This is a genomic window from Lactobacillus hominis DSM 23910 = CRBIP 24.179 (assembly GCF_000296835.1).
Taxonomy (GTDB): Bacteria; Bacillota; Bacilli; order Lactobacillales; family Lactobacillaceae; genus Lactobacillus; species Lactobacillus hominis.
The window spans coordinates 1-57671 of sequence record NZ_CAKE01000001.1; the positions used below are offsets into that span (position 1 = coordinate 1).

The window sequence follows — 57671 nt, forward strand, 5'->3', positions numbered from 1 at the left end:
GTTGTAAATTATATTAAAAATAGTAAGAATCTTCTTGTTGGCCAGCATACTGCTGAACAAATTAAGATTCAAATTGGAACTGCCTTTGAAGCTGATGATAGTAAACAAATTACTGTTCGCGGACGCGATGTCGTCGATGGACTTCCTAAGCAAACAACAGTAACTGCACCAGAAATTCAAAAAGCTCTTGAAGATGGCTTAATGTCAATCGTTGCAGCTACTAAGGAAGTCTTAGAGCAAACACCGCCAGAGCTTTCTGCAGATATTATCGATCGCGGCATTATGCTTACTGGTGGTGGAGCATTGCTGGCGAACATTGATAAGTTAATTACGTATTACTTGCAAGTTCCAGTCTTAAAAGCTGACGATCCACTAGAGGCCGTAGCTTTAGGAACAGGAATTTTACTTAAGAATATAGAAAATCACCAGAGACATTAAAGATGAATAATAGAATATTTGATCCGGAAGCGATCTTATTAAGATTAAGAAAATTCGGAAAGATCTTATTGTGTTTAATTGTGACCATGTTAATAGGAGCATTGATTGGTTGCACTGTCGCTAGTGGCAATCCGTTTGCAATCTTTTTCCCATCAACATGGATCCATTTCTTTGAGTTTTTAAACTAACATGAAGAGATTTTTAATAGGAATAGTACGTTTTTATCAAAAGTTTATATCGCCGATTTTTCCTCCAACATGTAGGTATTATCCGACTTGTTCGACTTACATGATTGATGCCTTAAAAAAGCACGGGATTTTGCTTGGGAGTATTATGGGACTTGCGCGAATTATCCGCTGCAATCCCTTTATCAGAGGAGGAGTAGATCCGGTTCCGGATAATTTTACTTTAAGGCGTAATCCTCATCCTGAGCGCTATGAGGATGAAATTATAGTGAATGCATTTCATAAGAATAAAAAATAGGAGTTAAGCATTTATGTCTAGAAAATTAGAAAACATTAACATCGAAGTAAATGAAAGAAAGGGAAGCGTAAATCCAACTTGGGAAGTTATTATTCCTGGTAAAAAGACTATCGGAATTATTGAACAAGTTGAAGAACGCTATCATGCAGTTTCAAGTAAAACTAGCCATGATTTATATTCAAAGACTCTTGAAAGTGCAATTAACGAATTGCTTTCCTACTTCACTTTACATGAAAAATAATAAATAGTAGGGGATTATTAATGGCAAAAGTTGAAAACAAAACAGATTGGTTTGATCGAATTGCCTGGGGAGTAGTCATTCCGATTGTGTTACTGGCATTGATAAGTCTGTATTCGATTTGGGTTGCCAGCGTAAATGATCCTCGGTCTGGCAGTCCAGTAAAAAGCGTCTTAATGCAGGCTATCTGGTATGTAATATCAATTGTCATCGTTGTTGTAGTGATGCAATTTGATGCAGAGCAGCTTTTTAGACTAGCGCCGATTGTTTATGGCATTGGGATTGTATTATTGATAGCTGTGCTGTTTTTATATAACCGGCAAGTATTTGCTGATACCGGTGCCAAGAGTTGGTTTAAATTAGGGCCTTTGACTTTCCAGCCATCTGAAGTAATGAAGCCGGCCTTTATCTTAATGCTGGCACGAGTTGTCCAAACGCATAATGCAAAATTTGGTCATACTATAAAATCAGACTGGGTCTTGATTGGCAAAATCTTTTTATGGTTATTACCGGTAGCTGTTTTATTAAAAGCGCAAAATGACTTCGGAACGATGCTGGTATTTATTGCCATCGTTGGTGGGGTTATCTTAGTTTCTGGAATTTCTTGGAAAATTATTGTGCCAATATATGCTGTTGTTTTTGTAATTGGAGCAACGGCAATTTTGCTGGTAGTTACACCAGGCGGTCAGGCCTTTTTAGGACACTTCTTTAGAGCATACCAGTTCCAACGTATTAATTCATGGCTGAGCCCATCTCAAGACACTTCTTCAGGTGCATATCAGTTATGGCAGAGTATGAAGGCAATTGGGTCAGGACAGCTATTTGGTCAGGGATTTGGTAAAGTTAGCGTTTATGTGCCAGTTAGATCGACGGATATGATATTCTCAGTTATCGGGGAATCATTTGGATTTGTTGGTTGCTGCACGCTGATTTTGATCTATTTTTATTTGATCTTTCAAATGGTTAAGATTACTTTTGAAACAAAGAATGCATTTTATTCTTATATTTCAACTGGAATCATCATGATGATCTTATTCCACGTCTTTGAAAATATCGGTATGGGAATTGATTTATTGCCATTAACTGGTATTCCATTGCCATTTGTTTCATCAGGTGGTTCAGCCCTAATTGGGAATATGATTGGTATTGGATTGATTTTATCAATGAAATGGCACCACAAGGATTATATTTTCAGTACTGCTGGCGATTTTTAAAAAACAATTTACACGCAAGTTTTAAGCTTGCGTGTTTTTATTTTGTTAAATTTTGTTGATGAATAGTTTTTGAAAAGAATTAAGTAACAAATAAGTTGTTTGGATCTTTTCATTGACCAAGATTTTTTGAAGTAAATATGCAGAAAAAGCTATAAGACTAAACAAATATGCTTATATGAATAAGGAATAATAATTGTATAACATAGCTTCTTTTTTATCGTAAAAAAGTCGATTTGGAAGATTTGCCAATTAAATTTCACGATCTCTTTAAGATAAAAGTGAAATCTAAAAAAATGGTGAAAAAATTGCTGACAATTGGTGATTATTTAAAGCATAAACGCAAAGATATGCACTTAAGTAGAAAGGCTTTTGCTCAAGGTATTGTTGATAGTTCTTACTTAGCTCGTGTTGAGAAAAATAAAAATGAAATCAGAGCGATAACTTTTATTGAACTGTTAAATAAAAATGGCATTTCTTTAGGCGATTTTTTGGATAATATTGATATGCTGCATTTTCAAAATTATCTTTATCAAATTAAAGTGCGTGAAGCCTATATAGCAGGAGACTTAGATACCTTAATCAAGCTTAGTAAAAATCCAGTAACTTCGAATATTATGAGGATCGTAGTTAATTGGTTAATTGCAATATTAACTGATCAAATAGATACTTTTCCAGAAAAAAATAAAGTAATAATCAAGAATTTTTTGCTCGAAGTTGAATATTGGGATGATGATGTCTTATGGATTATTGCTAATTGCTTAGGGATGTATGATTTAGATCAAGTTAATGGTATCATTAACCGTATTTTAGGTAGCTACACTGATTTTGCTGAATATAACGACTACAAGATTAAATTACTAGCTGAGATCGCGGTTAATTATTTAGAGCTTAGCATAAAAGAGGACTCGTATTCGATTAAGCAAGCTAAAGTAGCCAATTACATTGACCATCTTCCAGCTTGCTCTAGTATTTTTTATGAGAAGTTAAAAGCCAAGTATATTATGCAAACGCATCAATTGCCAAAGATTAACGGCTCAATTTCATTTATTTTAGAATCTATCTAATTTTTTAAATGAGGTTAAATAATGGAAATTGGAACTCAATTAAAGAAGATAAGAATATTATTGGGTTTAACTCAAAAAGAATTCTGTGCAGATATTGTAACTGAATCATTTTATTCTCGAGTTGAAAGCAACCGCAGCAATATTAGCATGGCGAAGTTAATTGAAATTTTGAACTATAATCATGTATCTTTATATGATTTTTTTAAGCCGATAATTCAAGAGCAATTTGAAGATGAAGTAATCATTGCTTTTATCGATCAGGATGTTTCTAAGCTAAAAAAATATTCAGAGACAACTATAGATGGACATCGAGAAATCATCAAGTTAATGGCAGCAATTTTGGAAAATAAAGATTTTAAAGTTTCAAAAGACTGCTTGGAGCAGATGAACAACTTTGTTCAAACAAATGATTTAGCTAATGAAAAGGTTTTAATTGTTCAGTTGCTTTTAGCTCATCTGAGTCCAATTGAAGACCTAGATCAGATAGTGCAGCGGCTTAGTTATGCTTCTAGTATAAATAAAGATAACCTATCTTTAAGAATTATTGCCCAAACATTGCTTGTTTGTGCACAGCGTTTTTATAAGGATAAACAGTATGAGTCTGCTAAAAAAGCGCTAGGATTAATTGATGATTTGCCTAACCGAAGTGTATTAACGTTAGAGAAAGTTTTATCCAAATATTATAAAGCCTTGATTTCAGGGGATGCAGTGCAAAGTAAAAAAATAGAAAAAGTTTTGGCAAAAATAGGATATGAAAAATATCTCAAAAATAAAAATGGTAAATATGCAGATTCTATATCTTTTTACTTATGAAATCATAAAATAGAAAATAGCTTTATAAAAAATAGGATTAATTTAGAAAGTTGAGAGTGAAAGTTAACGTGAAAACCTGTCCAAACTGTGGCGCTGAAATGGAAGCAGATGTGAATTTTTGTACTGAATGTGGTAACGATATTAGAAACGTACCAGTAAATCCTGTCTCTTCTAATTCGCAACCAGTTATGCAAACTCAAACTGGCAATCAAAATCAATATAATCAAACACAAAATTATCAGGCACCTATTCAGCCTCAAACTAGATCAAGCCAAAATCAAACCTTTAGTCGTGTTAGTGAAGGTGTAAAGAATTTTGATAAAGAGAACTTGTGGAAGTGGTTTGTAACTTCTTGGAAGACGCCAAGTGCTGAACAACAAGGTGAAAAATGGTATGGAATTGTTACTTTGCTCTTAGAAATGATTATCTTTTCTTGGGCGTTTGGTGCTGGAATTAAGAAGGCTGCTTTGGCAAATATTCATCCTGAAGCTTTGGGCTACTTTCAAGACAAAACAAATAGCTTTTTCCATTCATTGAGTTTTGATCAGTTTTTAGTTGTATTTATTACGGGAGCTGGCGTAATTGTAGCTGCCTATGTTGCTCATAAATTTGTTTATAATGATCAGTTATCAATTTGGAATTTGATTAATCAGATTGTACAATTGAGTAATATTAATGCGATCTTAGTTTTAGTTCTATCTTTGATTTGCTGGACTAACTTGCAAAGCTCAATTACTTTAATTTTAGGATTGATGTTGTTTATCGGTCTTTTGTTCATGATGGCAGGGGCATATACTGTTCATGAAAACCAACCAGGGCAACGTGATACATTTTATGGAATTATTATTTACTTAGTAATTGTAGCAGCCTTTATCGCAATTACTTACTTTATTGTTAAAGGTCAAATAGTAAGTCAAATTCAAAGTACTTTTGAAATTGATGTTACTAAATACCTTGATCCAAATAACATCCATTTTTAAGTGAATAATCTTGAAAGCTGAATTTATGTTCAGCTTTTTTCTAAGGAGAAAAACATGAAAAAATTTTGTCCACATTGTGGGACTCCAATAACTGGTAAAGAAAAGTTTTGTAAAAATTGTGGTACTGCGCTACAAAATTCCGGTCAACGTGCGAAAAATCCTAGTCAGCCAGTGCAAAATTCAGTAAGTAAACAACCTCAATCTGTTCAGCCATCAATGCAGCATCGCACTACCCAGAGGCAAAGACCGTATAAGCCAAAAAAATCAAATAAGAAAATAATTGCTATTTGTGTGGCAGCAGCTATTATTTTAATTGCAATTGGTGGAGCGTGGTTCTTTACGCAAAAGAGTAATAATGAAGCTAGTGTTTCAACTTCTAAGCAAACCAAGACTCATAAAAAAGCAGCCAAAAAGCCAGCTAAGAAAAAGGAATATCCCAACAATCTTTGGATGTTAATGGGGTATATGAATTATGCGCGTAAGAATTATGAAAAAGGCAAGAACGTTCATAATACTGGTGATTTAGTAAAAGCGGTAGGTAGCGATTTTAGCGATGGTACTTTACGAGTACAACCAAATTCGAATAAGAGTTTTACAGTTTCTAATGATTACGGCAGCGTTGATGTTGCAGTTAACAAAAATAATGTTAAAGTTACCAACGATGGTATGACCGTTGCTACTAAGACTGAATTGAAGAAGACTTTTGGCAAATATAAGAAGCAAATCCAGCAGATAAGCAAGAGCATTGATTCTGATGATGTTGCTTCTGCGCCTAAAAAGAGTGCGACTAGTAAAAGTTCTGATAATTTGAGTGAAGCAGAATTGGCCGTTGCAGCATATCTTAGTCAATTAGGAAATGGAACCCCTAATCAGATGATAGATTATGTTAAAAAGCAGATTAATAAATCTTTAAGTGCTTCAGCAAAAGATGCAACTGGACAGGACTATATAAGCGGATTATATAGTGGAACTTTTAAAGGAAGGAAGTATTATACAATTGCCCATAATTTTTCAACGAGTAATTATACAATTATCTACGTTGATGGAGACCAATATTCAACCCAATCCGGTGGAGCGGGCTTAGGAATGGATGGTGGAGATAATGATAAAATGACGTATTCTAAAAAAGAACTAATAAAATATTATGGGTCACATAAAAAAGAGCTAGATGACCTAATTACTGGGTTAGAAAATGCAAAATCTCATCAAAAAGAATTATCTGATGAAATGTCAAAGCAAAGTTCACAAACATCTGATGACAACTCTGCCGATACCAATGATGATGCCGACAATGAAGATGTCGATGATTAAAATATAAAATAAGCTAGTAGATACTACGACTGGTATTTACTAGCTTTTATTTTGGCTGTTTTATAATGAGAATAAGTGTAAAATATTATTGCTCGGAAAGCTAACTTGAGGAGAACAATTAATGACAATAGGAGAAGCACTAAAACAGATTCATTTGCAAGCAGGACTTACTCAAACGCAAATGGCAGCAGATATAATTACAGAGTCATTTTATTCTAAAGTTGAACGTGTCGTTCACTCAATTGATGCTGATACTTTGATTAATTTGCTAACTGCACATCATTTGGATGTGATTCATTTCTTTACTTTAATTGCAAATCAAAAATCTGTCGCTCAGCCACATTTTGACTTAGTCAATAAAATTACTTTTGCCCAAAATAGAAAAGACATTAGGGCTTTAGATAAAATAGCCTCAGAAATCCAAAATGGGGGGGGTAGTGAGGAATTCTATCTCCAATTTCGCCTTCAGAATGCTTATGCCTGGGTATTGCATTCTAACAAGATGGTATCGTCTGAGATAAAGAAAAAGGTTAAATCGTTAATTTTGGATGAGAATTGGAATCGACCTGCATATCATTATTTAAGTCAAGCTATCATCTTTTTAGATATTGATGAAGCATATTATTTAGTTAATTCCGCTTTTAATGCCTTTAAGAGGAGTGAAAAACGCGATACGTTTTCGCTACAATTTGTGGCTTTAATTGCGGTAAATTATTTGAATTGTTGCTATCATCAAAAGGTAGATAAGAAATATACTAGTTGCGCAATTGATTTTTTGCATAGCTTACCTATAGATGCAAGTATTGGTCTTAACAGCATTTTAGGAACTTATTATGAAGCGCTTTTTAACAATGATGTCCAAACGCAAAAAATGGTTGCTCTAATTTTGAAAAAGAGTGGCTATTTATCAACTATTGAAGATACCTTAAGTAAAAAATTACTTGAAGAATTAAAATAAGATCAAAAAATAAGTTGCCCAATTGAGCAACTTGTTTTTTTGACTTTAAAATTTAGTTTTTTGTATTTTTTTCAATGTCTTGTTTTTGAGCAGCTGGTTCTCTGATTACCAAAACGTCGCAACTGGATGTTCTAGTAACGTATTCAGTAATACTCCCGATTAAAAGCCTTTCTACAGCATTAAGTCCAGTAGCACCAATGATAATTAAATCGATATTATGCTTTTTAGGGAATTCATGCGCAATGATATTCTTGGGTGATCCGAATTCAATTGAATACTTTACATCTTTTACGCCAGCATCTTTTGCTTGCTTGTAGTATTCTTCGATCTTAGCTTGGGCTTCTTTTGATACTTGTTCGACCATAGCTGAATCAAAACTAGAAACATCTTGGAAAGCTCTAGTATCAACTACATGCAAGATCTCAAGTTCAGCTTCATTTCTTTTTGCGACTTCTACAGCTTTACCAAAAGCCATTTCTGCTTCTTTTGATCCATCGACAGCGACTTGGATATGATGATATTGTTTTAGCATATTGTTTCACCTCTCATATATTATTTTACCAAAAAATAGCAAGGTGAGATAAAGACTATGCATTAAGTTTAAGAAAACTCAGTGAAAAGATCATCACAATAATTGATCCTAAAATTAGGGTAATGAAGTTATATTCGCGACTTAGTGTGAATAAAATAAAAATGCCAATTGCTGCCACAATAAATAAGCCAATACTCGTAAAAACAAATAGATTTTTGACCTTAGGGTTAGTTTCAAAATTAAAAATAATAAATTGACCATGACGCTGAGACCAAAGCAAATATGCTCCAGTTAAAATCAGTAAAGCAATAAAGATCAACATAAAGAGTGTAATAACCAACTAAATATCCTCACTTTTTATTTAGATATGAAAAGAAGCGGCTAAAAGCCGCTCCAGTTAATTTACAAATAAAATCTGAGTTGACGTGCTCGAATAATGACGCCTGTTGAACCCGCAGTGTTCAAAATTTGAGCTTACGTCGCAGTGAATATGGATCCTAGAATTGACTAGTATTCCGATTCAGTAGTTATTCGCAAACTCTAACGTCTATTGTTTGATCGGTCAACTGTACTATTAATCTTCGCGATCAACTCAGATCAACTATATTGTATCAAAATATGACTATGTGTCAATAAAAGGGACTTCAAATTAATTGTTTGTTTTAAGGCCGTCATTTTGCATTCTTTTAAGCGTTTCGTATTGATTTTTAAAGGCTTTTTCAAACTTAGAATTGCCCTTAGGATTAAAGTATTTTTGATTTTTCAAACTATCTGGCAAATACTGCTGGGCAATCCAATCGTTGGCAAAGTCATGTGGATATAAGTAATTGATACCATGACCCAATTTAGATGCCCCCTTGTAGTGAGCATCTTTTAAATTATCGGGAATTGAAGCAGAAGGCTTATTTCTAACATCATTTAGGGCTGCATCGATTGCTGAAATAGCGCTGTTGCTTTTTGGCGATAAGCAAAGTTCAATTACGGCATTAGCCAAAATAATTCTTGCTTCAGGTAAACCTACCATTTGTGCGGCCTGGACAGCAGACGTTGCATGCTGGCAAGCAGGAGGGTTTGCTAGGCCGATATCTTCGTAGGCAATAACGAGCAGGCGTCTAAAAATTGCAGGTAAATCGCCAGATTCGCATAATTGAGCTAGATAGTAGAGCGCTGCATCTGTATCAGATCCTCGAATTGATTTTTGAAAGGCGGATATTAAGTCATAATGACCATCGCCACGAGCGTCAAAAGACTGAACTTTGGTTTGGAGCGAATCTGCCATTTGCTCTTGGTCAATGATAATTTTTGAAGTGACTTGGTCTTCATCAATCAATTCTTGCTTGGTAGAGCGAACAGCTAATTCTAAAGCATTTAAGGTATAGCGCAAATCGCCGTTGCCTTTTTGAACTAATAAGTTAAGTGCATCATCGGTTAGTGATGCATTTTCTTTACCCAAACCATTTTTTTCATCATCTAGTGCACGTGAAATTGCTTTTTTAACATCATTAGGAGCCAAACGTTCTAATTCAAAAATCTGACACCGCGACCTGATCGCAGGAGAAATCGAAATATATGGATTTTCAGTGGTCGCCCCGATTAAAACAATTTCGCCAGATTCCAAAAGTGGCAGGAGAAAGTCTTGCTTTGTTTTGTCTAGACGATGAATTTCATCCAGCAGCAAAATAACTGTGCCACTCATCTTCGCTTCTTGGGCGACGATTTGTAAGTCTTTTTTTGAATCGGTGGCTGCGTTAAGTTTTCTGAAAGCATATTTAGTTGATCCAGCAATTGCGCTGGCAATGGAAGTTTTTCCAATGCCGGGTGGGCCATATAAAATCATTGAAGATAAAAGCCTTGCTTCAACCATCCGTCTAATAATTTTACCTGGACCAACCAAGTGACTTTGTCCCACAACTTCATCAATGTTAGTAGGGCGCATACGATAAGCGAGTGGTCTCATTTATTTGCCTCGGTTGAATAATTTTTGCCAAAATGACTTTTTAGTTTGTTTTGCTTCAATAGCGGTAGGGGTAATAGTTGGTGCATAGACTTGGGCAATATCGACACGCATACGATTAATTGCAGTTTTAGAAACAACTAAGACTCCGGTAGCATCGGGTTCATTTTTGGCAGTTTCATCATTAATCAGCGTAAATTTTATATCATCTTGGCTGCATTGTCTCATTAATTTATTAATAAAATCGTTTTGCGCTATTTTGCCGTTAACTAAGATGGTGTAGCCCTTATAATCTTTTAAATGCTCTAAAAATAGGGCATCCAATTTAGGATCGGCGACTTGAGCTATGCTCATACGCACTAAAACTCTTTCTCTAAGCGAACCTAAATAGCGTCTTCGTTCATCAGGTTTAGTTTGCGGAGTTACGCCACTAGCAGCTTGCTCGACTCTTTTACTTAAATCTTCAGTCATTTGATCACCTCGAAATTAAAAAATCTACTAAAAAAGTCTTTCCACAAATGTGAAAAGACTTTTGACATAGAAGCTGTAAAAATTAAAGCTTCTTGTTGTACCATTCAACAACAAGTGCTTCGTCAACTTCTGGTTCCATTTCGTCACGTTCAGGAAGACGAACTAAGGTACCAGTCATCTTGTTATCATCGAATGATACAAATGGTGGACGTGAAACAACTGCTTCAAGAGCATCCTTAACTTGTTGCAAGTTCTTTGACTTTTCCTTCAAGCTGATTTCTTGACCAACTTTAACTTCGTATGAAGGAATGTCAACACGCTTGCCGTCTACTAAAATGTGACCGTGGTTAACAAGTTGTCTTGCTTGTTCTCTAGTAGTTGCAAGGCCTAAACGGTAAACAATGTTGTCTAGACGACGTTCAAGCAATACCATGAAGTTAACACCGTGCTTACCTTCACGAATCTTACCTGCGCGAATGAATAAGTTTTGGAATTGACGTTCATTCAAACCAAACATCCAACGTAACTTTTGCTTTTCTTTTAATTGTTGACCATATTCAGAAACCTTAGCACGGTTATTTGGACCATGGTCACCAGGTGCGTAGTTACGACGACTAATTTCTTTACCAGTACCTGAAAGTGAAATACCTAAACGTCTTGAACGCTTCCAGCTTGGGCCAGTATATCTTGACATAAATATAATCCTCCATAAAAATAAAAAAATTCTTGGAGTAAAATATGAGAAATAAGTTCAACATTCGTGCATCTTAAGTTGCATGTTTCGCCCAGTGCAGCGCGGGTTACTCGTTCACTAAACGCCTTAAGATGTTGACGTTCTTGTCACTTATTGCTGCAAATATTTTACACGACGATAATTATAGTAAAAATGGCTCATAAAATCAAGTAAGATAGTTGCATTTGGCAATGTTTATCCCCTTATTTTTTGCTATAATAAAAGCAGAAATTTTGGAGGATTTTATGTCATCAGCTCAATCAATCATCATTATTTTAATTATTGTACTTATCATTGCTCTTGTTGCAGCTGCTGTGATCATCAATAAGTACTTCAACCATCAAATCGCTCAAATTGATCAAGCTAGCGAGCAGCTTAATGATATAACTGCAAAAGAAAATATTTCCCGTCTAGAAAAAATGGGACTTGCTGGTAAAAGTTTAGCTACTTTTGAAGAAAGCAAGAGTGCTTATCAAGAAGTTGAAACTAAGCAAATTGGCGAATTGCAGCATTTGCTTGAACAAGCCGCTGAAACTAATGCTAAATATAATTTGTTAAAAGCTAGAAGAATAATTAAGCAGGCTGAAGAATTAGCTCAAAGTGCTCAAGAAACCGTCGATAAGAGCAAGACCACTTTTAATGAGCTATTAGAATCAAATCGTGACAACAAGATTCAATATGCCAGCTTATTGAAAGATTATCAACAACAAAGAAAGCAAATTTTAGCTAACTCTTTTAACTATGAGCAATCTTTGACTCAATTGGAAAATGACCTAGCTTTGATTGAAGGACAATTTGATACTGTTAAGAACTTATCTGCTCAAGGCGATCATGTTGAAGCTAAGCGCGTTTTAGATGAAATTAAAGAAAAAATTACTTCTTTAAAAAAGTCTTTGCCAGATATTCAAAAATATGAACAAGACTTAAGGACTATTTTTGGCGAGCAGCTTGATGAAATTACTCATACTTACAAAAAAATGCTCAAAGATAAGTATCGTATTGAAGAAGTTGATGTTTTAGAAACAATTAAACAATTACGTGAAAAGATCGAGGAAAGCCGAGCCGATTTAAGCAAGTTAGAATTAGATAAAGTAAAAAAGATTAATGATGCAATTAACGAGCGTATCGACGGCTTATATGATATTTTAACTAAAGAATTTAAGGCGCGTCCTTTTGTGGACAAGAACCAAGATAAGATTTTAAAGGTTCTTAGCCATATGAGCACTAATTCAGCTAAGCTGGTTGCTAAGCTTGAGCATATTGATGAAAGCTATGAATTAAATCATGGCGAATTGCAAGAAGCAAAAGAATTAGAAAGTAGAGTTAACCACTTAAACGTTGACTTTGGTAGCGACTGTCAAAAACTAGCAGACGGCAAGGGCGTATATTCTGATACTGAAAGCAAATGGCTAGCAATGCTGCAAGAATTAGAGCAAATTGATAACCGCCAAAAGAAGATTTCTAAAGATGTCGATGGTTTATTTGATGCTGAAGAAATCGCAAATGATTCAATCGATCATTTTAAGCAAGATGTTTCTTTGATTTATCGTCGAGTTGAAAGACGACAATTGCCAGGTAAGCCTGAAAGTTTTGTACAAATGTACACTTTGGTAGTTAATGAAATTTCCAAAACTAGCGAAGAATTAAATCAGGTAAGAATTAATCTGGAAAAAATTTCTCAGGAATTAATTCAGATTCAAGAAGACATTGATCGTCTGCAAAAAGAGGCTGATGAAATTCTCAGTTCTGCAGACTTAGTTGAATTGACAATGCAATATTCTAATAAGTACCTCAATAATGCTGAAATTAAGCGTGCACGCAAGCAAGCTTATGATTTATATCAAAATAAATTTGAATATAAAGAAGCGCTTGATACGATTGCCACAGCTTTAGAAAAAGTGGAACCAGGCTCATATCAGAGAATTGAAAAAGAATATTACGATGAAAAAAAGAAAAATGATGAAGATACTAACAATTAGTAAGAAAAATTGCTATACTTGCTAATATAAGGTAAAATCTCAATGATGTTAAAAACGACCTACTGGGTCGTTTTTTAAGAAGGGTAAGATAAAGTGATATATTTCGATAATAGTGCAACAACCAAAGTTTATCCTGAAGCACTTGAAACCTATAATAAAGTTAGCGAGCAAATTTGGGGAAATCCATCAAGTTTGCACAAGATGGGCGATCGTGCTCATCAATTGTTAGAAGCTTCACGCAAGCAGATTGCTGATTTATTAGGAGTGAAACCTTGGGAGATATTTTTCACTTCAAGTGGTAGTGAGTCAGACAATTGGGCAATTAAAGGGACAGCTTTAGCTAAAAAAGAGTTCGGCAACCACATTATTACAAGTGGCGTTGAACATGCTGCTGTGTCTAATGCAGTAAAATCTTTGGAAGATTTGGGCTTTCGCGTTACTGTTTTAGGCGTTGATAAGAATGGCCAAGTTGATCCGCAAGAATTAAAAGAAGCGCTTGATCATGATACGATTTTAGTATCGATTATGGGCGTTAATAATGAAGTGGGTTCAATTCAACCAATTGATGAGATCAGCAAGATTTTAGAAGATTATCCTAACGTTACTTTCCATGTTGATAATGTTCAAGCATTAGGCAAGAATATTTGGGATAAAGTGTTTACTGATCGCGTTGACTTAATGAGCTTATCAGCTCATAAATTTCATGCTCCGCGAGGCGTCGGTATCCTTTATAAAAAAGAAGGTAAGATGATCAAGCCATTAATTGATGGTGGTGGTCAAGAAAAAGCGCTCCGTTCAAGTACTGAGAACTTACCGGCAATTGCAGCTAGCGCAAAAGCAATGCGTTTATATTTGGCTGATGAAAAAGACAATGTCAAACGTGAATTAGCAGTCAAAGAAAAGATCACTGAATATTTGCAAGATAAGCCAGGTATTCATATTTTTTCTCAGGATAACGATAAATTTGTACCAAGCATTCTATGTTTTGCTATGGAAGGTATTCGTGGCGAAACTTTAGTCCATACTTTGGAGGTAAAAGATATTTATGTTTCAACAACTAGTGCTTGTTCTTCTAGAAGCGGTGTGGAAGGCTCAACATTAAGCGCAATGAAAGTTGACGATAGTGTGGCTACTGGTGCAATTCGCTTGAGTTTTGATCCATCAAACACGCCCCACCAAGCTGAGCAGTTCATTTCAGAATTTGATAAAATTTACCAGCATTTTGCACAAATTAATCATTTGAAATAAGGTGAAAAAATGAAATATACAGAAGTGATGGTTCGCTATGGTGAACTTTCTACTAAAGGAAAAAACAGAAAGGACTTTATTGGTCGTTTAGCAGGCAATATTACGCGTTTATTGAATGATTTTCCTGAAGTAGAAATTCATCCTAAGCATGATAGAATGCACATCGTTTTAAATGGTGCGCCTTTTGAAGAAATTGATAGCCGTTTAAAGCGGGTGTTTGGTATTCAGACATATTCCCCAACTATTAAAGTGGAAAAGACTCTTGACGCAATTAAAAAGACTTCTTTAGAGCTTATGCAAGCTACCTATCAAGATGGCATGACTTTTAAAGTTAATACGCGTCGTAGCGACCACGATTTTGAATATGATACTAATCAATTGAATATGATGGTGGGCGATTATCTTTTTGATAATATGCCTAACTTAAAAGTTAAGATGAAAAAGCCGGACTTAGTATTACGCATTGAAGTTAGAAAAGATGCCATTTATATTTCTAACCAATTGATTAAAGGCGCTAGCGGTATGCCAGTAGGTACTGCAGGCAAAGCAATGATGATGCTATCTGGCGGAATTGATTCACCAGTTTCTTCATACTTAGCTTTAAAGCGTGGTGTTGAAATTGAAATGGTTCACTTCTTTAGTCCTCCTTACACTAGTGATAAAGCTTTAGCTAAGGCTAAAGAATTGACTGGAATTTTGGCAAATTACAGTGGAAAAATCAATTTCATTGCTGTACCGTTTGCTGAAATTCAAGAACAAATCAAAGAAAAATTACCTGAAGGCTACTTGATGACTATTCAGCGTCGTTTCATGCTACAATTAGCTGATCGCATTCGCGCAAAACGTGGCGGACTTGCAATCTTTAATGGTGAATCCGTTGGTCAAGTTGCTTCTCAAACGCTAGAATCAATGGTTGCAATTAATGACGTAACAACTACGCCGGTAATTCGTCCAGTTGCTACAATGGATAAGACTGAAATCATTCGTTTAGCTGAAGAAATTGGCACTTTTGATTTATCAATCAAGCCATTTGAAGACTGCTGTACAATTTTTGCCCCGCCTCGCCCTAAGACTAAGCCAAAACTTGATGAAGCTAGAAAGCTAGAAGCAAGATTGGACGTTGAAGGTCTTATTCAAAGAGCAATGGATGGAATTGAAGTTACTCCAATATATCCTAACCAAAAGTTCTTAGACGATCAGGCACAAATCGACCTAGATTTATTGTAAAAATAAAAGAGTTAGCAGAAACTGCTAGCTTTTTTTGTTAAAAAGGTAAAAAACATGAGAATTGATAAATACCTAGCCAATATGAACGTTGGCTCGAGAAAAGAAGTACATAAATTAATTAAGGCTGGTATGGTTTCTGTAAATGATGCAATTATTAAGACTCCTAAAATGCAAGTTCAAGAAGACGATAATGTGATGGTCGGCGATCAAAAAATTAGCTACCAAAAATATCATTACTTTTTGATGAATAAGCCTAAAGGAGTTTTGTCCGCGACTGAAGATTTCCACCAAAAAACAGTAATTGATTTATTAGATAAAAAAGATCAATATCAAAATTTAGCTCCCGTTGGCCGGCTGGATAAAGATACGACGGGGCTATTAATTATCACTAATGACGGTCAGTTTACTCATGAATTGCTCGCACCAAACAAACACGTTGATAAAGTTTACTGGGCAAAGATTGCTGGAGTAGCTGATGAAAATACAGTAAATAAATTTGCAGAGGGGCTTGAATTGGGCGATGGAACGCAATTAAAACCTGCCAAGCTCGAAATTTTAAAGCAAGATATTGATAGAGATAGCAGTGAAATTGAGATTACAATTAGCGAAGGTAAATATCATCAAATTAAAAGAATGTTTGCAAGTTTAGGGATGCAGGTAGTCGAGTTAAAAAGATTATCCATGGGCAGCTTAAAATTAGACGATAGTTTGCAACGTGGACAATATCGCGAGCTAACAGATGAAGAATTAGCTGGATTAAAAAATAAAGCATAGCCAAAATCGCAATAAGTTTGCTCATTGAACTTTAATATCTATTTTTTTCATGCTATAATCAAAAACAAAGCAAAAGTTAAGAGGTACTAGCTTCATTAACAGAGAAAGGCCATCTTGCTGAAAGGCTGGAAGATAGTTTGTAGCTTAACTGCTAATTTACTGAATTAATAGTAAGTTTATTCGGATATAGCACCGTTATCGCTTTAAAGAGAAATAGAATTAATTCTATTTAATTTAGGTGGTACCGCGGAAAATTTTCGTCCTAGACATTTTGTCTAGGACTTTTTTTATGGAGGCAGATTTTAATGACGGATTTAGCGCCAAAATATGATCCAAATGAAGTCGAAAAAGGCAGATACCAAGAATGGTTGGATGAAGACTTATTTAAGCCATCTGGCGATAAAAAAGCTCATCCCTATTCAATCGTAATCCCACCACCAAACGTAACTGGTAAGTTGCACTTGGGACATGCATGGGATACAGCAATTCAAGATACTTTGATTCGTTTTAAGCGTATGCAAGGCTATGACACGCTTTACTTACCAGGAATGGATCATGCGGGTATTGCTACTCAAGCTAAAGTTGAAGCAAAATTGCGTAAGCAAGGCAAAGATCGTCACCAAATGGGGCGTGAGGCTTTCGTTAAGCAAGTTTGGGAATGGAAAGATGAATACGCAAATATTATCAAGGGACAATGGGCTAAGATGGGTCTATCTCTTGATTACTCACGTGAAAGATTCACTCTTGATAAAGGTTTGTCAAAAGCTGTAAAGAAAGTCTTTGTTCAACTTTACAATGAGGGCTTGATTTACCGTGGTGAATACATTATTAACTGGGACCCAGAATTACAAACTGCATTAAGTGATATTGAAGTTATTCACAAAGATGACAAGGGTGCTTTTTACCACATCAAGTATCCATTTGCTGATGGTTCAGGTTATGTAGAAATTGCTACTACTCGTCCAGAAACCATGTTTGGTGATACTGCTGTTGCAGTTGCTCCTGGGGATGAACGCTACAAAGATATTGTTGGCAAAGAATTGATCTTGCCACTAGTTGGTCGTCATATTCCAATTATTGAAGATCAACACGTAGATCCAGAATTTGGTACTGGTTTAGTTAAGATTACACCAGCTCATGACCCTAACGATTTCCAAGTAGGTAATCGTCACAACCTTGAAAGAATCAATGTTATGAACGATAACGGCACTATGAATGAAGAAGCTGGCAAATACGCTGGCATGGATCGTTTTGAAGCACGTAAAGCTTTAGTTGAAGACCTTGAAAAAGAAGACTATTTAATTAAGGTTGAACCAATTGTTCACTCAGTTGGTCACTCAGAACGTTCTGGCGTACAAGTTGAACCAAGACTTTCTAAGCAATGGTTCGTTAAGATGAGGCCACTTGCTGAGCAAGTTCTTAAAAATCAAAAGACTGATGGCAAAGTTAACTTTGTGCCAGAAAGATTTGAACAAACTTTAAATCACTGGATGGAAGATGTTCATGACTGGGTAATTTCTCGTCAGTTATGGTGGGGCCACAGAATTCCAGCTTGGTACAACAAGAAGACTGGTGAAACTTACGTTGGCGAAGAGGCTCCTAAAGATATTGAAAACTGGCAGCAAGATCCAGATGTTTTAGATACTTGGTTTTCAAGTGCCTTATGGCCATTTTCAACTTTAGGCTGGCCAGATACTGATAGTCCAGACTTTAAGCGCTACTTTCCAACTAATACTTTAGTTACTGGTTACGACATTATTTTCTTCTGGGTATCCAGAATGATTTTCCAAGGTTTGCACTTTACGCAAAAACGTCCATTTAACGATGTTGTTTTGCACGGATTAATGCGTGATGAACAAGGTCGTAAGATGAGTAAGTCATTAGGCAATGGTGTTGACCCAATGGATGTTGTTGATAAATATGGTGCTGATGCTTTGCGCTGGTTCTTATTAAACGGTACTGCTCCTGGTCAAGATACCCGTTACGATCCTAAGAAGTTAGCCGCAGCTTGGAACTTTATTAACAAGATTTGGAATGCAAGTCGTTTTGTAATTATGAACTTGCCTGCAGATGCAAAACCTGCTCATATGCCAGATGTTTCTAAGTTTGACTTAGCAGATAGCTGGATTTTTGACCGTTTGAACCATACTGTTGGTGAAGTTACTCGTTTGTTTGATGAGTATAAGTTTGGTGAAGCAGGTCGTGAATTATACAACTTTATCTGGAACGACTTTTGTGATTGGTATATTGAAATTTCTAAGGTTGCTTTAAATGGTGATGATGAAGAATTAAAGACTAGAAAACAAGAAAACTTAATTTGGATTCTTGATCAAATCTTGCGTTTGATGCACCCAATTATGCCATTTGTTACTGAAAAATTATGGCTTTCAATGCCTCATGAAGGCAAGTCCATCATGATTGCTAAATATCCTGAAGTTCATGCTGAATTTGAAAACAAGCAAGCAGACAGCGATATGGCATTCTTGATCGAAATTATTAAAGCAGTACGTAACATCCGTATGGAAGTTAACGCTCCAATGTCTAGTCAAATCGACATCATGATTCAATTAGACGATGAAGCAAACAAGCATATCTTAGATGAAAACGCAGATTACGTAGAAAACTTCTTACACCCAAAGAAGTTGGAAGTTTCAAGCAATATCGAAGCACCAAAACTTGCTAAGACTGCCGTTATTCCAGGGGCTCAAGTATTTGTACCACTCACCGAATTAGTGAATGTTGACGAAGAATTGGCTAAGATGGAAAAAGAAGAAAAGCGTCTTGAAGCAGAAGTTGAACGTGCTAAGAAGAAGCTTTCAAATCAAGGCTTCGTAGCACATGCTCCAGAAGCTGTTGTCAATAAGGAAAAAGAAAAGCAAGCTGATTACGAAAGTCAATTAGCAGGCGTTCGTGATAGAATTAAAGAATTGAAAGAAAGCAACTAATTAATGCAAGTACAAGAAGTTATTCATAATATTGAAACTTTGCCACGATTGCATGAAAAAAACGATTTATCTTATATCAAGAAAGTTTTAGCTTTTCTTGATAATCCGCAAGATAAGGTCAAAACAATTCATATAACTGGCACTAATGGCAAGGGGTCGACTTCTTATTATCTTTCAAATTTAATAAAAAAGGCCGGTTGTAAAACCGGTCTTTTTGTTTCACCATATGTTGAAAGATTTAATGAGAGAATTCAGTTAAATAATGAACAAATTAGCGATAGCGACCTGATCAAGGGTTATAATGCCATATCTAATGCAGTTACCGAATTAAAGAAAGCAGATCCGAAGTTTAATTTGGTTACTTTTGAATTTGAAACAGCACTAGCATTTTGGTATTTTTCTTACAAAAAATGCGATTATGCTGTTATCGAAGTTGGTATTGGTGGACAACATGATAAAACTAACGTGATTACGCCTGAAGTAAGTATTATTACGACTGTTGGCTTAGATCACGAGAAAATTATTGGTCCGACTATCGAAGATATTGCCCGAGAAAAAAGCGGTGTAATTAAGCCACGTGTTCCGGTAGTTTTAGGAAATGTTCCAGACAGCGTTTTGGATATTTTGATAGATAAGGCAAAAAAAGAAAGTGCATCAGTTTATTTATTAGGCAAAGATTTTGTTGTGAGCGATCAGAAAAATATCGTTTATCAAGATCAAGATGAAAAAATGATTTTTGACAAACGACCTAGATCTGAAAGTTATGATTTAGCAGTGGCCTACAGGGTATTTAAGTTATTGCATTTATCTTTAAGTCCTAAAAAAGTGCAAGAGGCACTTAATAATACGCAAATTCCCGGTCGCTTTGATGTAATTCAAAAAAAACCATTGATTATTTTGGATGGAGCGCATAATATTCAAGCAATTACTCAGCTGCTTAATTATGTGCACGAGCTGCCTGCTAAAAAGTATAAATTTCTAGTAGGGATGATGAAAGATAAAGATCTAAAAGAAGTTCTTGCTTTATTTAATCCCCAGGACCAATTATATTTAACGCGGATTGACTATCCGCGCGCAGCTAAGTGGGAAGATTTTAAAGATGCAATCAAACAAAAAGCGATTTATGATGAAGATTATAAAAAGTTATTTGATCAACTGGTAAATGAATTGCAAGATGATGAAGTACTTGTAGTCACTGGTTCATTTTATCTAGTAGGAGCCCTTTTAAATTATTGGAGGCATAGATGAGAGTTAAAGGCCTAAAAGAAGAGATCAATGGTTTAATTTTTGATATGGATGGTTTGTTAGTTAATTCTGAGCATTTATATTGGCAAGCTAACATTCAAGCAGCCAAAGAATATGATTTGAGTATCCCAGAAGATTCATATTTAAAATTAGTTGGTTCAAGTGCCAAAGATATGGAGAATTTTTATCATAAATACTTTAAAACAATTAAATTGCGCGACCAGTTCATCAAAAGAACAGATGAATTAGTTTGGCAATGGGCTGATGAAGGTAAATTAAAATTGCGCCCTGGCGTGCAAGAAGCATTAGATTTTTTTGATCAAAATCATTTAAAGATGTCGATTGCTTCAAGTAATTATGATGAATATGTGCAAAAATTTTTATGGGTAACAGGAATCAGAAACTATTTTTCTTTTCATTTGAGCTATAAAGATGTTTTGCAAGATAAACTTCAGCCTAAGCCTGCGCCAGATATTTATTTATTAGCTCAAGAAAAAATGGATTTAGCTAAAGATGAATTGTTAGTTTTTGAAGATTCAAGTACTGGCGTGCAAGCAGCTGCTAGCGCTGGATTAGACTGCATTATGGTGCCTGATTTAAAACCTGCTAGTGAAAATGACAAAAAGCATGCTCTAATTTGTAAGGATTTTTATGAAGTAATAAATAAAATAAATTAAAGTTAGTGTAATAAATAGTGGAGGTTTAAATATGGATAAATTAAAAGCAAAACACTATTTATTACAAAGCGATCGTCAATTAGTTAGTGAATTACGCGAAATTCTTGAACAAAAAGAAATTAAGGACTTTATTCAGTTTCAAGATTTTTTAGATCAAAATAATATTAAAAATTTTGTAGATTTTTGGAATTATTGTACAGGCAGTAAATGCGATGATAGATTAGCAATTTGGGCGCAAATTTTTATCAAAAGAATTAAAGCGTTAAATACCGGCAATTTAGAAAGATTTATGTCTTCTTCGCAAGTCGGATATTACTTAACCAATAAATTAAGCGGTCAAAATCAAGAACAACTTTACGGGATTTATTTAGATTCAAAAAATAAAATTATCGCTGAAAAATTGATCTTTCAGGGCACTTTAAATAAAGCTGTCGTCCATCCTAGAGATATTTTTAGATGGGCGCTAATATACAATTGTGCGTCATTTTTTGTGGTGCATAACCATCCTAGCGGCGACACGGCTCCGTCGCCTCAAGACCTTAAAATTACTAAGCAAATTAGCGATGCAAGCAAGATGATGGGGATTCAATTTATGGATCATTTTATTGTTTCTGACAGCTCATATTTAAGTTTTAGAGAGTCACAACTTCTTTAAAGGTTTATAAAGTCTAAAAGCCATCTCTTAAGATTGGATTTTGTATGCTATAATATCAAGGACTAAATAAAGACGATTTAGGCACTTTTTAAATCATGAAAATAACTAATTAAGGAGAGATTTGGTGTGTTTGGATTAGGTTCAAAGAATATTGGTATTGATTTGGGAACAGCCAATACCCTGGTATATATTGAAGGTAAGGGAATCGTATTGCGCGAGCCTTCAGTAGTAGCCAAAAATACACAAACTGGAGAAATTATTGCCGTAGGTTCTGAAGCTAAAGAAATGATCGGTAGAACTCCTGGAACTATTAGAGCAATCCGTCCAATGAAAGATGGTGTAATTGCTGATTACGATACTACTGCTGCAATGCTTAAGTACTTTATGGAAAAAACAGTCGGTAATTCTAAGCCAGCTGCTATGATCTGTGTTCCTTCAGGCGTAACTGAAGTTGAAAAAAGAGCAGTTATCGATGCAGCTCGCGTAGCAGGCGCCCGTGAAGCATACGTTATTGAAGAACCATTTGCTGCAGCTATTGGTGCAGGACTTCCAGTTATGGATCCTACTGGTTCAATGGTTGTTGATATTGGTGGTGGTACTACTGATGTTGCTACTATTTCATTAGGTGGTATTGTTTCTTCTAGATCAACTAGAATGGCTGGCGATAAGTTCAACAGTGCTATTTCTACTTACATTCACCAAAACTTTAACTTGTTAATTGGTGAAAGAACAGCTGAAACAATCAAGATTCAAATTGCTTCTGCTTCAGTTGAAAAGGCAAAAGAAATTGAATCTATGAATATCAGAGGTCGTGATTTGGTAACTGGTTTACCAAAATCAATCGATGTTGATGCAGAAGATGTTTCTAAAGCTATTCAAGAAGTAGTACAAAACATCATCGTTGCTATTAAAGAAACTTTAGAAGAAACTTCCCCTGAAATTGCTGCTGATGTTATTGATCACGGAATCGTTTTAACAGGTGGTGGAGCTTTGTTAAAGAATTTACCTGAAGTAATTTCTGACGCAACAAAGGTTCCTGTATTTATTGCACAAGATCCACTTGACTGTGTTGCTATCGGAACCGGTGAATCTCTTAAGAACATTGAAGTAATGCGTAAAAGACGTTAATTATTAAGAGGTCGGAATAAAGCCGGCCTTTTCTTATTAGGAAAATAACTCAAATGAAAAAATTTTTTAGAAATAAAAAAGTCTTGACAATTTTTGTAGTCATCATTGCAATTTTGAGCATTCTTTCCATAACAGTGCGCATGCGTAATCGTCGAAATACACCATTATTTATCCAAAAGATGGGCAATGATACAGTTACAATCATGACTCAGATGGTGAATTGGCCTCTCAATTTGGTAACTGGCGGAGTAAGCAATGTTCAAGACTTATTGAATACTCAACAAGAAAATGACCATCTCAAAAAGCAAGTCGACGATTTAGGTCAAACAAAAGCTCGCAATAATACTTTGGAATCAGAAAACAGTCAATTAAAAGCTGCTTTAAAATTAAAGAGTACACTTTCTGATTATGACATTATTAATGGGTCAGTTATTTCTCGGGCTCCTGATACTTGGTCTGATATTTTAGTTATTGACCAAGGTTCACGTGCAGGAGTTCAAAAAAATATGGCTGTAATGTGCGGTGGTGGATTGATTGGTCGAATTATTGAAGTAAGTGCTACTAGTTCAAAAGTTGAGTTAATTACCTCAACTGATAAATCTGCAAACCGCTTTTCTGTTCAAGCAAAAAGCAGCAACGGCAAAATGGTCCACGGTATTATTTCTGTAAATGGCGATAGTCAATTGACCTTTACTCAAGTTGTTGATGGTAGAAGACTAAAAAAGGGCACACGTGTATATACAAGCGGTATGGGTGGAAGATCACCTAAAGGTTTGTTAGTAGGGACAGTTCAAAAGACAACTAGAGATAGTTTTGGATTGTCTGACGTGATTCAAATAAATCCTGCTGGTAATTTAAACGATCCTTCTATTGTTTCAGTCATTCGCAGGAAGGTGGAAGACTGATGAATATATTACGACGCTGGTATGTTGCAATTGCCTTATTTGCTGCTTTAATTCTTGATGGCATTTGTAGTTTTCGTCTGCAGAGCATTTTATTTCATGGATTTGGCGGAGCTGCTTGTTGGTTTACGGTAGTGGGTATTGTCTTAATTGGACTTTGCGATGACCAAAATATTGATAATGTCTGGCTTAGTTTAGGAATTGGATTAATTGCAGATGTCTTTTATATGGGATTTATTGGTGTCTATACTGTAATTTTTCCAGCAATTTGCTTTTTAAGCGAAAAAGTTGCTAGATTTTTACCAGAAATATTTATTTCAAGATTAATTGTTAGTTTATTAGCTTATTTGCTAGTGGATATTTATGTTTTTCTAGTCTGCAATGCAGTAGGAGTGATTAGCGTTTCTACTTTAGACTTAGTAAAGTCATTTTTGCCAAGTTTAATAATGTGTTTAATTATCTTTTTAATCACATATGCATTTTGGGTTTGGCTAGTAGAAAAATACCCATTCTTAGATAAGCGCACACCATATTAAAAGGGATGTCATTTGATATGACATCCCTTTATTTTTTTGCTATTGAATTAAATATTGAAGACCTACCGCAAAGACACCGAATAAAGTAATAATTGCCATTAGCCATGCCATTACGATAGTTAATTTTTGAAAACCAGATTTTTTCTTTTTCTTGCGCATGCCAAAACCTCCTATAATGCTTTTATTCTAGCTTAGCAGATAAAGTTTTGCAATTTAATATTTATGTCTAACAAAATAATGTAAAATAAAGTGAATGGAGGAAAATTATGCAGTTAATTTGGATTTTTTTGTTACCTATTATCGGTCTAGCATTTGCAGCGCTAGTTGCACGTGTGTTTCCGAAGGCAAAATTTAGAGGATACGACGTCTTGCCATTCTTCTTTGTTGCTGCTTGTCAGATGATTACAGCGCAAAATCATAAACCATCTTTTTTGCCATATGGTTTTTTGCTATATTTTGTGTTAGTAATTATTATTGCTGTGCGAATTGCTATTGAAAATAAAAATATTTCTCTAGGAAAAACTATTCGTGTTTTGTGGAACTATCTGACTGCATGTTCAATTTTCTGGTATGTGGGTTTGTTAATCTTAGTAATAATTTAATAACTTTCCCCACCATTTACCACAATATAATAATAAATACTGAAAGGCTGTAATCGTTGAGATATCAGCCTTTTTATTTTTGCAAAATAATTAGTGGAAAAAATAAATAGTATAATAAGAAAAAAATTGGGTAATCTTGTGGTAGAAAGTGGTGATTTGTGGTAAATTATTCATTGGAAAGGGGGCTAGACCATGTTCATGGGTGAGTATCATCACAATCTGGACAGTAAAGGTCGGCTGATTATACCAGCTAAATTCAGAGACCAGATTGGTGAAAACGTAGTATTTACTCGTGGCATGGAGGGCTGTATTTTTGGCTATCCTTTACCAGAATGGCAAAAAATCGAAGCTAAGTTAGCCAAACTTCCCCTGACGAAGAGAAGTGCTCGTAAGTTTACGAGACTTTTTTACTCAGGTGCGATGGAAACGGAGTTCGACAAGCAAGGACGTGTCAATCTGACCACGACGCTAAAAACGCATGCTGGACTTGAAAAAGAATGTGTGATCGTTGGCGTCTCAGATCGAATTGAAATTTGGTCAGCACAGCGCTGGGCAGATTTTGCTGAAGATGCTAACGAGAACTATGACGACATCGCTGAAGACTTGGATGACATCGAACTTTAATTATGGAATTCAAGCATTATAGTGTACTTTTACACGAAACAATAAAGAATTTAAATCCAAAAAATGATGGTCTTTATGTAGACGCAACTTTTGGTGGCGGAGGCCATGCTCGATATTTACTCAGCAAGTTGAAATCAGGAACTGTTGTTGGATTTGATCAAGATGAATATGCTATCTCAGCGGCAAAGTTGAACTTTGCAGATAATTTAGCAAAAAACAGTGAGCCGAGGTTAGAATTAGTTCATGATAACTTTTGTCATTTGAAAGATGAACTAGTAAAGCTAGGTTTTTCAGATGGGATTGATGGTATTTATTATGATCTTGGAGTTTCCTCTCCTCAATTTGATCAACCAGAACGCGGCTTCTCTTATCGCTTTAATGCTCGATTAGATATGAGAATGGATCAAAGCCAAGAGTTAGATGCTTACACAATCGTCAATACTTGGTCGCAAAAAGAGATCGCTGATATTTTATATCAGTATGGTGATGAAAAGTTTTCTCGCCAAATTGCTCGAAAGATTGTCGAAAGCCGCAAAGATCATCCGATTGTTACAACTTTTGATTTAGTTGAAATTATTAAAGATGCTATTCCTGCCTTTGCAAGAAGAAGTGGGGGACATCCTGCTAAAAAGACTTTTCAGGCAATTAGAGTAGCAGTTAATAATGAAATGGATGTTTTAAAAGAATCTTTGCAAGAAGCAATTGATCTTTTGAAACCAGGTGGAAGAATTTGTGTAATCACTTTTCAGTCGCATGAAGACAAAATCGTTAAAAAGATGTTTAAAAAATATTCAGAAGTTGAGATCCCTCGGGGAATGCCGATGGCTCCAGCTGATGAAAAACCAACATTGCGACTAGTGAGTCGCAAACCTATCATGGCAGGTAGCGATGAATTAAGGGAAAATAATCGCTCACACAGTGCCAAGTTGAGGGTTGCAGAAAAGTTATAAATAGTAGTATTTAAAGGAGAAAGCAATGGCTGATAGCTCAGCAAGAAATTTAAATTATCAACAGACCGTTCAACGTGAGACTGAGCAACCAGGCAAAACGATAGTTCTTAATCCTAAAAGCGTTCCCTGGAGCCGCTTAGAAAAGGCGTTAATGGTTATAGGAAGTGTGATTACACTTGGCTTAATGACTATGTTGGTGTCAGCCAGCGTTGCTTCAACTAATGCCCAGCACACATTAGCCAAAGAAGAACAAACTATTACTTCTAAGCAAAATCACAATACCGATCTTCGTCAAGAAGTCGGCGAACTAACATCAACTAGCCGAATGAACAAAATTGCTAAACAACAAGGTTTACGCCTTATTGAAAGCAATATTAGGAATGTCCGTTAATGAAAAAATTCAATAATTTAAACAAAAATAGATCCAAAGCCCACGGCTACCGCTTTACGGTGGGGAGAATCCTCCAAATAGTCTTGGCTTTGGTTTTTCTTGTATTTATAGGTAGATTTTTATATATTGGTATCTCGCAAAAAGTTGCAGGACAAAACTTAAGCAAGCGTACTAACCAGCTCTATAGTCGCAATGAAGTCCTTAAAGCAACGCGTGGTTCTATTTATGATCACAATGGCTTAACCATTGCAGAAGATTCACATACTTATACGGTGTATGCTATTTTGGATAAAAGCTCTGTTACTTATAACAATAAACCGATGTATGTAGTAAATAAGGCAAAAACTGCACAAAAGTTATCGGAAGTTCTACCTTTAAGTAAAGAAGAAATATTAAAATATTTAAATCCAAAGCATAAAGCTTATCAAGTCCAATTTGGGACAGCAGGATCTGGTTTGACCATGAGACAGCGCAAGCAAATTGAAGCAATGAAATTGCCTGGAATTAGATTCATGGAAACTGCATCACGTTTATATCCAAATGGTGCTTTTGCTTCTCACGTAGTAGGTCTTGCTCAGCTGCAAAATAATAAAAAGACTCGCCAGCATGATTTAGTGGGAACCATGGGACTTGAGCAATATTTCAATAAGCAGCTGTCTGGTAAAGATGGTTATCGCGAAGCATTTGTTGATGCTGAAAATTATCAAATGCCAAATAGTAGCCATACTTTTAAACCAGCTAAAAATGGCGACGACATTTATTTAACTCTTGATTCGCAACTGCAGTCTTATTTAGAAAATTTGATGACAAAAGTTCAAAATAAATATAAGCCTAAAAGCTTAACAGCGGTTGTTGAAGATGTAAAAACTGGTAAAATATTAGCTGCTTCACAAAGACCTACTTTTGATCCGGAAACTAAAAAGAATCTCGATTCAAATTGGCGTAATATTTTGGTACAAGATTCATATGAAGCAGGTTCTGTATTTAAAATTTTGTCGATGACTGCAGCAATTCAATCTGGACATTATAATCCAAATGAATACTATAGATCCGGATCAATTACGCTTAATGGTTCAACGATTCACGACTGGAATGTGTCTGGTTGGGGAAGCATCCCGATGTCGCAAGCCTTTCCTCGTTCAAGTAATGTCGGTATGGCAACTTTAGAACAAAAGATGGGCAATGCAACTTGGAAAGAGTATCTTAACAAGTTTAAGATTGGTCAGAAAACTAACGTTACTTTGCCTGGTGAAAATCCAGGTTACGTAAACATTAAAACTAATCTGGATGGGGCAGTTACTTCATTTGGTCAGGGCGTAACTGTAAACGTCATGCAAATGATGCAAGTTTATAGTGCCTTGGCAAATGATGGGCAAATGCTTAAACCGCAATTTGTAGAAAAAATTGTTTCTCCATCTGGCAAAGTAGTTTCTAAGTTTCATAAAGAAAAAGTAGGCAAACCAGTATTTTCAAAACAAACTGCTCAAACTACATTAAAATTAATGCAGGATGTTTTAAATCCAAAATATGGTACTGGTGTTGCCTATAAGATGCCAGGCAAGAGCATTGCAGTTAAAACTGGGACGGCGCAAATTGCCTCACCAAAAGGCGGTTATCTATCAGGAGCTAACAACTATATCTTCTCAGTTGTTGGATTAACGCCTGCAAATAATCCACGTTACTGCGTATATCTGACAATGCGCCAGCCACAAAAGATGTCAGACCCTGCAGAAACAATCCTTGCTTCAATATTCAAACCAGTTATGAATCGTTTAATTTCATCAATGTCACAAAGTAGCGTACATGTTGTTACGGTTCCGCAGTTGACAAATAAAAAGCTTGCCCAAGCAAAAGAAAGTGCTGCAAACGAAGGTTTAAATGTTGAAATTATCGGAACAGGACAAAGCGTAATTCGTCAAGCTTATGCTGCAGGAGCTAAAACAGAGTCTGGCAATAAAGTATTTGTCTTTACTGGCGGCACAATTTATTGTCCAGATATGCAAGGCTGGAGCAAGGAAGATGTCGCTAACTTTAGTAGCAGTGCCCAAATTCCAATTACAATTAATGGTACGGGCAAAAAAGTTACATCTCAAAGTATCACAAAAGGTCAAGTTATTAATAGAAACAGTAAATTATCAGTTACTCTAAAATAAGGATTAAAGGAGCTAAAAAATGCAATATAGTTTAATACCATTTATCTCAAGCTTTGCGCTGACGGTAATAGTATTACCATTATTTATCGGTTTTATGAGAATGCACCACGAAGGACAACAAATTCGTGATGAAGGACCAAAATGGCATGAAAAAAAATCAGGAACTCCAACTATGGGAGGAGTTGTATTTGTCTTAGCAGCAATCATTTCTACAATTTGGGTTGCTTTATGGCAAAAAGATTTAACTAAAGTTGGCTGGATTTTAATCATTGCTTTCTTTGGTTACGGCCTGATTGGCTTTTTAGATGATGGTATCAAGCTATACTTTAAACGTAATTTAGGTTTAAGAGCTTGGCAAAAACTATTAGGTCAAATAATTATTGCAGCATTAATTATTTTCATTGCTTACACTGATCATTTTCCATTTGAACTTTACATTCCATTTATGGGTGTTGTTCAAAATGTATTTCTATTTTCAATTTTTGTACTCTTTTGGCTAGTTGGTTTTTCAAATGCTGTTAACTTATCAGATGGATTAGATGGTTTAGCTACTGGTTTATCAATCATTGCCTATGGTACATACGCATATTTAGCTTATAAACAAAACAACGTTATCATTCTTATTTTTACTTTGAGTGTAATTGGTGGTTTAGTTGGCTTCTTAATTTTTAACCACAAACCAGCTAAAATATTTATGGGTGATGCCGGCTCGCTTGCCTTAGGTGGCGGACTTGCTGCAGTAGCAATTTTCTTGCATCATCCTTGGTCATTATTGTTAATCGGAATCGTCTTTGTTTTAGAAACTTTAAGCGTTATTTTGCAAGTTATTTCCTTTCAAACTACTGGAAAGAGAATCTTTAAGATGACGCCTATTCACCACCACTTTGAAATGCTTGGTTGGTCTGAATGGAAAGTCGATATTGTATTTTGGTTAGTTGGTTTAGTTGGAAGCATTATTTATTTATGCATTTGGAGATAAAATAAAAAAATGAAACACGTTAAGACATATGAAGATAAAAATGTACTTGTTCTTGGTTTAGGAAAGAGTGGTTTTGCAGTTAGCGAATTGCTTTTGAAGCTTGGAGCCAAACTTACTTTAAACGATAAAAAAGATCTTTCAGATAATGAGCATGCACAAGAACTTGAAAAAAAAGGCGTACGTGTAATTTCAGGACATCACCCAGTTGATTTATTTGATAAAGAAAAATTTGATTATTTAGTCAAAAATCCAGGAATTCCTTATGAAAACCCAATGGTGCAAAAAGCTCAAGAAAAAAATGTTCCAGTTATCACTGAACCAGAAGTCGCTCTTAGCGTAAGCGAGGCGCCATATGTCTGCGTAACAGGTTCAAATGGTAAGACTACTACAGTAATGCTCACACAAAGAATCATGGACCATTATTTAAGCAAAGACGGTCATCATGCATATGCAGTAGGAAATATTGGGGTACCAATTTCTGAAGTAGTTGAAAAAGCCACTGATAAAGATTTGTTAGTAGTAGAAATTTCTAGCTTCCAATTAATGGGTGTAACTGATATTAAGCCAAAAGTTGCAGCAATTGTTGATATTTATAACAATGTTCACCTTGACTACCATAAGACATTTGATAATTATGTTGCAGCAAAATTAAGAGTTACTCAGAGTCAAGATAGCTCAGATTTTTTTGTAGCTAACTTTGATCAAAAAGATATTTTTGCAAAAGAAAAGGCTGCAACTAAAGCTAAGATAATTACTTTCTCAGAAACAGATCCAAAAGCTGATTATTATATCGGCAAAGAATATTTGGAAAGTCATGACGATCACAAAATTATGAAGAAATCAGAAATCAAAATTCCTGGTATTCATAATGAACAAAACAGTTTGGTTGCCATTGCAATTTCAAAAATCTTAGGTGCAAGCGACGAAGATATTCAAAGCGTACTTTCTACATTTAGTGGTGCTAAACATCGTTTACAATATGTTAAAACATATAATGGTCGCAAGATTTATAATGATTCAAAATCAACAAACATTGAAGCTGCTTCAGTAGCTATTCCTTCATTTGAACAGCCACAAGTTTTAATTGCTGGAGGTCTTGATCGAGGTTTTATGTTTGATGATTTGGTACCATTATTTAAGAAGCACGTAAAAGCAATTGTTCTTTACGGTGAAACCAAGTATTTATTAGCTGATGCTGCAAGAAAAGCTGCCATCAAAGATATTGTGATTGTTAATACCTTACAAGAAGCAGTTCCAAAAGCATATGAATTAAGTGATGAAGGCGATGTAATCCTATTTTCACCAGCATGTGCTTCATGGGATCAATTTAATACTTTTGAACAACGTGGGGACTTCTTTGTTAAATTTATAGAGGAATTAAAGACCAAATAATTATGAGAGTGATTTTTACAGGTGGCGGAACAGGTGGCCACATTTATCCAATAATGGCGTTAATTGAAAGACTTAAAGAAAGAAAATTAGTTACTAACGAAGATATTCTTTTTGTCGGAACTAAAAAGGGTTTGGAATCTAAAATTGTACCTGCAGCTGGGGTTCCATTTGAAACTTTGAACGTTCAAGGTTTTGATCGACGTCATATCTTAAGAAATTTTGAAACTGTAAAGTTATTTTTGGAAGCAACTAAGCAAGCTAAAAAAATAATTACTGAATTTAAGCCTGATATTGTAGTCGGAACAGGTGGCTATGTATGCGGGGCTATGGTTTATGAAGCAGCTAAGATGAAAGTACCAACGCTGATTCATGAATCTAATTCAGTGGTTGGTTTAGCTAATAAATTCTTAGCTCATTATGTTGATAAGGTTTGTTACACTTTTGACGATGCCGCAAAACAATTTTCTGAGAAAAAGAAATTAGTTAAGACCGGTAATCCACGTTCGCAGCAAGTTTTAGGCTTAAATAAAGAAAAAGTTGATATTGCTAAAAAATGGGGACTTAACCCGGAAGTGCCAACAGTATTGATCTTTGGTGGTTCTCGCGGAGCCTTAGCAATTAATAGAATTGTGATGAAGTCTTTAAAAGAATTAGAGCAAAAGCCATACCAGGTTATTTGGGCAACTGGACAATTATATTACGGCAAAATCAAAGAAGAACTTGCTGGTAGAAAAATTAATTCTAATGTTCAAATAGTTCCTTATATTGACAATATGCCGGGACTTTTGCCACAAATGACTTGTGTAGTATCTCGTTCAGGAGCAACAAGCTTAGCTGAATTTACTGCTTTAGGCGTACCTGTAATTTTAATTCCAAGTCCTAATGTAACTCATAACCATCAATACAAAAATGCGATGGATATGGAAAAAGCGGGAGCAGCTTTAGTAATTTCTGAAGATGATTTAAACCCTAATAATTTTGTTTCATCTATTGATCATATTTTGTTAGATAGTCAATATGCGCAAAAAATGAGTGCAGCATCTAAAAAATTAGGTGTTCCAGATGCTTCTGATCAAGTAATTTCTGTAATGGAATCATTAATTAAAAAATAGGCCATGTTAAAAGTAAGAGGTGAGGCAGTTGGCTAAAGAAAAGATTACTAAAAAAGATCCTAAAAAGCAGCTTTCAGGCTGGCTAGATTATCGATCAAAAGAAAATAATCCTAATAATCCCAAAGTTTCTGCCTCATTAAAGAAGTTGCAAGCTGAAAGGCGACATGCACTTTTAACTAGGCTAGGCGTAATTATTTTTACTTCTGTTTGTTTTATTTTAATATTAGGATATTTTGTTTCACCTAAGGCTAATGTCGCCAGTGTTCAAATAAAAGGCGCTCCAGAATTAAATAGCTCTCAAATTGTAAAAGCAAGTGGCATTAATAGCCAAGATAAAGTTTTGGGGACCTTTTTAAAGCAAAAGCAATATAGCCAAAAATTAAGTGCTGCTTTTCCTGAAATTGAATCAGTTAAAATAAGTACCAGTCATTTAAACAATGTAATTTTTAATATTAAAGAAAAAAAAGTAATTGGCTATATTTCTGAAAAGGATAACCACTACCGTAAGATTTTGGCTAACGGAAAAGTGGGGAGTCAGACTTTATCTGCGAAAGAAATAGACAAACAAAAACCAATTTTTATTGGTTATAATAAACGTGCATCTTTGAAAGAAGATTTAGATATTTATTCTAAGCTACCAGTTAAAGTTCAAAATCAAATTAAAGTGATGAGTGGTGAAACAAATCGTCCTACTCAGATTATTTTTGTTATGAATGATAATAATGTGGTGATTGGCAACACATCAACCATTGCATCAAAGATTAAATATTATGAAAAAATCAAGAATCAACTAAAGCAGCCATCAGTAATTGACTTAGAAATCGGTGCATTTTCTAGACCTTTGTCAAATGATGAAAAGAATCGGTTAAGAATAGCGCCATAACTATACGAATCAATGGATGTTATGTTAAAATTTTAACTAAAAGTAGAATTGTGGGGGCATTATTTTGGATAAAACTAATTTATTAGTGGGATTAGATATTGGTACCACTTCAATTAAGGCAGTTGTCGCAGATACTGCTTCAAATGAATTAAGAGTTATTGGAGCAGCTAGCGCTCCAACTAAAGGGATGCGGCATGGCAAGATCGTTGATATTGATCAGACCGCTAGCGCTATTGCGTCTGCTTTGAAAAAAGTATCAGAAAAAACAAATTCAAAGATTTACCGAGTTGTAACTGGAATTCCTGTTGGATTATTGCAACTTGAAGAAGCTAAAGGTTTAATCAATATCGGTGAACAAGGTCAAGAAGTTGGCGATAGCGATGTCAAGCGTGTACTTTCATCTGCTATTAGCTCTTCTTTAAAAGAGGGTTGGGAACCGATCGCATTTTTACCTAATAAGTTTTTGATTGATGGTAGAACAGATGTTGATGATCCTCGAAAAATGATTGCCCACTCTTTAGAAATACACGGTATTCTACTTACTGCTCCAACAACTGATTTGCATAATATTAAAAAAGCAATTGAAAGAGCGGGATATCAGAATAACTTCTTTGTTCCAACTCCTTTAGCAATTGCTAGCGTAGCCTTAGACGAAGGCGAAAGGACTTTTGGTGCAATTATCTTAGACTTGGGCGGTGGCACTACAACTGCTACTGTGATTCACGAAAATAAGATTAAATATGCCACAATCGATCTTGAAGGCGGAAGCGACATTACAAATGATATTTCGGTAGTTTTGAATACATCAAAAAACGAAGCTGAAAAAATCAAACGTGAATTTGGCTACGCTGACCCAAATTTAACCTCTACAGATAACAAATTTCCAGTTAACGTGGTGGGCGAAAGCGCACCGCAAATGATTGATGAAGAATATTTAAGCGAAATTATTAACGCACGTTTAGAGCAAATTTTAGACCGAGTAGGTAATGGCCTAGATGATCATGATGCATTTAAATTGCCAGGTGGTGTTGTGATTACTGGTGGTTCTAGTGCTTTACAAGGAACTGATGACGTTGTTAAAGACAACTTCCAAGTTAAAGCTAGAATTTTCCAACCTGACCAAATGGGATTAAGAAATCCTTTATATGCCGCGGGTTTTGGCGTAGTAAAATACGCTTATAGCTTAGCGGATATTGATTATTTGGTTAACAGTGTAATTTATGGCGGTCAGATTACACCAAAAATATCTGAAGATAATAATTCAGAAAAGATGAAGTTTTTCAAAAGACCGCAGACAACTAGTGAAATAACTAGAAAAGAAGATTATAATAAAACTAATGTGGCACAAAGTGCTCATGAATCTGACACGGATGCCAGAGACACTAAAAAGAATAAAAAAGGACTCAGAGATTTCTTTAAGAAATTCTTTGATTAATTAAGGGTGGTTTAGTTAGATGGATTTTACTTTCGATTCGGATGACAACAAAAATGCAGTCATTAAAGTAATCGGTGTCGGTGGCGCCGGTGGTAATGCTGTTAATCGAATGATAGATGAAGGCGTTCAAGGCGTATCATTTATCGCAGCCAATACAGATGTGCAAGCATTAAATAGCAATAAGGCTGAAAACAAGATTCAACTTGGGCCAAAGTTAACTAGAGGTTTAGGCGCAGGTTCACATCCAGAAGTAGGTCAAAAGGCTGCTGAAGAAAGTCAACAAACGATTGAAGATTCACTTAAAGGCGCAGATATGATTTTTATCACTGCCGGAATGGGCGGTGGTACTGGTACCGGTGCAGCTCCAGTAATTGCTAAGATTGCTCGTGAAACGGGCGCTTTAACAGTTGGTGTTGTCACTCGTCCATTTACATTCGAAGGACCTAAGCGTTCTAAAAATGCGGCTGAAGGAATTAGTCAATTAAAACAATATGTTGATACTTTAGTTATTATTGCAAATAACCGTTTATTAGAAATGGTTGATAAGAAGACTCCAATGATGGATGCCTTCAAAGAAGCAGATAATGTTTTGCGTCAAGGTGTGCAAGGTATTTCTGATTTGATCACTTCTACCGACTACGTTAACTTGGACTTTGCCGATGTTAAGACAGTAATGGAGAATCAAGGAGCTGCCTTAATGGGTATCGGTCGTGCAAGTGGCGAAAATAGAACTGTAGAAGCTACTAAATTAGCTATCTCTTCACCGCTTCTTGAAGTTTCAATTGATGGTGCTAAGCAAGTATTGCTTAACATTACTGGTGGACCAGATTTGACGTTGTTTGAAGCCCAAGATGCTTCTGACATTGTTTCTAAAGCCGCTGGTGATGGAGTGAACATTATCTTTGGTACTTCAATCAACGCTAATTTAGGCGATGAAGTAGTAGTTACAGTAATTGCTACTGGTATTGATGCAGAAGTTGAAGAAGAAGCTTCTAAGCAGCCAAGCCGTCCTGGACGCAGAAGTCGGGTTCAAGCTGAGCCACATCATTCAGAAAATACTTCAACAGTAAATTCTGAAGATAGACCAAATGAAAAACAAGAAAATGTAGCTCCTGCTACTGATCAAGCACCTAGCCAAGATCAAGATTCATTATTAGATCCAACTAGTGTTTGGAAACAAGATAAACAAGAAAATAAACGTCCAGAACCAATGAAACAAGAACAACAAGATAAGTTCGATTCATTTGATTCTGACAATCAAAATGGTATTTCACAAATTGAAACTAATGCCGATGATGATGAAAGCGACATTCCGTTCTTTAGACATCGTCGTAAGCGTTAGTTCTAGGAGGAATAAATTATGGCATTTGATAAATTAGGCAGATTTTTTGGTATTGCCGAAGATGAAGATATGAATGAAAGTTCATATACTGAAGAAATGGATACTACTCCAGAACCTGAAAAAAATGAAAGACGTGCTAATGTAGTTTCAATTAACTCAGGTAGCGCTCCAACTAGCAAGATTGTTTTATACGAACCACGTGTATATTCAGATGCAAAAGAAGTTGCTCAAAACTTATTAAGCAACAAGGCAATTATCATTAATTTTGCACGTATGGATGATGCGCAATCACGTAGAATTGTTGATTTTATCACTGGTACAGTTTATGCACTTAACGGTGAAATTCAACGTGTTGGAGATAAGATTTTCTTAGCAACTCCACCAAAATTTGAAACTGATGGAAAAATTGCTGAATTAGTAGATAAGAAAGATAATATCGATTAATGCAAGCTTTATTAGTTATATATCAAATTGTAAATACTGTTATTTACATATACAGTTTATTAATTGTGATATATACTCTTTTAACTTGGGTGCCGCGCTTATTAAATTCAGCGATCGGACGTATATTAGCTAAGATTGTAGAACCATATTTAGGTTGGTTTGAGAGGATAATTCCTCCAATTGCTGGAATTTCTTTTGCGCCTGTAGTTGCACTTTTAGTACTGTATTTAATTAATAATTATGCTTTGCGTGGTATAATTCTTTTCTTAATGAGATTTGTATAAAGCGTAAATTTACAAAATGACACAAAAACGACAAGCAAGTAGTTTTTATCAACATTTTGATTATGAAGAAAGACCGGAAGTAGACTACTACACCGGTCTTTTTAATCGCCTTATTTACCAACAAGAGCCGATTTTAACGGATTTTATTAATCCAAGGCAGATGTATATCTTTAAAGAAATTGTCGGTAATGAAGCGCAAATTTATCATGATGGTGGATATAAAAATGCAGAAAAACAAAGGGCACTGTTGTGCGATTGGAATGCTCCATATAATTTAGAGCATTTTGAAGTACAGCCTTTGCAGATTGAATATAATAAAAAATGGGATAAATTGACACATAGTCAAATTTTAGGAGTCTTGGCCAATTCCGGCGTCGAAATAAGCTCTTTTGGTGATATCATCAATGATGAAGAAGATAACTGGCAAATTTTTGTAAAAAAAGATTTGACTGATTTCTTTATTCGAAATATTACTCGCATTGGACGCAGCAAGGTTAAATTAAAGCCAATTTCGCGTAATGAAGTTTTAAATGTGGCTGATGATGCCACTAGCAAGTCTGCTGTCAGTATTTCTTTGCGTTTAGATGCAGTAATTGCCAGTGCAGCCAATATGTCACGCAGTCAGGTTAAAGAGAGCATAAATAATGGAAATATAAAATTAAATTGGCATGTAGTACAAGAATCTAATATAATTGTCAATGTATACGATATTTTGAGTATTCGTCATTTCGGACGAATCCAATTAGAAAAAATTAGCCATACAAGTAAAGGAAAATATCGTTTAGAGTTTAAAGTTTGGCAAACAAAGAAAAGGTGAGATTATGTCATTAACTCCAATGGACATTCATAATAAACAATTTGATAAAAAAATGCGTGGTTATGACGAAGATCAAGTAGATAGTTTTTTAGATAGAGTTGTTGATGCCTACGGGGATGTTTTAGACAAAAACGTAGATTTAAAAAATGAAAATGTTGAATTAAAGAACGAAATCAAAGAATTAAAAGCTAAGATCGAAAAATACGATCGCATTAAAGATTCTTTGAATAATTCATTAATCAGCGCTCAAGAAAATGCGGACGAAATTACTCAAAAGGCACGTCAAAAAGCAAATGATATTTTGGCTGAAGCAAAGACTAATGCTTCTTCAAAACAAGAAGACTTAAAGAGCCAATATGAAACTTTGAGCAATGACTATGAACTTCTTAAAGGAAAAGTATCAGACTTCAGAGAGCAAACTAAGAAGCTTTTGCAAGATCAATTAAAAGAGTTAGATGATCACGACTGGCAATACTACTTAGATAAGTACTATGGGCGTTCTCGTCTTTATCCAGCAGATGGCTCGCAACCAATTCTTGCAAACTCAGACAGTTCTGAACCTGATTCAGGTACAGTCAACGTAGGAGATCAAATTGATGTGAATGTTGATCAAAATCAGCCTGAACAAGAACAAACTTTAAATACGGTTGACAAAGCTACAGAAAATGAAGTAAACTCTGAACAAGATCAAAAAGAAGATGATGCTCCTAAGATTTTAGAAGGAGATTCTCCAGTACATGAAGATCAAGCTCCTCAAGTAACTCCAGATTCTACTCCTAATACAAATGACGGACCGATGATCATTTTCCCAGATGATTATAAAGATCATAAATAATTAAGTCGACAGTAAAACAAGTATGAAACTCAGCGATTTGGCGATGGTGGAAGGCCAATAACTCAGAAAGTTGATCAGCTGCCAATAGACTTAAACGTAACCCATACGATACATGGATTGAGTGGAACAGAGATGTTCAATTTAGGTGGTACCACGATTAGCTTCGCCCTATTTTAGGGCGGAGCTTTTTTGGTTAGAAAGGAAAAAATATGAGAATCAAGGATACATTGAATTTAGGTAAAACTAAATTTAAGATGCGTGGAAATCTTCCAGTTAGAGAAGCCGAATGGCAAAAACAATGGGAAGAAAACAAATTATATGAACAAAGATTAAAGCTTAACGAAGGTAAGCCTCGTTTTGATTTACACGATGGCCCTCCATTTGCTAACGGTAATATTCACATGGGACACTCTTTAAATAAGATCTCTAAAGATATTATCGTTCGCTTTAAGAACATGAATGGCTACTATGCACCATATGTACCTGGTTGGGATACTCACGGCCTTCCTGTAGAACAACAATTGGCTAAAAAGGGCGTTGATCGCAAGACTATGGATCGCGCAAAATATCGTGAATTATGTCGCCAATTTGCCCAAGAACAAGTTCAAAAACAAATGGCTGACTTTAAGCGTTTGGGCGTAATGGCTGATTGGGATCACCCATACATTACCCTTCAACCGGAATTTGAAGCTGAAGAAATTAGAGTCTTTGGTGAGATGTTTAAAAAAGGCTACATCTATAAGGGTAAAAAGCCAGTATATTGGTCATGGTCAAGTGAATCAACTTTAGCTGAAGCCGAAGTTGAATATCACGACATTAAGTCACCTCGAATCTATGTTGCTTTTCCAATTAAAGACGGTAAAGGAATCTTAGATTCAGATGTTTCATTAGTAATTTGGACAACTACTCCTTGGACTATTCCAAGTAACGTAGGTATTACTGTTAACCCTAAATTTGACTATTCAGTAGTTGAAGTTAATGGTAAAAAATACGTAATTGGTAGCGATCGTTTGCCAGCAGTTGCCGAAGACTTAGGCTGGAACGACTATAAAGTTCTTAAGACGCTTAAAGGGACTGATTTTGACCATATGACTTATAGACATCCACTCTATGATAAGAATGGATTGGGCGAATATGGTCTAGTTATGAACGACACTTACGTAACTGATGATGATGGTACTGGCTTAGTTCACAACGCTACTGGTTTTGGTGAAGATGACTACAACGTTGGTCGTCGTTATGGTATACCTGTATTTGGTCCAATGGATGCCCAAGGTAGATTTACTAAGGAAGTTCCAGATCCAGACTTAGTTGGTATGTTTTATGATGATGCAAATAAAGTAGTTGCTGAAAAGCTTGAAAAAGCAGGAGCTCTTTTAAAGCTTGACTTCTTTACACACTCATACCCACATGACTGGCGTACTAAGAAGCCAGTAATTTACCGTGCAACTACTCAATGGTTTGCTTCAATTGATAAGTTTAGAGATCAAATTTTAGATCAAATTGAAAAAGCTGATTTCATTCCATCATGGGGTAAAACACGTCTTTACAACATGATTAAAGATCGTGGCGATTGGGTAATTTCGCGTCAACGTGCCTGGGGCGTTCCACTTCCAATTTTCTATGCAGAAGACGATACTCCAATCGTGACGCCGGAAACTATTGAACACGTAGCTGAGATCTTTGAAAAAGAAGGCTCAAACGCTTGGTACACCCACAGCGCAGAAGAATTATTGCCAGAAGGCTTTACTTCAGAACATTCACCAAATGGAAAATTCAGAAAAGAAACTGATATCTTAGATGTTTGGTTTGACTCAGGTTCTTCATGGGCTGGAGTAATGAAACAAAGAGATGGACTTAACTTCCCAGCTGATTTATACCTTGAAGGTAGCGACCAATACCGTGGTTGGTTTAACTCAAGTTTGATTACTTCAGTTGCTGTAACTGGAAAAGCTCCATACAAGCAAGTTTTATCACAAGGATTTGTGCTTGATGATAAGGGTCACAAGATGTCTAAGTCATTAGGTAATGTAATTTCACCGAATGATGTAATCAAGCAAATGGGTGCTGAAATTATTCGTTTATGGGTGGCTAGCGCTGATACAACTTCGGATGTTGCAGTTTCACAAGAAATTTTACGTCAAAGTGCTGAAGCCTACCGTAAAATCAGAAATACTTTCCGGTTCATGCTTGCGAATACTTCTGACTTTGATCCTAAGGCTGATACAATTGCTTACCCAGACATGGCTGGCGTTGACCAGTTTATGGAAGTTAAACTGAATCGTTTAGTTCAAGAAGTCTTAGATGCTTACAACAAATACGATTTTAATAGTGTTTACAAGAAGGTATTTAGCTTTATTTCAAACGACTTATCTGCATTTTACTTAGACTTTGCTAAGGACATCTTATACATCGATACTCAAGATAGTGAATCTCGTCGTTCAATGCAAACTGTTATTTACGATGTTTTAGTTAAATTGGCTAAAGTATTAACACCAATCTTGCCACACACTATGGAAGAAATTTGGAGCTTTTTGAAAGAAGACGAAGAATACGTACAATTGAGCGATATGCCGGAAGTTGATCATTTTGCTAATGAAGATGAAGTTTTAGCAAATTGGACTGAATTTATGGTTGTACGTTCAGATGTCTTGAAGGCTTTGGAAGTTGCTAGAAATGAAAAAGTAATCGGTAAGTCATTTGAAGCTCACTTAACTTTGCATCCAAATAAAGAAACTAAGGAATTATTAGATAAATTAGACAGTAATATTCGTCAAATTTTGATCGTTTCAGAATTAACTTTGACTGATGATGAATTGACTGGTGACAATGTTCAAGATCTTAAGTCAGGTCAGATTTTAGTAGAACATGCTGAAGGTGAAGTTTGTCCAAGATGTCGTCGTATTACTAATGATGTAGGTAGCGACGCAAGATTCCCTGATTTATGTGCGCGTTGTGCTAATATTGTAGCTGAGAGTTATCCTGAAGCAATTGAAGAAGGACTTGAGAAATAATGCGTACAGGAACAGTAAAGCAATTTGATAAAAATTCAGCTTTTGGTTTTATTGATGATGACTTAACCCATTCATCATACTTTGTTTTTTATAAATCTATTAAGGAACAAGGATATAAGAGTCTTGAAGTTGGTCAACGTGTATACTATCAATTGGCCCAAGGCAAAAATGGGCTACAATGTATTAATGTTTACATTGATCATGACAAACAAGGGGAGAATTAAATGGATCTTAATGAGACCGAAATCTCAAATAAAACTGTTTTTGAAGGTCGTTTAATCGACTTAAATATTGAAACAGTTTCTCTTCCTAATGGTAAAACTGCTATTCGTGAAGTGGTCAAACACCCTGATGCAAGTGGCGCAATTGCTATTAACGAAGACAAAAAGATGCTTTTAGTTAAGCAGTGGCGTGAGCCGATTAAGCAAGTCACCTTAGAAATTCCAGCGGGATTAATTGATCCTACTGATGCTTCACCATTAGAGGCAATGAAGCGTGAATTAAATGAAGAGGGCGGCTATAAAGCTGACTATTGGGAGAAAATAACTGAATTTTATTCATCTCCAGGTTTTTGTGACGAAAAAATGTATCTTTTTTATTGCGATACGTTAACTAAGCTAGAAGATAAGCGCCCATTAGATGAAGACGAGTTTTTGACTCAAGAATGGTACAGCTTAGATGAATTAAAACAGTTGTTAGCTCAAGGTAAGATAGTTGATTCAAAGACAGTAATGGCAATTACAGTTTGGGAAAATATGTTATTAACTGGACAGCAAAACAATGACTGAAAAAAGGGCTCAGTACCGCAAAAAACAAAAGCGTGATAGTTTATCTAAGCTCTTAAAAAGAGCAAAAGATGATCGCAAGACAAATTCTGATAGCGTAGATGTAAATCCTGAGTTTGTAAATAATTCTGACCAGCAAGATCAAAAGACAAGTTATCGTAAAGCTTTTAGCAATGAGCAAAAGCAAGATCTGCGTGATGAAAAAATTGCACGCTTAAAAAGAAGATTAAATTGGGCTATTGCAGTAGTTATCGTCTTGATCATTATTGTTTTAATTGCCTTATTCAATTTTTAGATTTAGATAGGAAATTTTAAATGAAAATTGCAATTATCGTACCAATGCCTCAAGAGGCAGAGTTCTACGAAAAGCATTTCCAATCTGAAAGTAAAGAAATGTTCGGATCAACTGAATTCGAACATTTTTCTCTTAATGGAAATGATATCTACTTAGGACTTAGTGGAATCGGGAAAGTTAATGCTGCTATGAACTTAGCTAGCTTATTGACTAAAGAAAAGATCGACTTAATTTTTATGACTGGTTCTGCAGGATCACTTCAAGATAATGTGCATCGAAAAGATTTGATTTTACCAAATAAATTTATGTATCACGATGCTCATAATACAAATGCTGGTGACTATGTCGAAGGACAGATTCCACAAGAGCCAGCAGGTTATGTATTAGATAGTGATGCTAGAAATAAATTTAAAGGGTATCTAACTAAAAACAATGTTGATTTTAAGGAAGGGATGATTGTTACAGGTGACAGTTTCATCTCTTCACAAGAGCAAAAAGATGCAATTAAGAAGAACTTTCCTGATGCTTTAGGAGTAGAGATGGAAGGGGCTGCTTTTGCACAAGTAGCAAATCATTTCAATACTCCATTAGTTGCGATGCGAGCAATTTCTGATAACGGCGATGAAAATGCTGATAATGACTTTGATAAGTTCGTGAAAGAAGTTGGTCAAAAGGCAGCTGAAATAATCTCTTCTTACTTGGAAGAAAATGTTTTAGATTAAAAAATAAGACCTAGTTTATCGTAACTAGGTCTTATTTTATGTTAGAATATAACAGCATACACTTATAAAAGGTAAGCAAAAAATAGAAGGAGTATTTTTATGGCTACAAAAAATATATATCTTGATAACGCTGCAACAACTCCTATGGATCCAAAAGTAATTAGTAAAATTAACGATGAGATGATTAACGATTTTGGTAATGCATCCAGTCAGCATGCTTTTGGACGAAAAGCAAGACAAGTTGTTGACCAGGCCCGTCAGCAATTGGCTAAAACCATTAATGCTCACGAAAAAGAAATAATTTTTACCAGTGGAGGGTCTGAAAGTAATAATAATGCTATTTTTGGTACTGCTCGAGCACGCCAAAATATTGGTAAAAAAATTATTACTACCAAAATTGAACATCCTTCAGTTTTAAACCCAATGAAGCGTCTTGAAAATGAGGGATTTAATGTAGTTTATCTTGATGTAGATCAAACCGGGCATATTGATTTAGAGCAATTAAAAAAAGAATTAACTGATGATACTATTTTGGTATCAACTATGGCTGTTAATAATGAGGTTGGCTCAATTATGCCACTTCAAAAAATTGGCGATCTAGTTAAAGACAGCAATGCATATTTCCATGTTGATGATGTTCAAGGCTTTGGTACGATCGATATTGATGTTCAAAAAATGCATATTGATTTGCTTTCAGTTTCTGCTCATAAGGTAAATGGACCTAAATTTTTGGGATTTTTATATGAAAGAGATGGCATTGAAGTTAGCGACTTGCTCTTAGGTGGAGAACAAGAACTTAAGCGTCGTCCTGGAACTGAAAATGTGCCTGGAATTGCTGGTTTTGGCGTAGCTGCTAAAGAATTAAATGAATTAGATAAAGCTGACATACAAAAAAAATATCAAGAATTTCAAAAGATTATTTTAAACGAATTAGATAAAGATCAAATTGACTATGAAATTAACGGCAGTATTAATGGTCAAGTATCGCACCACGTATTGAATTTGTGGCTCAAAGGAGTCGGAACTTACTCTGCTTTAACAAACTTAGATTTGGCTGGTTTTGCCGTTTCTGGCGGATCTGCATGTACAGCAGGCTCGCTTAATCCATCTCATGTTTTGACAGCAATGTATGGAGCAGATTCTGATCGTTTAGCTGAATCAATTAGAATTAGCTTTGGCAGATTTACAACGCAGCAAGATGTTGAAGAATTTGCTCAAGCATTAGTTAAAATGTGTCAGCGATTGGCTAAAAGATAGCTTTTTATTATTACTTAGTTTTGTATAATAGTATATAGAAATTAAAAACTTGACACTTACTAAAAATAAGATAATAATATTGAAAGTGATATTTTATGGCAAATACAGTAATTATTAATGGCGATACTCGTAAATTTACGATCAATCCTGAAATTAAGCGCTACGCATTGATTGATGCAGGCTTCACGCGTTCAAAAAGAGGCAACTTTATGTATAAGCATCCCTTATACAATGATTCTCCCTACAACGCAACTTGTCAGTTGAAATTAACAATGAACGAAGATTTAGATCATTTGACGATGGTTGTAACTGATAATAATGGCTTGCAAAAGGTCAATATTTTCAAAAATAAGCAACTTAAGCCAATGGTTGAATTACTTAATTTCATTTTGAAGGATCTCGAAGATCGCCAGATTATTGCGCCTTGCTAAAAGGAGAAATAGAAAATGGTAGATAACAGCAAAATTAGAGTCGTTGTTGGTATGAGTGGCGGAGTTGATTCATCTGTTTCAGCATTACTGCTCAAACAACAAGGCTTTGATGTTGTCGGCGTCTTCATGAAAAATTGGGATGATACTGATGATTCCGGAGTTTGTACGGCAACTGAAGATTACGAAGATGTAAAAAAAGTTGCTGACGAAATCGGCATTCCTTACTACTCAATTAATTTTGAAAAAGAATACTGGGAAAGAGTTTTCCAATATTTCTTAGGCGAATACAAAAAAGGCAGAACTCCTAATCCTGATGTAATGTGCAATAAAGAAATCAAGTTTAAATCATTTCTTGATTTTGCGATGGATTTAGATGCAGATTATATTGCAATGGGACACTATGCTAAAACTCGCGTAGATGAAAATGGCGTGGTTCACATGATGCGTCCCAAAGACGGTAATAAAGACCAGACTTACTTTTTAAGTCAACTTTCTCAAGATCAATTAAAGAAAGTAATCTTTCCTTTAGCTAATTTAACTAAGCCGCAGGTACGCGAGATTGCTAAATCGGCTGGACTTGCTACCGCTAAGAAGAAGGATTCAACTGGGATTTGTTTCATCGGTGAACGCAATTTCAAGAAGTTCTTGAGTGAGTTTTTACCTGCTCAAGGCGGCGAAATGGTTACTCCTGACGGAAAAGTTGTTGGTCATCATGCCGGACTTATGTATTATACAATTGGTCAAAGATCAGGTTTAGGTTTAGGTTCAACTAAAGAATCTACTGCACCTTGGTTTGTTGTTGGTAAGGACTTAAAGACTAATAAGTTGATTGTTGAACAAGGTTACGACAGTGATCTGCTTTATTCAGACAGCTTAGATGGTAGTGAGGTTTCATTTTTTACTGGGATGCCAGATCATGACTTTGATTTAAAGTGCACTGCAAAATTCCGTTATCGTCAACCAGATGTTGGCATTACTTTGCACTATAAGAAAGACACTAATACTGTTCATGTTGAATTCGATGAGCCAGCACGTGCGGTTACTCCTGGTCAAGAAATTGTCTTTTATCAAGGAGAAGAGTGCTTAGGCAGTGCGACAATTGATCGCGCTTATAAAGATGATAAAATGCTACAATTAGTCTAATTTTTCAGAGCTAAGTTTGCTTGATGCAAATTTGGCTCTTTTTTATTGTTGTCTTTGTAAATGACCTTCTAAAAACTTATAATTGTTTATATACTGAATGGAGAATAAAAGAAAATGAAGCTATATTTTGTTAGACATGGAAAAACTAAATGGAATTTAGAGGGGCGTTATCAAGGAGGAAGTGGTAATTCGCCACTTTTACCAGAAAGTTACGAAGATATTAAAAAATTGGCAGACTATCTAGATTCAAAACAAATAAAATTTAAGGCCTTTTATGCAAGTCCTTTGCAAAGAGCTTTAACTACTGCTGTAATGCTTAGAAACGATATGGGTATAAGTGTGCCTGTCATTGTCGATGAGCGCATTAAGGAGTTTAATTTAGGCGATTTAGAGGGGATGAAGTTTGTTGATGCAGAAAAACAATATCCTGCTCAAATTAAGGCCTTTCGCTATGAACCAGATCGTTATGATCCATCTACCTTTCATGGTGAAAATTTTGACCATATGATTGCACGTGGAAAAGACTTGATTAATGATATAGTTAAACGTTATCCAAATAAAGACGATAATGTCTTGTTAGTTAGTCACGGTGCCGCATTATGTGCATTAACCAGAACTTTGGAAGGTTACTCAATTGCTGACATCCGCAAGCGCGGAGGCTTGACTAACACTAGTTTGACAGTTTTGGAAACTGATGATGGTGGTAAAACTTTCCAAGAAAAACTTTGGAATGAAACTTCTTATTTAGATCGTAAAATTACAAGTAGAGATACAATCTAATGGATAAAAAAATAATGAAAATCTATGACGCGGGAGATCATGACCGCGCCATTCATTTATTAATTAAAAAAATAGATAATGAACCAAAAAATGTTGATAATTATTTGCAATTAGCGACGTTTTTAATTGAACAAAATTCTGCTCAGCAAGCTTTAGAATTATTGCAAAAAGCTCAAGTGGTAGTAGATCAGCCGGAAAAATCAAGTTATGATATTGCGGTTTGCTATTACATGCTAGGCGAATTCGAAAAATCACTTAAACTGATAGATTCTTTGCCTAATGATGATGAAACTTTGTACCAAAAATCGTTGATTTTTATGAAAATGGGGCAATATCAAAAAGCACTTGCTTTTGCATTAACTATCAAAAAACAAGACAACAAAATCTTGGAATTATTAGGTGACATTTGGCTAAGTTTAGGTGAATTAAAAGCAGCTCATGATAGTTTTGCTAAAGTTCCAGAAAAACAGCGTTCAGCTAAAGTTAATTTTTTGCTTGGCTTAACCATATTTGATAAGGATCAAAAACAAGCTGAACAGTTCTTTAGCGAAGCTAAAAAGTTAGACAAAAATTATGTTGCACAAGCTGAAAAACAATATTCAGCGATTGCAAAATTGATTAGAGGAAAAGATGGCTCAAATTGAATTTAATGGACGGTTAAACAGTATCGTCTTTGAGAACAATCAAGATCTTTTTAAAATACTAGATGTCGATGTTTTGACGCAAATTCCTGATTTGGACCGTGAAGATATTAGAGTAACGGGAAATTTTGGCGATTTGCAGATCGGCGCGACATATCATTTTATAGGCGAATTAACTGTCCATCCTAAGTTTGGCCAGCAGTTTAAGGCAAGTTCGTATAACTCAATTTTGCCGCATGAAGAATCAAGTTTAATTAAATATCTTAGTTCTGATCGCTTTCCTGGGATTGGTAAAAAAGCAGCGGAAAAAATTATTGATGAATTAGGTACTGATGCCTTAGACGTCATTAAGCAAAATCCTAATAAAATCTCGAATTTATCATTAACTTCCAAGCAAAAAGATGTTTTATTAAATGGAATAAATAAGATGGATTCGTTTTCGGATATTGTTTTGAAATTGGCTAAATATGGTATTCGAAAAAAGGTTGCTGCAAATATTTACAAAGTGTATCATGGCGAGTCAATAAAAAAACTAGAAGCCGATCCTTACTCTTTAATTGGAGAAATTCGTGGCTTTGGTTTTAAAAGTGCGGATACAATAGGTCAAGAATTAGGAATTCCAATCAATGACCCACGCAGACTAAAGGGTGCAGTCAGTCAAGTTTTAGAAAATGCTTTAGCTCAAGAAGGCGATACTTATGTTGAGCTAAAAGATTTATTGACGCAAGCGGATGATTTGTTAGCAATTGAAGGCTATGATGCTTTAGCTAATGCAATTAATGAATTGCAAGAAGCTGGTAAAGTGGTAATTGATGGTGAAAAGGCTGCTTTGAGCAATGTTTATAATTTAGAAAATGATATTGCCCGTGATTTACAAAGATTAGTGAACACGCGTCCTAGTGTTAAAAAATATTCGGATAAAGAAATTGAGCGTGCCATCGAAAAAGCTGAAAAATTACTAAAAATTAGCTATGATGAAACGCAAAAAGAAGCCATTAAAAATGCCTTGAATAATCCAATTTCCATTTTGACAGGTGGTCCTGGGACAGGAAAGACGACAATTATCAATGGAATTTTGTTATGCTTGCAGCAACTGGAAGATATTCCGACAGCTACTTTATATAGCAATGATCCGCCATTTTTACTAGCAGCACCAACTGGAAGAGCAGCTAAGAGAATGGGCGAAGTTACTAATGTTTCGGCTAAGACTATTCACCGTTTATTGGGTCTTGGAATTGGCGAAAACAGCAATATCAGTGATCTTAATGAACTAAATGGAGAAATTTTAATTGTCGATGAAATGTCGATGGTTGATATGTTCTTATTTAAGATGCTAATTGAAAGTATAGATACTACAAAGCATATTGTTTTTGTTGGAGACCAAGACCAGTTGCCATCTGTTGGAGCCGGAAATGTCTTTAGCGATTTGATTGCGTCACATGCTTTTCCAACAACCAGATTAAAGTTTATTCACCGTCAAGGCGACGATTCATCAATCATTACCTTAGCTCACGCAATTAATGAAGAAAAAGCGGCAAATATTATTTTTTCTAAAACTCAGAATTATTCTTTCATTCCATGTAATAGCCAGCAGATTGCACCTGCTATTGAACAAATTGTAAATTACGCCTTAAAAAAAGGCTTTGATAAAGATGACATTCAAGTTTTAGGAGCAATGTATGCAGGTAGCGGTGGTATCAACAATTTAAACGATATCCTGCAAAACATCTTAAATCCTAAAGATGCTCAAGCCAAGCATTTAAAAGCTCATAATGAAGTTTTTAAAATTGGTGATCGAATCTTGCAATTGCAAAATAATCCTGAAAAAGACATCTATAATGGCCAAATCGGAAAAATTATTTCAATTGATGAAGACAATAAGACAGAGTGCTTGGTTGCTAATTTTGATGGGCGAGAAGTCAAGTTTGGTCTGAAGGATTTAGCTGATTTAACACGTGCTTATGCAATAACCATTCATAAGTCGCAAGGTTCGGAATTTCCGCTTGTAGTTTTAAATTTAACGATGCAAAACTACATGATGCTACGTCGAAATTTGCTTTATACTGCTATTACTCGTGCAGAGAAAAATCTCGTGATGGTTGGTGAAAAAAGAGCTTATGAAATGGCTTTGAATACTTCCGGCAATGACCGGAAAACTGATTTAACGCGAAAGATAAGAACGCTACTCAAAATCAAAGATACTGATGATTCTAAAAAGAAAGAAAAATCTACTATATCCAAAAATGAGCAGACAATTGAAACCAATGAACAAACTAGTTTAGATTTAACTAGTGAGCCAAGCGATGAAGGTCTAGAAGCAGAGCAGATTTTAACGCCACAATTGATCTATTCGGGTAAAATTGATCCGATGATCGGAATGGATAATATTGAATTAAAACCACATATGATTGAAAAGTAGAGAGAAATCTCTGCTTTTTTTATAGATTGTTGTAGACGGACTATACCAATGTATGTGTAATTGTGTACAGAAATCACTTTCGAATAGAAAAAAGAGTCTTTTTTGAAGGGAGATTTGTATGGATTCAAAAAATAATAAAACCAGTTGGCTCCAAAATCATCTAATGCCAGTAGCTGCCAAATTGGGTCAAAACACAAGCCTGATATCTCTGCGTGATGGTATTACTCTTGCTATGCCTTTAATCATTGTTGGTTCGATCTTCATGATTATCAGTTCTTTCCCAGTTCCTGGTTTTGATAGCGAGGAATTGAAGCAAGTTGTAAAGTTGGCTCATCCAAATGGCGCTTTAGTTATGAGCACGATTGGAACAAGTCAAGAAGGATTCGGTGCAAGCTTTATTGAACAAACTGCGATTAGAAATAAGATTTGTGGTGTAGATATTCAACATATTGGGGATGCTGCTTGGGGTATACAATCTCCATTTGAAAACATTTATCCTTTAAGCAAAGCGATTCGTGGCGAGCGCCACACCATTAGTCGAATGGCTAGATCAATTAATAGATAGAAAAATACGGATTCACTTTTGTGAATCCGTATTTTAATGCAAAAGATTAAAACTAGAAATTGAAAATTCTAAATCGAAGTTGCGACTACCCAATTCTTCACCATCAATTTGTCCAAATTCTAATGGTTTTGTTCTAACTGAAATTTTTTCCCCTTCATAATAATGAAAATGAGGATCTTTCATATGCGAACCATTACGCAATAATTTGCTAAACAGATATATAAACTTCAAAGTAGAAGGTTTTTCAACAACTATGGTATATAATTTGTGGCTGGTCGGGTCGGCAATTGGCAAGATAGGAACGCCACCACCAAAGTAGGGATGGTTAGTAGTGGTTACTAAATAAGCATCCTTAAAGTGGTGTATTTGATGATTAAGGCTGATAGTTGCTTCAAATGTTTCTTGGTTAGCCAACGCATTAAGAATATTGATACCATAACTTAAATTTCCAATATTAAAATAATTTAGTCTATCTCTCAACTTAGAATTATTTGTCTGTGCAACTACATATGCATCAAAGCCTATGCCTAAATTATTTGCCAGATAGGTATTGGTATTACGGTCAAGATCATGGCACTGAATACAATCTATTTTTGAAATGATCGGATTTTTTAATAATTTATCGATTAATTTACTCGGATCTTGAATTAATTTTGTTGCTTTGGCAAAATCATTACCAGTTCCAGCTGGCAAATATGCAATTGGAGTATCAGGATAATCAGATTTTTTAACACCATTTAATGTTTGATTTAAAGATCCATCACCGCCGATTACTAGCAATATTTTTTGAGAATCATTTTTGATTCGGTTAGCCGTTGATTTGGCGAGCAGAGGTGTTTGGCCTGAATAATGGGACACTTCGAAAAAATAAGTAATTTTTCTTTTGTCTAATTCACGCTTAACTTCTTTAAATACTTCTGATCCTTTATTTGAGCCAGAAATTGGATTAACTATTAAATAAAACTCTTTTGTCATAATTTTTTATAAATAAAAGAACCCTTAAAAAGGGTTCTTCTTGATTTAGAACCTACAATCTTAACTATTTCTTTTCAATGATCATTGGTAAAATCATTGGACGTCTTTCAGTCTTAGAATATAGGAAATCTTGTAAGTTTTCAATGATTGCTTTTTTAATGTCTCTTTCAGAAGGACGAGGATTTTTGGCCATTTCTTCACGTAAAATGTGATAAACGTGCTTTTGAGCGGCACTGATCAAGTCCGTTGATTCACGCATGTAGACAAATCCACGACTGAGAATGTCAGGACCAGCTAATACTCTTTGATGCTTATAATCTACAGTAGCTACAACAACTACTAGACCTTCCTCAGCTAAGATTTGACGATCGCGGACAACTACATTGCCAACATCAGCACTACCGGAAGTATCAACGAATACATCTGGGATATTGATGTGACCGGCAATTCTTGAACTGTCTTTAGTTAATGCTAAGACATCACCGTTTTTTAATACAAAAGTATGGTCAGCTGGCATTCCAGTAGATTGAGCTGTTTCAGTGTGAACAACTTGCATTCTGTATTCACCGTGAACCGGAATAAAGTATTCTGGTTTGGTAATTTCAATCATCATCTTTTGTTCTTCTTGACCACCGTGACCAGAAGTATGGACATTATGGATTTTACCATGAACCACTTTAGCGCCAGCTTCAGTTAACTTGTTGATTAAATGGTTAACGCTGGTGGTGTTTCCTGGAATTGGGTTAGAAGAAAAGATTACAGTATCGTTTGGCTGCAATGAAATTTGACGGTGAGTACCGTTGGCAATTCTAGATAAAGCTGCTAATGGCTCACCTTGAGAACCAGTACACAAAATCATGGCCTTTTCAGGTGGAGTATGGTTGATTTCATTTGCATCAACTAAAGTGCCTTCAGGAATTTTTAGATAACCTAAATCAATACCATTTTGGACACCGTTTTCCATTGAACGACCAAAGATTGCAACTTTTCTTCCAGTGTCAACAGCTGCTTGAATAGCAGTTGAAACACGGTATAAGTTAGAAGCAAAAGTGGCAAAGATGATTCTGCCATCAATACCAGTAATGATATTGTGCAATGATTTTGCAACAAAACGTTCTGACTTAGTAAAAGTAGGAACTTCAGCATTAGTAGAGTCACTTAAAAGTGCCAAAACACCTTCGTTACCTAAACGAGCCATTTCTTGAAAATCAGGAGCAGGTTGATTCATTACTGGAGTTAGGTCTAACTTAAAGTCGCCAGTAAATAAAATCGCCCCTTGCGGTGTATGTACTGCTATTCCCAAAGTATCAGGAATAGAGTGGGTTGTTCTAAAGAATGAAACTGAAAGTTTAGGGAATTTTAAGACAGTGTCTTCATGTTCTTCATAAAGCTTACTTGTCTTTAATAAACCATGTTCTTCGAGTTTTCCTCTAATTAATGAAAGAGCAAATGGCGTAGCATAAACAGGTATTTCTGGAATCTTTTCTAAAAGGTAAGGAATACCGCCAATGTGGTCTTCATGTCCGTGAGTAACTACGAGAGCTTTGATTTTATCTCTATTTTTAACAAGATACGAGTAATCCGAGATAACGTAGTTAATTCCCATTTCATCGTCTTCAGGGAATTTGATACCGCAGTCCATAATGATAATTTCATCTTGGAATTGGACACAGTACATATTACGGCCAATTTCGCCTAAACCCCCGATGGCGAAAATGCCGACTTCATTATTTTTAAGTTTAACCGACATTAATCTTTGTCAGAATCAAAAGTTGTCAGCTTAAAATCTGGACTTTGCTTTTCGTAAGCAAGGGAATTTCCAGTTAGTTCTTGGATGAGTTCAATATTATAGGGGGTATTATCCTCAACCATAGTTCTTGCTGCAACTAAATTATCTGCTTCAACATAAAGAGTTTGGGTAGTTTCTCTTCTTGGATTAACGATCTGGTCTTTTTGGTATAAAACTTTGTAGATCATTTGTTAAATCTCCTTATTTTTTATAAACGTTCTAATTTTGAGTAAGTAAATACGCAATACCAGTAAAAAACGCGTTTAAATTTGTTTTAACTAATTATTGCGTAACGTGTACAAACTCAATGCTATTAAAAATTTTATCATAAATCATCACTTAAGTATATAAATAGGTTTGTAAAAAACATAAATGAATGCCATTATAAAATAATAATTGACAACTTATGATAATTAAGACTATGATATAAATGGTAAATGACTTGGGGTGATAAAGTTGTTTACCAGAAGTATCTTCATTCTTCTTAAGTAACATGGGAAGTGCTGGTTAGCCAGCACTTTTTTGTATCCAAAATAAAATGTGGATGTAAGCTTTACTATATAACTTATATCCACATTTTTTATTATGTATTGAATTTTAAGAAATTACGACTGTATCTTCTGCAAGAGTAAATGGATTTTCCTTATTAATTCTGTCGTAGAATAAATGTCCATTTAAGTGATCTATTTCGTGAGAAGCAACAATTGCTGGATAATCCTTTAAGCGAATAGTCTTTTCTTGCCCGTCAACAGTATAATAATGAATCTTTAATTTATCTGGACGTGGAACGTAGCCTTCAATATCTTTATCAACACTCAAACAACCTTCGCCTTCAGCAAGGCAAGCTTTACGAACTGATTCAGATAAAATCTTTGGGTTAACAAAAACTTCCTTAAAAATAATGTTGCCTTTATCATCAGGAACTAAAAGGGCAGCCATTTGAATACTACGTCCAACTTGTGGAGCAGCCAAACCAACTCCGGCCCTTAATTGATGTTTTTGGGCAATTTTTGGATCTTGAGAATCGATTAAGTATTGCATCATTTCCTCAGCAAAGTCTTTATCTTCTTGAGAGAGAGGAAAAGTTAATGGCTCAGCAACTTTTCTAAGTACTGGATCACCATCACGAACAATATCATGCATTAAAATCACTAAAAAATCCTCCTTTAGTTAAAATAATTATTATAATTATCATATCAGTTACTAGATTTTACGGCAATAAACAAAATTGGGGTTGAGTGAAAGATGACTTGTATATATTGACCTTGACTATATTTTTTGGTAAAATCTGAAAACGAAACTATTACAGAATAAAAGCTTCATCAAACTGCATTATTTATTTTTGCATAAAAGGGCTGTGACTGAAGTCACAGTTTTTTTATGAAGTTCGGGGAGGAATTTCTTTTGCAAAGAAGAGACGATATTAGAAACATTGCGATTATTGCGCACGTTGACCACGGTAAGACTACTTTGGTTAACCAATTATTAAAACAATCAGATACATTACCAGAACACATGAATCTTGAAGATCGTGCGATGGACTCAAATGCGATTGAACGTGAACGTGGTATTACTATTTTATCTAAGAACACTGCTGTTAAATATGGCGATACTACTATTAATATTTTGGATACGCCAGGACACGCCGACTTCGGTGGTGAAGTAGAACGTATCATGCACATGGTTGATGGTTGTTTGCTTTTAGTTGATGCTTACGAAGGAACTATGCCTCAGACTCGTTTTGTTTTGAAAAAAGCATTGGAAGCTGGAGTAAAGCCAATCGTAGTTATTAACAAGATTGACCGTCCAGGTGCTCGTCCAAAAGAAGTTTTAGATGAAGTCTTAGAATTATTTATTGAATTAGGTGCTAATGATGAACAACTTGATTTCCCAGTTGTTTACGCATCTGCTTTAAACGGAACTTCTTCATATGATTCAGATCCTGCTAAGCAAGAAGAAACTATGGATCCAATTTTTGACACTATCGTTAAAAATATTCCAGCTCCAGTTGATAATTCTGATGAACCTCTTCAATTCCAAATCACTATGCTTGATTGGGATGACTATGTGGGTCGTATTGGGGTAGGCCGTATTTACCGTGGTAAAGTTAAGGTTGGCGATAACATCACTGTTATGAAACGTGATGGTTCAACTCAAAACTTCCGCGTTACTAAACTATTTGGTTACTTTGGTTTGAAGCGTAACGAAATCAAAGAAGCTAAGGCCGGCGATATCATTGCTATTTCTGGTATTAATGACATCTACGTTGGTGAAACTATTGCTGACGCTCAAAAGCCTGAAGCATTGCCATTGCTTAAGATTGATCCACCTACTTTACAAATGGACTTTGTAGCAAATGATTCTCCATTTGCTGGTCGTGAAGGTGATCAAGTTACTCCTAAGAAACTTGAAGATCGTTTAATTCGTCAAACTCGTACTGATGTTTCATTGAAAGTTGAACCAACTGATCAATTGAATGCCTGGACTGTTTCTGGTCGTGGTGAATTGCACCTTTCAATTTTAGTTGAAGAATTACGTCGTGAAGGTTTTGAATTGCAACTTTCACGTCCTAAGGTTATTTACCGTGAAATCGATGGTAAATTATGCGAACCATTTGAAGCTGTTCAAGTTGATACTCCAGATGAATATGTTGGTTCTGTTATCGACTCACTTTCTCAAAGAAAAGGTGAGATGAAGAACATGGAAGCAACTGGAAATGGTCAAACACGTTTGACTTTCTTGGTTCCTTCACGTGGATTAATTGGTTACAATAATGAATTTATGTCTCAAACTGCTGGTTACGGTATCATGAACCATACTTTTGAAAAGTATGCTCCAGTAATTAAGAACTGGGAACCAGGTCGTCGAAATGGTGCGCTTGTTTCGATCAACCAAGGTCAATCAACTACTTACTCGCTTCAATCAGTTGAACAACGTGGTGAACTATTCATCGGTGCTGGTGTTGAAGTTTACGAAGGTATGATTGTTGGTCAATCAAGCCGTGAACGTGATATTGCTGTTAACGTAACTAAGGGTAAGAACTTAACTAACACCCGTGCTGCAGGTAAAGACCACTCAGCTTCAATTAAGACTCCTAAGAAGTTAACTTTGGAAGAAGCTATCGAATTCTTGAACGATGATGAATACTGTGAAGTAACACCTGAAAGTATTCGCCTTCGTAAGAAGATTTTGAACACTAACGAACGTAAGAAAGCCGACAAAAAGCGTGGTAAAGCTAACGGCTAATTCTTAATCAGAATAGTAAAAAGCAAGGTTTAAGCCTTGCTTTTTTCGTTAATAAAAATACTTAAAACAAGTGATATAATAGTTAAGAATTTAGCTTAAGGAGTTGCCATCGTGCGAGAAAAATTAAAATATTTAGATTATTCGATACTCATACCTTATTTAGTTCTTTGTCTATTAGGCGTGATCATGATTTATTCCGCTAGTTCCGACATATTGCTAGTGAATGGCTTTAAGCCCGATGTCTATATGAAAAGACAAATTTTATATTTTTTGGCTGCTTTTGTGGTTTTTGGTATACCGACATTTGCAATGAAACTAGGTATTTTCAAAAATAAGAAATTTGTGCTTGGCTTTTTAGCGATTTCATTTTTAATGCTTTTGTTTTTAGTAGCCTTAAAAATCATTAGTCATGGTCGAGCTGCGGTTAATGGAGCGGTAGGTTGGATAAATTTGGGATTTATTAATATTCAACCAGTAGAAATTGCTAAATTATCTTTAGTACTATATTTAGCTTATGTTTTAGCCAGAAGAGATGGTAAATTTGTTCCCGGGCATATCTGGGAAAACCTGTCAGGTCCAACTATCATTTCTTTTTTCATGATTGGTTTAGTAATTATTGAGCCAGATTTTGGTGGATCGGCAATTTTATTCATGATCGTGTTTGTTATGTATAGTGTTTCTGGCATTCCTACAAAATTAGCTATAAAGTGGTTAGTTGCTTTATTTGTAGCAATTGTTCTTTTAATGGTAGTTTTGTTAGTGTGGTCACCTGATTTTATTAAAAATTCCTATCAATTCCAGCGCTTGCTTGCTTTTGTACATCCCTTCAAGCTAGAACGAACTGGTGGCGCACAATTGGTA

The 57671-nt window shown here is 35.4% G+C and carries 58 protein-coding genes and 1 pseudogene (1 of these 59 running past the window's edge); 49 read left to right on the forward strand and 10 right to left on the reverse strand.

The features are described 5' to 3' along the window. The 9 genes from BN55_RS00005 to BN55_RS00045 all read left to right on the forward strand — a co-directional run. Positions 1–438 (forward strand): rod shape-determining protein (locus BN55_RS00005; protein ID WP_040469046.1); only part of this gene is annotated, 438 nt, incomplete at its 5' end. Positions 439–627: 189 nt separating this feature from the next. Next, on the forward strand, positions 628–921 hold the full coding sequence (gene yidD, locus BN55_RS00010) for a membrane protein insertion efficiency factor YidD (protein ID WP_008469423.1): 294 nt from the start codon (positions 628–630) through the stop codon (positions 919–921). A gap of 13 nt (positions 922–934) precedes the next feature. Then, entirely contained in the window at positions 935–1162 is a 228-nt protein-coding gene (locus BN55_RS00015) for a DUF2969 domain-containing protein (protein WP_008469424.1), read from the forward strand. Between the two features lie 20 nt (positions 1163–1182). Continuing rightward, complete coding sequence (locus tag BN55_RS00020) at positions 1183–2373, forward strand: FtsW/RodA/SpoVE family cell cycle protein (protein ID WP_008469425.1); 1191 nt, start codon at positions 1183–1185, stop codon at positions 2371–2373. 278 nt (positions 2374–2651) lie between these two features. Next, positions 2652–3437 carry a helix-turn-helix domain-containing protein gene (locus tag BN55_RS00025; RefSeq protein WP_147614488.1) on the forward strand — a complete coding sequence of 262 codons (786 nt, stop codon included), beginning with the start codon at positions 2652–2654 and terminating at the stop codon, positions 3435–3437. A gap of 21 nt (positions 3438–3458) precedes the next feature. Continuing rightward, positions 3459–4250 (forward strand): helix-turn-helix domain-containing protein, encoded by a 792-nt coding sequence (locus tag BN55_RS00030; protein WP_008469427.1) that lies wholly within the window; start codon positions 3459–3461, stop codon positions 4248–4250. A gap of 68 nt (positions 4251–4318) precedes the next feature. Next, positions 4319–5230 carry a zinc ribbon domain-containing protein gene (locus BN55_RS00035; protein WP_162129584.1) on the forward strand — a complete coding sequence of 304 codons (912 nt, stop codon included), beginning with the start codon at positions 4319–4321 and terminating at the stop codon, positions 5228–5230. A 54-nt stretch (positions 5231–5284) separates the two neighbouring features. After that, entirely contained in the window at positions 5285–6541 is a 1257-nt protein-coding gene (locus BN55_RS00040; protein ID WP_008469429.1) for a zinc ribbon domain-containing protein, read from the forward strand. A gap of 121 nt (positions 6542–6662) precedes the next feature. After that, positions 6663–7499 (forward strand): helix-turn-helix domain-containing protein, encoded by an 837-nt coding sequence (locus BN55_RS00045; RefSeq protein WP_008469430.1) that lies wholly within the window; start codon positions 6663–6665, stop codon positions 7497–7499. Between the two features lie 52 nt (positions 7500–7551). Here the strand turns inward: BN55_RS00045 and BN55_RS00050 are convergent, their stop codons facing one another. From BN55_RS00050 to rpsD, 5 genes are all read right to left on the reverse strand, one after another. Further along, complete coding sequence (locus tag BN55_RS00050) at positions 7552–8031, reverse strand: universal stress protein (protein ID WP_008469432.1); 480 nt, start codon at positions 8029–8031, stop codon at positions 7552–7554. Positions 8032–8086: 55 nt separating this feature from the next. After that, the gene (locus BN55_RS00055; protein WP_008469435.1) at positions 8087–8371 is read right to left on the reverse strand and encodes a hypothetical protein; all 285 of its coding nucleotides are present in this window, start codon (positions 8369–8371) and stop codon (positions 8087–8089) included. 309 nt (positions 8372–8680) lie between these two features. After that, on the reverse strand, positions 8681–9988 hold the full coding sequence (locus BN55_RS00060) for a replication-associated recombination protein A (RefSeq protein WP_008469436.1): 1308 nt from the start codon (positions 9986–9988) through the stop codon (positions 8681–8683). Beyond that, a complete protein-coding gene (locus BN55_RS00065; protein WP_008469437.1) occupies positions 9989–10456 on the reverse strand; it encodes a YueI family protein in 468 nt (155 codons plus the stop codon). A gap of 82 nt (positions 10457–10538) precedes the next feature. Next, on the reverse strand, positions 10539–11150 hold the full coding sequence (gene rpsD / locus BN55_RS00070) for a 30S ribosomal protein S4 (protein ID WP_008469438.1): 612 nt from the start codon (positions 11148–11150) through the stop codon (positions 10539–10541). 284 nt (positions 11151–11434) lie between these two features. Here rpsD and ezrA point away from each other — a divergent pair, with 284 nt between their 5' ends. The 11 genes from ezrA (at position 11435) to mreD (ending at position 24505) form a co-directional block, all read left to right on the forward strand. Next, entirely contained in the window at positions 11435–13168 is a 1734-nt protein-coding gene (gene ezrA / locus BN55_RS00075) for a septation ring formation regulator EzrA (RefSeq protein WP_008469439.1), read from the forward strand. A gap of 93 nt (positions 13169–13261) precedes the next feature. Beyond that, positions 13262–14416, forward strand: coding sequence for a cysteine desulfurase family protein (locus BN55_RS00080; RefSeq protein ID WP_008469440.1), 1155 nt, complete (start codon positions 13262–13264; stop codon positions 14414–14416). Positions 14417–14425: 9 nt separating this feature from the next. Continuing rightward, entirely contained in the window at positions 14426–15643 is a 1218-nt protein-coding gene (gene thiI, locus BN55_RS00085; protein WP_008469441.1) for a tRNA uracil 4-sulfurtransferase ThiI, read from the forward strand. Positions 15644–15697: 54 nt separating this feature from the next. Continuing rightward, entirely contained in the window at positions 15698–16417 is a 720-nt protein-coding gene (locus BN55_RS00090; RefSeq protein WP_008469443.1) for a pseudouridine synthase, read from the forward strand. Between the two features lie 305 nt (positions 16418–16722). Then, positions 16723–19362, forward strand: a complete 2640-nt coding sequence (locus BN55_RS00095) for a valine--tRNA ligase (RefSeq protein ID WP_008469445.1) — start codon at positions 16723–16725, stop codon at positions 19360–19362. A 3-nt stretch (positions 19363–19365) separates the two neighbouring features. Next, positions 19366–20610 (forward strand): bifunctional folylpolyglutamate synthase/dihydrofolate synthase, encoded by a 1245-nt coding sequence (locus tag BN55_RS00100; protein ID WP_008469446.1) that lies wholly within the window; start codon positions 19366–19368, stop codon positions 20608–20610. Then, positions 20607–21284, forward strand: a complete 678-nt coding sequence (locus tag BN55_RS00105) for an HAD family hydrolase (protein ID WP_008469447.1) — start codon at positions 20607–20609, stop codon at positions 21282–21284. Before BN55_RS00100 ends, BN55_RS00105 begins: the two co-directional genes overlap by 4 nt. A 31-nt stretch (positions 21285–21315) precedes the next feature. Next, positions 21316–21939 carry a JAB domain-containing protein gene (locus BN55_RS00110; RefSeq protein ID WP_008469448.1) on the forward strand — a complete coding sequence of 208 codons (624 nt, stop codon included), beginning with the start codon at positions 21316–21318 and terminating at the stop codon, positions 21937–21939. 126 nt (positions 21940–22065) lie between these two features. Continuing rightward, positions 22066–23067, forward strand: coding sequence for a rod shape-determining protein (locus BN55_RS00115; protein ID WP_008469449.1), 1002 nt, complete (start codon positions 22066–22068; stop codon positions 23065–23067). Positions 23068–23120: 53 nt separating this feature from the next. Next, positions 23121–23972, forward strand: coding sequence for a rod shape-determining protein MreC (gene mreC, locus BN55_RS00120; protein WP_008469450.1), 852 nt, complete (start codon positions 23121–23123; stop codon positions 23970–23972). Continuing rightward, positions 23972–24505: a rod shape-determining protein MreD gene (gene mreD, locus BN55_RS00125; protein WP_008469451.1), complete on the forward strand. Its 534-nt coding sequence runs from the start codon at positions 23972–23974 to the stop codon at positions 24503–24505. Before mreC ends, mreD begins: the two co-directional genes overlap by 1 nt. A gap of 39 nt (positions 24506–24544) precedes the next feature. On the opposite strand, the gene BN55_RS09650 is transcribed toward mreD, so the two are convergent. Then, entirely contained in the window at positions 24545–24664 is a 120-nt protein-coding gene (locus BN55_RS09650) for a DUF4044 domain-containing protein (protein ID WP_008469452.1), read from the reverse strand. Positions 24665–24771: 107 nt separating this feature from the next. Between BN55_RS09650 and BN55_RS00130 the strand changes: the two genes are divergently transcribed. The 27 genes and pseudogenes from BN55_RS00130 to BN55_RS00260 form a co-directional block, all read left to right on the forward strand. Then, positions 24772–25107: a DUF3397 domain-containing protein gene (locus BN55_RS00130; RefSeq protein WP_008469453.1), complete on the forward strand. Its 336-nt coding sequence runs from the start codon at positions 24772–24774 to the stop codon at positions 25105–25107. A gap of 192 nt (positions 25108–25299) precedes the next feature. Next, entirely contained in the window at positions 25300–25731 is a 432-nt protein-coding gene (gene mraZ / locus BN55_RS00135; RefSeq protein ID WP_008469454.1) for a division/cell wall cluster transcriptional repressor MraZ, read from the forward strand. A gap of 2 nt (positions 25732–25733) precedes the next feature. Beyond that, positions 25734–26681, forward strand: coding sequence for a 16S rRNA (cytosine(1402)-N(4))-methyltransferase RsmH (gene rsmH, locus BN55_RS00140; RefSeq protein WP_008469455.1), 948 nt, complete (start codon positions 25734–25736; stop codon positions 26679–26681). A gap of 25 nt (positions 26682–26706) precedes the next feature. After that, on the forward strand, positions 26707–27072 hold the full coding sequence (ftsL, locus tag BN55_RS00145) for a cell division protein FtsL (protein ID WP_008469456.1): 366 nt from the start codon (positions 26707–26709) through the stop codon (positions 27070–27072). Beyond that, positions 27072–29225 (forward strand): penicillin-binding protein, encoded by a 2154-nt coding sequence (locus tag BN55_RS00150; RefSeq protein WP_008469457.1) that lies wholly within the window; start codon positions 27072–27074, stop codon positions 29223–29225. The genes ftsL and BN55_RS00150 overlap by 1 nt, the downstream gene beginning before the upstream one ends. A 19-nt stretch (positions 29226–29244) precedes the next feature. Next, a complete protein-coding gene (mraY, locus tag BN55_RS00155) occupies positions 29245–30204 on the forward strand; it encodes a phospho-N-acetylmuramoyl-pentapeptide-transferase (RefSeq protein WP_008469458.1) in 960 nt (319 codons plus the stop codon). A gap of 9 nt (positions 30205–30213) precedes the next feature. After that, positions 30214–31596, forward strand: coding sequence for a UDP-N-acetylmuramoyl-L-alanine--D-glutamate ligase (gene murD / locus BN55_RS00160; RefSeq protein WP_008469459.1), 1383 nt, complete (start codon positions 30214–30216; stop codon positions 31594–31596). 2 nt (positions 31597–31598) lie between these two features. Beyond that, complete coding sequence (gene murG, locus BN55_RS00165; protein WP_008469460.1) at positions 31599–32708, forward strand: undecaprenyldiphospho-muramoylpentapeptide beta-N-acetylglucosaminyltransferase; 1110 nt, start codon at positions 31599–31601, stop codon at positions 32706–32708. 28 nt (positions 32709–32736) lie between these two features. Further along, positions 32737–33591, forward strand: a complete 855-nt coding sequence (locus BN55_RS00170; RefSeq protein ID WP_008469461.1) for a cell division protein FtsQ/DivIB — start codon at positions 32737–32739, stop codon at positions 33589–33591. A gap of 64 nt (positions 33592–33655) precedes the next feature. After that, on the forward strand, positions 33656–35026 hold the full coding sequence (ftsA, locus tag BN55_RS00175; RefSeq protein ID WP_008469462.1) for a cell division protein FtsA: 1371 nt from the start codon (positions 33656–33658) through the stop codon (positions 35024–35026). A 19-nt stretch (positions 35027–35045) separates the two neighbouring features. Continuing rightward, positions 35046–36368 carry a cell division protein FtsZ gene (gene ftsZ, locus BN55_RS00180; RefSeq protein ID WP_008469463.1) on the forward strand — a complete coding sequence of 441 codons (1323 nt, stop codon included), beginning with the start codon at positions 35046–35048 and terminating at the stop codon, positions 36366–36368. An 18-nt stretch (positions 36369–36386) separates the two neighbouring features. Beyond that, positions 36387–36812 carry a cell division protein SepF gene (locus BN55_RS00185; protein WP_008469466.1) on the forward strand — a complete coding sequence of 142 codons (426 nt, stop codon included), beginning with the start codon at positions 36387–36389 and terminating at the stop codon, positions 36810–36812. Beyond that, positions 36812–37096 carry a YggT family protein gene (locus BN55_RS00190; protein WP_008469468.1) on the forward strand — a complete coding sequence of 95 codons (285 nt, stop codon included), beginning with the start codon at positions 36812–36814 and terminating at the stop codon, positions 37094–37096. The genes BN55_RS00185 and BN55_RS00190 overlap by 1 nt, the downstream gene beginning before the upstream one ends. A gap of 16 nt (positions 37097–37112) precedes the next feature. After that, entirely contained in the window at positions 37113–37913 is an 801-nt protein-coding gene (locus BN55_RS00195; RefSeq protein ID WP_008469469.1) for a YlmH family RNA-binding protein, read from the forward strand. Between the two features lie 4 nt (positions 37914–37917). Continuing rightward, positions 37918–38748, forward strand: coding sequence for a DivIVA domain-containing protein (locus BN55_RS00200; protein WP_008469470.1), 831 nt, complete (start codon positions 37918–37920; stop codon positions 38746–38748). Positions 38749–38957: 209 nt separating this feature from the next. Then, a complete protein-coding gene (gene ileS, locus BN55_RS00205) occupies positions 38958–41762 on the forward strand; it encodes an isoleucine--tRNA ligase (RefSeq protein WP_008469471.1) in 2805 nt (934 codons plus the stop codon). Further along, on the forward strand, positions 41762–41986 hold the full coding sequence (locus tag BN55_RS00210) for a cold-shock protein (protein WP_008469472.1): 225 nt from the start codon (positions 41762–41764) through the stop codon (positions 41984–41986). Before ileS ends, BN55_RS00210 begins: the two co-directional genes overlap by 1 nt. After that, positions 41987–42550 carry an NUDIX hydrolase gene (locus BN55_RS00215; protein WP_008469473.1) on the forward strand — a complete coding sequence of 188 codons (564 nt, stop codon included), beginning with the start codon at positions 41987–41989 and terminating at the stop codon, positions 42548–42550. After that, positions 42543–42842: a hypothetical protein gene (locus BN55_RS00220; protein ID WP_008469474.1), complete on the forward strand. Its 300-nt coding sequence runs from the start codon at positions 42543–42545 to the stop codon at positions 42840–42842. The genes BN55_RS00215 and BN55_RS00220 overlap by 8 nt, the downstream gene beginning before the upstream one ends. 20 nt (positions 42843–42862) lie before the next feature. Next, positions 42863–43564: a 5'-methylthioadenosine/adenosylhomocysteine nucleosidase gene (locus tag BN55_RS00225; protein WP_008469476.1), complete on the forward strand. Its 702-nt coding sequence runs from the start codon at positions 42863–42865 to the stop codon at positions 43562–43564. A gap of 99 nt (positions 43565–43663) precedes the next feature. Beyond that, entirely contained in the window at positions 43664–44821 is a 1158-nt protein-coding gene (locus BN55_RS00230) for a cysteine desulfurase family protein (protein WP_008469478.1), read from the forward strand. A gap of 95 nt (positions 44822–44916) precedes the next feature. Beyond that, positions 44917–45252 (forward strand): DUF1831 domain-containing protein, encoded by a 336-nt coding sequence (locus BN55_RS00235; protein WP_008469479.1) that lies wholly within the window; start codon positions 44917–44919, stop codon positions 45250–45252. A 15-nt stretch (positions 45253–45267) separates the two neighbouring features. Next, positions 45268–46395 (forward strand): tRNA 2-thiouridine(34) synthase MnmA, encoded by a 1128-nt coding sequence (gene mnmA / locus BN55_RS00240; protein ID WP_008469481.1) that lies wholly within the window; start codon positions 45268–45270, stop codon positions 46393–46395. Between the two features lie 114 nt (positions 46396–46509). Beyond that, positions 46510–47175, forward strand: a complete 666-nt coding sequence (locus BN55_RS00245) for a histidine phosphatase family protein (RefSeq protein ID WP_008469483.1) — start codon at positions 46510–46512, stop codon at positions 47173–47175. Then, positions 47175–47819, forward strand: a complete 645-nt coding sequence (locus BN55_RS00250; RefSeq protein WP_008469484.1) for a tetratricopeptide repeat protein — start codon at positions 47175–47177, stop codon at positions 47817–47819. Before BN55_RS00245 ends, BN55_RS00250 begins: the two co-directional genes overlap by 1 nt. After that, positions 47806–50235, forward strand: a complete 2430-nt coding sequence (gene recD2 / locus BN55_RS00255) for an SF1B family DNA helicase RecD2 (protein WP_008469485.1) — start codon at positions 47806–47808, stop codon at positions 50233–50235. The genes BN55_RS00250 and recD2 overlap by 14 nt, the downstream gene beginning before the upstream one ends. Positions 50236–50518: 283 nt before the next feature. Then, positions 50519–50800: pseudogene (locus tag BN55_RS00260) on the forward strand (DUF7916 family protein); the annotation flags it as partial. Positions 50801–50833: 33 nt separating this feature from the next. Here the strand turns inward: BN55_RS00260 and BN55_RS00265 are convergent. The 4 genes from BN55_RS00265 to def all read right to left on the reverse strand — a co-directional run bounded on the left by BN55_RS00265 (position 50834) and on the right by def (position 54716). Continuing rightward, positions 50834–51775 carry a diacylglycerol/lipid kinase family protein gene (locus BN55_RS00265; protein WP_008469487.1) on the reverse strand — a complete coding sequence of 314 codons (942 nt, stop codon included), beginning with the start codon at positions 51773–51775 and terminating at the stop codon, positions 50834–50836. A 64-nt stretch (positions 51776–51839) separates the two neighbouring features. Then, complete coding sequence (rnjA, locus tag BN55_RS00270) at positions 51840–53525, reverse strand: ribonuclease J1 (protein ID WP_008469488.1); 1686 nt, start codon at positions 53523–53525, stop codon at positions 51840–51842. Next, a complete protein-coding gene (locus tag BN55_RS00275) occupies positions 53525–53752 on the reverse strand; it encodes a DNA-dependent RNA polymerase subunit epsilon (RefSeq protein WP_008469489.1) in 228 nt (75 codons plus the stop codon). Before BN55_RS00275 ends, rnjA begins: the two co-directional genes overlap by 1 nt. Before the next feature lie 409 nt (positions 53753–54161). Continuing rightward, positions 54162–54716, reverse strand: coding sequence for a peptide deformylase (gene def / locus BN55_RS00280; protein ID WP_008469490.1), 555 nt, complete (start codon positions 54714–54716; stop codon positions 54162–54164). A gap of 228 nt (positions 54717–54944) precedes the next feature. Between def and typA the strand changes: the two genes are divergently transcribed. Then, positions 54945–56810 (forward strand): translational GTPase TypA, encoded by a 1866-nt coding sequence (gene typA / locus BN55_RS00285; protein ID WP_040469051.1) that lies wholly within the window; start codon positions 54945–54947, stop codon positions 56808–56810. A 111-nt stretch (positions 56811–56921) separates the two neighbouring features. Continuing rightward, positions 56922–57671: the 5' portion of an FtsW/RodA/SpoVE family cell cycle protein gene (locus tag BN55_RS00290; protein ID WP_008469492.1), read on the forward strand. 435 nt of this gene lie beyond the right edge of the window; the window shows 750 of its 1185 coding nt (coding positions 1–750); its start codon is at positions 56922–56924; its stop codon lies beyond the right edge, outside the window.

Bases quoted from the DNA above. Each gene is read 5' to 3' on its own strand.
- yidD (WP_008469423.1), top strand. From the start codon at position 628: ATGAAGAGATTTTTAATAGGAATAGTACGTTTTTATCAAAAGTTTATA.
- BN55_RS00015 (WP_008469424.1), top strand. From the start codon at position 935: ATGTCTAGAAAATTAGAAAACATTAACATCGAAGTAAATGAAAGAAAG.
- BN55_RS00020 (WP_008469425.1), top strand. From the start codon at position 1,183: ATGGCAAAAGTTGAAAACAAAACAGATTGGTTTGATCGAATTGCCTGG.
- BN55_RS00030 (WP_008469427.1), top strand. From the start codon at position 3,459: ATGGAAATTGGAACTCAATTAAAGAAGATAAGAATATTATTGGGTTTA.
- BN55_RS00040 (WP_008469429.1), top strand. From the start codon at position 5,285: ATGAAAAAATTTTGTCCACATTGTGGGACTCCAATAACTGGTAAAGAA.
- BN55_RS00045 (WP_008469430.1), top strand. From the start codon at position 6,663: ATGACAATAGGAGAAGCACTAAAACAGATTCATTTGCAAGCAGGACTT.
- BN55_RS00050 (WP_008469432.1), bottom strand. From the start codon at position 8,031: ATGCTAAAACAATATCATCATATCCAAGTCGCTGTCGATGGATCAAAA.
- BN55_RS00060 (WP_008469436.1), bottom strand. From the start codon at position 9,988: ATGAGACCACTCGCTTATCGTATGCGCCCTACTAACATTGATGAAGTT.
- BN55_RS00065 (WP_008469437.1), bottom strand. From the start codon at position 10,456: ATGACTGAAGATTTAAGTAAAAGAGTCGAGCAAGCTGCTAGTGGCGTA.
- rpsD (WP_008469438.1), bottom strand. From the start codon at position 11,150: ATGTCAAGATATACTGGCCCAAGCTGGAAGCGTTCAAGACGTTTAGGT.
- ezrA (WP_008469439.1), top strand. From the start codon at position 11,435: ATGTCATCAGCTCAATCAATCATCATTATTTTAATTATTGTACTTATC.
- thiI (WP_008469441.1), top strand. From the start codon at position 14,426: ATGAAATATACAGAAGTGATGGTTCGCTATGGTGAACTTTCTACTAAA.
- BN55_RS00090 (WP_008469443.1), top strand. From the start codon at position 15,698: ATGAGAATTGATAAATACCTAGCCAATATGAACGTTGGCTCGAGAAAA.
- BN55_RS00095 (WP_008469445.1), top strand. From the start codon at position 16,723: ATGACGGATTTAGCGCCAAAATATGATCCAAATGAAGTCGAAAAAGGC.
- BN55_RS00100 (WP_008469446.1), top strand. From the start codon at position 19,366: ATGCAAGTACAAGAAGTTATTCATAATATTGAAACTTTGCCACGATTG.
- BN55_RS00105 (WP_008469447.1), top strand. From the start codon at position 20,607: ATGAGAGTTAAAGGCCTAAAAGAAGAGATCAATGGTTTAATTTTTGAT.
- BN55_RS00110 (WP_008469448.1), top strand. From the start codon at position 21,316: ATGGATAAATTAAAAGCAAAACACTATTTATTACAAAGCGATCGTCAA.
- mreC (WP_008469450.1), top strand. From the start codon at position 23,121: ATGAAAAAATTTTTTAGAAATAAAAAAGTCTTGACAATTTTTGTAGTC.
- mreD (WP_008469451.1), top strand. From the start codon at position 23,972: ATGAATATATTACGACGCTGGTATGTTGCAATTGCCTTATTTGCTGCT.
- BN55_RS09650 (WP_008469452.1), bottom strand. From the start codon at position 24,664: ATGCGCAAGAAAAAGAAAAAATCTGGTTTTCAAAAATTAACTATCGTA.
- BN55_RS00130 (WP_008469453.1), top strand. From the start codon at position 24,772: ATGCAGTTAATTTGGATTTTTTTGTTACCTATTATCGGTCTAGCATTT.
- mraZ (WP_008469454.1), top strand. From the start codon at position 25,300: ATGTTCATGGGTGAGTATCATCACAATCTGGACAGTAAAGGTCGGCTG.
- rsmH (WP_008469455.1), top strand. From the start codon at position 25,734: ATGGAATTCAAGCATTATAGTGTACTTTTACACGAAACAATAAAGAAT.
- ftsL (WP_008469456.1), top strand. From the start codon at position 26,707: ATGGCTGATAGCTCAGCAAGAAATTTAAATTATCAACAGACCGTTCAA.
- BN55_RS00150 (WP_008469457.1), top strand. From the start codon at position 27,072: ATGAAAAAATTCAATAATTTAAACAAAAATAGATCCAAAGCCCACGGC.
- mraY (WP_008469458.1), top strand. From the start codon at position 29,245: ATGCAATATAGTTTAATACCATTTATCTCAAGCTTTGCGCTGACGGTA.
- murD (WP_008469459.1), top strand. From the start codon at position 30,214: ATGAAACACGTTAAGACATATGAAGATAAAAATGTACTTGTTCTTGGT.
- murG (WP_008469460.1), top strand. From the start codon at position 31,599: ATGAGAGTGATTTTTACAGGTGGCGGAACAGGTGGCCACATTTATCCA.
- ftsZ (WP_008469463.1), top strand. From the start codon at position 35,046: ATGGATTTTACTTTCGATTCGGATGACAACAAAAATGCAGTCATTAAA.
- BN55_RS00185 (WP_008469466.1), top strand. From the start codon at position 36,387: ATGGCATTTGATAAATTAGGCAGATTTTTTGGTATTGCCGAAGATGAA.
- BN55_RS00190 (WP_008469468.1), top strand. From the start codon at position 36,812: ATGCAAGCTTTATTAGTTATATATCAAATTGTAAATACTGTTATTTAC.
- BN55_RS00195 (WP_008469469.1), top strand. From the start codon at position 37,113: ATGACACAAAAACGACAAGCAAGTAGTTTTTATCAACATTTTGATTAT.
- BN55_RS00200 (WP_008469470.1), top strand. From the start codon at position 37,918: ATGTCATTAACTCCAATGGACATTCATAATAAACAATTTGATAAAAAA.
- ileS (WP_008469471.1), top strand. From the start codon at position 38,958: ATGAGAATCAAGGATACATTGAATTTAGGTAAAACTAAATTTAAGATG.
- BN55_RS00210 (WP_008469472.1), top strand. From the start codon at position 41,762: ATGCGTACAGGAACAGTAAAGCAATTTGATAAAAATTCAGCTTTTGGT.
- BN55_RS00215 (WP_008469473.1), top strand. From the start codon at position 41,987: ATGGATCTTAATGAGACCGAAATCTCAAATAAAACTGTTTTTGAAGGT.
- BN55_RS00220 (WP_008469474.1), top strand. From the start codon at position 42,543: ATGACTGAAAAAAGGGCTCAGTACCGCAAAAAACAAAAGCGTGATAGT.
- BN55_RS00225 (WP_008469476.1), top strand. From the start codon at position 42,863: ATGAAAATTGCAATTATCGTACCAATGCCTCAAGAGGCAGAGTTCTAC.
- BN55_RS00230 (WP_008469478.1), top strand. From the start codon at position 43,664: ATGGCTACAAAAAATATATATCTTGATAACGCTGCAACAACTCCTATG.
- BN55_RS00235 (WP_008469479.1), top strand. From the start codon at position 44,917: ATGGCAAATACAGTAATTATTAATGGCGATACTCGTAAATTTACGATC.
- mnmA (WP_008469481.1), top strand. From the start codon at position 45,268: ATGGTAGATAACAGCAAAATTAGAGTCGTTGTTGGTATGAGTGGCGGA.
- BN55_RS00245 (WP_008469483.1), top strand. From the start codon at position 46,510: ATGAAGCTATATTTTGTTAGACATGGAAAAACTAAATGGAATTTAGAG.
- BN55_RS00250 (WP_008469484.1), top strand. From the start codon at position 47,175: ATGGATAAAAAAATAATGAAAATCTATGACGCGGGAGATCATGACCGC.
- recD2 (WP_008469485.1), top strand. From the start codon at position 47,806: ATGGCTCAAATTGAATTTAATGGACGGTTAAACAGTATCGTCTTTGAG.
- BN55_RS00265 (WP_008469487.1), bottom strand. From the start codon at position 51,775: ATGACAAAAGAGTTTTATTTAATAGTTAATCCAATTTCTGGCTCAAAT.
- rnjA (WP_008469488.1), bottom strand. From the start codon at position 53,525: ATGTCGGTTAAACTTAAAAATAATGAAGTCGGCATTTTCGCCATCGGG.
- BN55_RS00275 (WP_008469489.1), bottom strand. From the start codon at position 53,752: ATGATCTACAAAGTTTTATACCAAAAAGACCAGATCGTTAATCCAAGA.
- typA (WP_040469051.1), top strand. From the start codon at position 54,945: ATGAAGTTCGGGGAGGAATTTCTTTTGCAAAGAAGAGACGATATTAGA.